We start from the raw sequence: 57,671 nt of genomic DNA on the forward strand, positions 1-57,671 counted from the left end.
CAATGCCGTCAACCATTTCACTTGCGTTTGACGTAACATTCTAAAGCTGAAGGGGCCTTATTTCATGAACGAAAAAAAAGAAAAAATCATTAAAGCAAGCATCCAATTGTTTGCGAAAAAGGGTTTTTCTTCTACGACCATTCAGGAAATTGCAGATGAATGCGGAATATCAAAAGGCGCATTTTATTTACATTTCAAATCAAAAGAACAGCTTTTCAACCGAGCGTTTGAATATTATATCGACACTTCGATGCAAACTATCGAAACGATTCGAAAAGAGAATCAGCATCTCGCGCCGAGAGAGATCTTTCAGAAACAAATTGCTGAACAGTTTCAGCACTTTGCTGAGAACAAGGATTTTATCATTCTGATCCTCAGCGAGAACATTATTCCGGAAAACCAGCAAATTAAAAAGTATTCAAAAACTGTGAAAAAGCAAATGAATGATGAAATTCAAATTTCCATCTTGACCACTTATGGACAGAAGATCGAACCATATATAACTGACCTGTCAGTCATGATTCAAGGAATTATCCAATCGTATGTGCAGGTTCTGCTTTTACAGGATCAAATGCAATTATCATTTGATGAGCTCTCATCCTTTATACTCGAACGGTTTGATGATCTGGTTCAAGGATTGCTTCGCTCTCAGACGAAGCCGATTTTGAAGCAAACCATTTGGGACGATGAAGCGCCTAGTGCTGCTTCCCTTCAAGAGGAGCTTCGTTTGTTAAAGCTGGAGCATCTGCTTTCTGATGATACCGTTGTATCCATTGAAGTGATTGAAGAAGAGCTGGCAAAAGCTGAACCTCGTAAGCCAGTCATCCAAGGAATGCTGACGAATTTAGAAAAGTGTGAGGATCCTGCTGTTCTAAGAGCAGTGGAACAATTGAGGCTGTTTCTTCAGTAACATAACGTGCTGTTTTTTGATTTAGCTCACCTTTCCCCCTTCGAATGTGCACTTTCGCTTATGCTTCATTATAAGAAAAGTATCTCTAAATTGATATACGGCTGTGGTCCGAATCTATAGTAAGACCCTGTCATTTCAATCAAAAAAAACCGCCTTTTTCATAAGGCGGTTTTTTGCTATTTAGCGTTTTTTGATTTCTTCAAGGAGAATCTTGTTCACCATCGGCGGGTTCGCTTGGCCCTTCGATGCTTTCATGATTTGTCCGACTAAGAAACCAATCGCGCGGTCTTTACCATTTTTAAAGTCTTCAATGGATTGCGGGTTGTTATCAAGTGCTTCTGTGACAAGTTTGAGCAGTGCACCTTCGTCAGAAATTTGGACAAGTCCTTTTTCTTTGACGATTGTTTCTGCATCTCCCCCATTTTCGATGAGCTCTTTGAATACCTTTTTCGCAATCTTAGAGGAAATCGTTCCTTTTTCAATAAGCTTGATCATACCAGCCAGCCCTTGCGGCGTTAGCTTTGTATCTTCCAGCTCTTTTTGAGCAGAGTTTAAGTATGCAGATACTTCACCCATGAGCCAGTTCGATGCTTGCTTCGCTTCTGCACCTTCTGAAATGGTCGCTTCAAAGAAATCAGACATTTCTTTCGTCAGCGTGAGCACCATTGCATCGTAAGCAGGAAGTCCAAGCTCATCGATGTAGCGTTTGCGGCGCTCGTCTGGAAGCTCTGGGATGGATGCTCTTACGCGTTCTTTCCACTCGTCATCAATGTACAGCTCCACCAAATCCGGTTCTGGGAAGTAGCGGTAATCATCAGAGCCTTCTTTAACGCGCATAAGAATTGTCTTTTTAGACGCTTCGTCATAACGGCGTGTTTCCTGCTCGATCAAGCCGCCAGAAAGCAATACTTGCTCTTGACGCTTCTCTTCGAATTCAAGGCCTTTTTGTACGAAAGCAAATGAGTTCAAGTTTTTGAGCTCTGTCTTTGTACCAAACTCTTCACGGCCGATTGGGCGAAGAGAAATGTTGGCATCACAGCGAAGTGAGCCTTCTTCCATCTTACAGTCAGAAACGCCTGTATATTGAATAATGGATTTTAATTTTTCTAAGTAAGCATACGCTTCTTCTGGAGTGCGAATGTCTGGCTCAGATACGATTTCAACAAGTGGTGTGCCTTGACGGTTGAAATCGACGAGTGAGTAACCGTCGCCTGTGTGCGTCAGTTTCCCTGCATCCTCTTCCAAATGGAGACGTGTAATACCGATTCGTTTTGTTTTGCCTTCTACTTCAATTTCAATCCAGCCGTTTTCACCGATCGGTTTATCAAATTGAGAAATTTGATACGCCTTTGGGTTATCAGGATAGAAGTAGTTTTTACGGTCAAATTTTGTATCCGTTGCGATTTCACAGTTCAGTGCCATAGCCGCTTTCATCGCAAAGTTCACCGCTTCTTTGTTCAGTACAGGCAGTACGCCAGGATATCCAAGGTCGATGACACTTGTCTGCGTGTTGGCAGCTGCACCAAAAGGTGTCGGCGAGCTTGAGAAAATTTTCGATTGTGTTTTTAGCTCTACGTGGACTTCAAGTCCAATTACCGTTTCAAAGTTCATTCTGATTCACCCCTTACAGTTCAGGTTTTGCTTTATGATGATCTGTTGCTTGCTCAAAAGCGTGAGCCACGCGGTACACTGTTCCTTCGTCAAAGTGCTTGCCGATGATTTGCAGTCCTAACGGAAGGCCATTTGCAAATCCACAAGGCACACTGATTCCTGGAACGCCTGCAAGGTTAACAGGGATCGTTAAAATATCGTTTGCGTACATAGTCAATGGATCGCTTGTCTTTTCACCAATGTTAAATGCAGGAGTTGGCGTTGTCGGTCCTACAATGACATCATACTTTTCGAAAACATCTTCAAAGTCTTTTTTGATCAATGTACGGACTTTTTGCGCTTTTTTATAGTACGCATCGTAATATCCTGAGCTTAGCGCGAATGTACCAAGCATGATGCGACGCTTCACTTCGTCTCCGAAGCCTTCAGAACGAGTATTTTTGTATAAATCAATCAGGTTGTCTGCATTATCTGTACGGTAGCCATAGCGGATGCCGTCAAAACGTGCAAGGTTTGCAGATGCTTCTGAAGAAGACAGTAAGTAGTAAGTCGCAAGCGCATATTTAGAATGCGGTAGAGACACTTCTTCCCACGAAGCACCAAGTCCTTCTAATACTTTTAACGCTTGAAGAACAGACTCTTTTGCTTCCTCGCCAACGCCTTCGCCAAGATATTCTTTCGGCACAGCGATTTTCAGACCTTTGATGTCGCCAGTTAATGAAGAAAGAAAATCTGGTACATCGACATTTGCACTTGTTGCGTCCATTTGATCGACACCAGCAATCGCTTGAAGAACATAAGCGTTGTCCTCTACATTGCGTGTAATCGGACCAATTTGATCTAATGATGAAGCAAATGCAATTAATCCGTATCTGGATACACGTCCATATGTCGGTTTAAGACCTACAACTCCGCAGAAAGATGCCGGCTGACGAATAGAACCGCCTGTATCTGATCCAAGTGAGAACGGTACTTCACCTGCTGCAACTGAAGCTGCTGATCCACCACTTGATCCGCCTGGAACGGTGTTTAAATTCCACGGGTTTTTCGTCGCTTTGAAGCCTGAGTTCTCCGTAGAAGATCCCATTGCGAATTCGTCCATATTTAATTTACCGATTGTGACTGCTTCTGCGTCTCTTAGGCGGTTCACAACGGTTGCATCATAAATTGGATCAAAGTTTTGCAGGATTTTACTTGAAGCTGTTGTACGCAAATCCTTTGTAACAATGTTATCTTTCACACCGATCGGCATACCGAACAATAGGCCAAGCTCGTCCTTTTCACCAACTGCCTCGTCCAATTCCTTTGCATACGCACGTGCTTTTTCTTCGTCCAGTGCAAGGAATGCTTGTACTTTCCCGTCTACTTCATTGATTCGTTTATAAGACTCGTCCACTAAATCAGAAACAGACAGTTCCTTTTTATGTAAAAGCTCTTTTAATTCAGAAATTTTGTGATCAAACAGTGACATGTCTCGGGCCTCCTTTAGTCCAAAATTGATGGCACACGAATATAGCCGTCTTTATGATCAGGCGCGTTTTTGACGACTGCCTCAATGGAAAGACCTTTATTCGGAACATCTTCTCTCATGACGTTTTTCATTTTTAATACGTGTGTAGTAGGTTCAACGTTTTCCGTATCTACCTCATTTAACTGCTCTGCAAATGAAATGATGCTATCAAGCTGTTCTGTAAACATCTCAGCTTCTTCTTCTGTAATCGCAAGCCTTGCTAAATGCGCAACGTGCTTGACTTCTTCTATTGAAATTCTTGACATGCAGGTTCACCTCCAAAAATGATGCGTGATCGTGGTCATGATCATAAGTCATATACACTTTATCATATCAAATTTTACTGTTCTAAAGCAACTTTACGCAGGTGTGGTAAAAGGTCCGTTCTCTTGAAACGTCTTTATGATCAAATCGATAAAAGAAATATTCATCAGGTGACTTTTTATTTTTCAGAAAATTTTTACTTTTGATTATTTTTGTAATCGCTTACATATTGATTCTTATCATCGATCTGTCCATTTTTTCTTCAAAATGAAGAGGTTTAGGCAGGTTGATCACTTGGGAATACTCTGTTAGGTTAAGTAACCATAGCAGTGAGCAGGCAGTCAAACAAAAAAGCTGCCATCGCACTTCTGTATATTTTGATTGAGGTGATGTCAAATTAATACGAAAAAGGTGAGAACACAAAATGAGTATTGAAGTTACAATTTCCTTATCTATTTATTTTATCGGGATGCTTGCCATTGGCTGGTATGCATTCAGGAAAACACATGATTTAAATGATTATATGCTTGGCGGACGCGGGCTTGGTCCATTCGTTACAGCCCTTTCAGCAGGTGCTGCGGATATGAGCGGATGGATGCTGATGGGTGTGCCAGGTGAAATGTATAAAACAGGTTTATCGACAGCCTGGCTTGCGATTGGTTTAATCGTTGGTGCTTACTTGAACTACCTCATTCTTGCACCTCGTTTACGTTCTTATACAGAAATTGCGGATGATGCGATTACGATTCCTGATTTCTTTGATAAACGATTCAAAGGATCATCTGCTTTATTAAAAGCTGTTTCAGCCGTCATCATTTTAATTTTCTTTACGCTGTATACATCGTCTGGGATGGTATCAGGCGGACGTTTATTTGAGTCAGCATTCGGTGCTAACTACATGTTTGGACTGATCTTAACATCAAGTATTGTCATTTTGTATACATTGTTCGGCGGATTTTTGGCAGTGAGCTTAACGGACTTTGTCCAAGGGGCTATCATGTTTTTAGCATTAGTGCTCGTGCCGATCGTTGCCTTTACACAATTAGGCGGACCTGTTGCTACATTCCAAGATATTCAACAGATTGATCCTAAATTGCTAGATATTTTTAGAGGAACGAGCGTCATTGGCATTATTTCCTTCCTCGCTTGGGGACTAGGTTACTTTGGACAGCCGCATATTATCGTGCGCTTTATGGCCATTACGTCTGTTAAAGATTTAAAACCAGCACGCCGGATCGGAATGAGCTGGATGATTATTTCAGTGATTGGATCACTGTCTGTCGGTTTAGTGGGTGTTGCCTATGTTCATGAAACGGGCATGAACCTTGCTGACCCTGAAACCATCTTTATCGTCTTTTCTAAAGTATTGTTCCATCCATATATCACTGGATTTTTACTTTCTGCGATTTTAGCTGCGATTATGAGTTCAATTTCGTCTCAGCTGCTTGTCACAGCAAGTGCAATGACAGAGGATTTATACAGAACGTTCTTTAGGAAAACAGCATCAGACAAAGAGCTTGTCATGATTGGCCGGATGTCTGTACTCGTTGTCGCCGTGATTGCCTTATGCCTTTCACTTAACCCAAGTGACACCATTCTTGATCTTGTCGGTTATGCATGGGCAGGATTTGGTTCTTCATTCGGTCCAGTCATTTTGCTTTGCCTATACTGGAAACGAATGAATCATCATGGCGCTCTAGTTGGGATGATCGTTGGTGCAGTTGTGGTTCTGACATGGATTACGACAGGACTCAACCATGCCACAGGTATTTATGAAATGATTCCAGGCTTTACGCTAAGTGGATTAGCTGCCATTATTGTCAGCTTATTGACAAGTAAGCCGTCAAAAGCATCAAAACAGCTATTTCACAAAATGGAAGATCATCTTGAGGAAGAAACAAAATAAAGAGTTGAAGAGTCATCTGCCCTATGCGGATGACTCTCTTTTTAAATAAAATAAAAAGCTTTTCTTTCTTCAGAAACTGAATAAAATAAGAGTTGTGCAGCCATATGGGCTGTGAGAAGATCATATACATGTTGTGAAACGTACATGAAGTGAAAGGAGCGATACGCATGTTTTGGACAATTGAATGGGATACAGTCTTAAAATTAGCCGTGGCCACTTTAATCGGGCTGATTATCGGGCTTGAACGAGAGCTGAAGAAAAAGCCCCTCGGCTTAAAAACGTGTATTGTCATTGCTGTCAGCTCCTGCGTCTTAACCATCATCAGCATTGATGCAGCCTACAATTTCCCTCGAGTCTCTAAGCTTCAAATGGACCCACTCAGGTTACCGGCGCAAATTATATCTGGTGTTGGTTTTATTGGAGCAGGTGTGATTCTTCGAAAAAGCAATGATGTCATCTCAGGTCTCACGACTTCTGCGATGATCTGGGGAGCAGCAGGACTTGGGGTTGCAACCGGTGCAGGATTTTATAAAGAGGCCTTCCTCAGTCTTTTCTTTATTCTAATTAGTGTCGAATTCCTGCCATGGCTCTTCCAGCGGATCGGACCGATTCGCCTGCAGGAAAAAGAAATCCGCATCAGAATGTCTCTTTCTGACCGAAACCGCATGACCGATATTTTAAAAGAAATGAAAGCCCTCAATATTCGCATTCATTCTGTACGAATTGATGATTTAAAAGAAAAAGACTATCCGATCATGGAAGTACGCGTACGTGTGCATAAAGACCGCTATACAACCGATGTGTACTTTGATATTAAAGATCTAGAAGGCGTCGTTGGCGTGAAGTGTGATACGGTGTAGTCATAAAAAAACCCCTTGCTGTTTAACACAGCAAGGGGTTTCTTTTATCGTGCCAGCTGTTGAAAGTCAAAAGGAGTAATGGGTGTTTTTTGCTCAATTTCCTTTCGAAAACATGACAGCATGGCTTTTTCGTCAGAAGTCAATGTTTGGAGATCAAATGCTTGATGTAAAAGCCCATAAATAAGCATATGACGCAGCATGAGAAAATCAGGGATTGTTGCCAGCCACGCGTCATCAAGCTCATTCTCCTGTCGATAGCCTTTTAGAAAATGACTCATAAATTCTGCCGTAAATTCAGCTTTATCATCATATGGAATCACTGGATACCAAAGAACATTATATAGCAAAATACTAATATCATTGATAAACCAGTGATATCCAATATCATCAAAATCGAATGCGATAATCTCTCCTTGATGATAATGAAAGTTCCCGTGATGCAAATCGGCATGCACCAGCCCATACACATCCTTCGAAATTCGGAGCTGGTGAAGCTTTTGCATCAATTCATCTTTTCTTCGAAGCACAACCGTTTGATCAGATGGAATATATTGATCAAGCTTTAATTGCTCCTCTTCATACCACTCTTGACGCTTATAGAGAGGATCTTTTACTTGATATTGTTTTGTTATTTGATGCATTCGTCCTGTATAGGACCCTAACGCTTCAAACAGCTTCCCATTCCAATCTCCTTCATTCACTTTTCTCCCCGGTGCTTTTTCATACACACGGAGTAAAAATGCGCCTCCGGCTTGATCAGGAATGGTTTCAACGTCTTTTCCTCTTGCTGATGAAATCGGCTTTGCTACGGAAATACCATGATGAGACAGGAATCGAAGCCAGTCCATTTCTCCTAAAATATATGTGGGTGAGCGACGAATGGTATGGGTGATTTTTAATATATAATTCTCCCCATTCATTGCCTTATATTCATACACATAATTTTCTGCATCGGCTAGAAATGTCACTTGGTCAAGCTGAAAGTCATACAAGTGAGCCGCTTTCTTTAAGACTTTCTGTTCATCGTATCGTGCTTTTACTTCTTTATGCATGCTGATTCTCCTTTTATCGTCTTTTTAAATGTTCTTGACGGTAATCAGCATTATACGAGCATCAACATACCTGCCTTTCTTCTTGGTTTCTACTAATATTTTGACAAGAGTTTGGAAATCCCTCTTATTTAGTCATATATATGAACAGTCGGTTCTTTGTCCTCAGCATTTTTCGTGATCAGGGCTTCTTGTTGATCAGAAGATGTGATGTTGATTTCAATATTGGTACTCTTGTAGTAATCCATGACTTCTCCGGTTAAATATTGTGTGAAGGCTACGACTTCCGTTTTTCCATAGAACTGCATTGGAATTTCGATTTTCATTTTTTGCAGGTTGCCGTTTTTGTAAAAGCCTTTTCCTACAACACCAGTGTAATTCGGGAAGTAATCTTCTACCTTTGTCTTGAAGCGGTCAAATCGCTCTGAATCATCTTTGTAGCTGCTTTTCGCACTATCTGAAGGGAAGAATACATTCTCCTCTTTGATCGTATCCCAATTTCCGATATCAGCAGAGCCTGCTTTCACATCTGTTTTGGCGATAAAATTACCTGGAACGATAGATGATTTTGGTGCTTGCTTATAAAGGGCAATCATGACAGGCACTTTTTGCAGTCCGTCCATTTGACGAATTCGCTTGATCACTTGTTCAGCGATTTTTTCACCCTCTGCCAAAAGTTTCTTTGAATTTTTCGATGAATCGATGGTCACCTCTTGCTGCGGGTCACCGATTTTTTCACGGTAATAATAAACCGAGTTCAGCGCAAGACCAATGACAACTCCGCCAAGCTGTAAGCTGTTTTTGTCTTTTCGAATTAAGTAATTATGCTCTAGCATTGAAGCTAAGTAAATTGGACTATTTTCATTTTTAGACTTTGTTGAACCTGAGTTTGGAAGAGCAGGATTTAAGCCCAGATTCTTAAAGTCTTTATCTTCTTTTTCTGCCTTTTTCAGATCACTGCCTGTTTTTTTGCGCGCCAGCCAGCTAAGAACGGTGTCCTCATCTAAATGCTGTCCTTCTTGGAATAGATAGTCGTTTGTATTAAATGACTCTGTTGCAAGGCGCATGAGTCCTGTTTCAAATTCATCAATGTCCAAGCGTGTATTGAGACGCTCCGCTGTAAGACCTCTAGCAGCTCCTTGTTTAAACGGCAGCACCATTTTGTAATAGGAGTCTGAGATATTGTACATCGGGATGATGGCTGTTTCCTTTGTTTCCTTCGTTTCATCCGTTTTTTGTGTGACCTCTTCCTCTTCCTTTCCCCCAAAAGGTGCACACGCTGACAATACCAGTGTGAGCATTGTCAGCAGCAATAACAACTTTTTCAATAGAAAACACTCCTCTTATTTCTTTAGCTCCTCGAGCATTTTAGCTTCGTCCCAAATTTCAATATTGAGTTCTTCTGCCTTTGTCAGCTTACTTCCCGCTGCTTCTCCGGCAATGACTAGATCTGTTTTTTTACTCACACTGCCTGCCAGCTTTCCGCCTAATGCTTCGATCGCTGCTTTTGCATCGTTTCGAGCCATTTCTTCTAATTTTCCTGTCAGCACAATGGTTTTTCCTGCAAAGTAGGAATCACTTTCTTCTGCTTTTACCGGCTTTGGCCCTGTGTAGGTCATATTGACTCCGAGCTCTTTTAGTTCGTTCAGCAGATCGAGTATTTCTTCTTTCTCAAAATACGTGACGACGGCATCAGCCATTTTTTCACCGATTTCGTCGACTTCAAGTAATTGTTCTTTCGTCGCTTGCTTTAATTGATCGATGTTTTCGAAATGCATCGCCAAGGTCTTTGCCGCTTTTGAACCAATAAATCGAATACCGAGTCCAAATAGTAAACGCTCAAGAGAGTTTTCTTTCGATTGTTCAATTGAACGCAGTAAATTGTCGACAGATTTTTCGCCCATTCGTTCAAGCTGAATGAGCTCTTCTTTCGTTAATCGATAAAGGTCGGACACACGAGAAACGAGCTGTTCCTTGAAGAGCTGTGTAATGACCCGCTCGCCAAGTCCATCAATATTCATTGCATTACGGGAAACGAAGTGAATGAGTCCCTCACGTATTTGGGCAGGACATTCAGGATTGATGCATCGCAAGGCCACTTCGCCTTCGATTCGCACCAGCTCACTATGACACTCTGGACATTCAGTTGGCATGTGAAACGGTTTTTCTTCGCCTGTACGCTGATCAACAAGGACACCTGCGACTTCAGGAATAATATCCCCGGCTTTTTTCACAATCACTTGATCGAACAAGCGAATATCCTTTTCTTTGATCAAATCTTCATTATGAAGAGATGCACGCTGCACTGTCGTCCCTGCTACTTTGACAGGCTCAAGAATCGCTGTTGGTGTAATCACGCCTGTACGTCCGACACTTAGTTCAATATCAAGCAGCTTCGTTACGACCTCTTCAGCTGGAAACTTGTACGCAACCGCCCAGCGCGGGCTTTTTGCTGTGAAGCCGAGTTCTTCCTGCTGAGCGAGTGAATCGACTTTAATGACGATTCCATCGATTTCATATGAAAAATCGGCACGCTTTATTTTTAATGTTTCAATGAGGTCGATGACTTCTTCGATCGTTTGGCACATCCGTCTTTCTTTGTTTGTTTTAAACCCAAGTTCGTCGAGAAAATCAAGTCCTGCACTTTGCGTTTCAACACCAATTTCATCAAGCTCCGCTATACTGTAGACGAATATATCAAGGTTTCGTTTCGCTGCAATTTTCGTATCAAGCTGACGAAGTGAACCTGCAGCCGCATTACGCGGGTTTGCAAACGGCTCTTCTTCGTTTTGTATTCTTTTTTCATTTAATGCTTCAAAAGAAGGTTTTGGCATAAACGCCTCGCCTCTCACTTCAATCGACAGTGGGCGTTTGATTTTAAGCGGGATGGAACGAATTGTTTTGAGATTTTCAGTAATATCCTCACCCGTTGTTCCATCGCCGCGCGTCGCTCCTCGGACAAACACGCCATTTTCATAACGGAGAGAAACAGCGAGTCCATCAATTTTCAGCTCGACATTGTATGCGATATCGTCACCGACTGCTTGACGAACCCGGCGGTCAAAATCAAGAAGGTCCTGTTCATTAAACGCATTCCCAAGGCTGAGCATTGGTGTGCCGTGACGCACTTTTTGAAAGGCGTCTAAAACAGCGCCGCCTACTCTTTGTGATGGAGAATCTGCTGCTTTTAAGTCAGGGTGCTCTTCCTCCAAAGAGATCAGCTCACGCATCCGCGCATCATATTCAGCGTCAGGAACACTTGGACGATCAAGTGTATGATATTCGTAGTTGTATTGATTCAAAATCTGGTGCAGTTCCTCGATCCGGCGTTTCGCTGCTTCTTTATCCATCTGCTTCTTCCTTTCAATTCATCCGTTTTGTCAGTCCTATCAGTTTATTGCTTCTCGATTGGTGCAAATGCTGCGAGAAGACGCTTAATGCCTGTAGGGCTTGGGAACGCAATATCAAGCTCTGTGCTGTCTCCGCTGCCTTTCACACTCACAACCGTACCAACGCCCCATTTTTTATGGACCGCTTTATCGCCCACAGCCCAGCCAATACTGCCACCGCCTGTGTTTTGAATGGTTTGTGTTTGCGGACGTGAGACAGGCCCCCGTCTTTGCGGTCTTTCTCTTGTTTGGCCAAACGGTGTTTTTGTTTCTTTTTTCTCATTTAGGTTGTCCAATAAATCGGCTGGTATTTCTCGAATAAATCTTGATTCAAGGTTCATGTTCGTCCGGCCGAAAAGTGTTCTCATTTTCGCACTTGATAAATAAAGCTCTTCTTCAGCCCGTGTGATGCCTACATAAGCGAGGCGGCGTTCTTCTTCCATCTCTGCATCTTCCATTAATGAACGGCTGTGCGGGAAGACACCTTCCTCCATTCCCATTAAGAAAACAACAGGGAATTCCAAACCTTTTGCAGCGTGAAGTGTCATTAAGATGACGGCATCCTGATCTTCTTCTTCATTTTCATCCAGCTTATCAATGTCTGCGACGAGGGCGAGATCTGTCAGGAAGGTCACAAGTGACTTGTCCTCATTCTGTTCTTCAAAGTTCTTCGTGACGGATAGAAACTCGTCAATATTTTCTAAGCGGCTTTGTGCTTCAATCGTTTTTTCGAGCTTCAGCGCTTCACGATAGCCTGTTTTCTCTAGGATTTCTTCTGTTAATTCTGTGACAGATAAATAATCCTGCATGTTCGTCATTTGATCAATGAGCTGTTTGAACTCATCAAGCGCATTGGCTGCTCGTGCACTCAGTCCAATGAAATCCACCTGACCAAGTGCTTCAAACATAGACAGGTCATTCATCTCCGCATATGCTGCAATTTTATCAACAGATGTCGCACCGATTCCGCGCTTTGGTACGTTGACAATTCGTGCAAAACTAATATCGTCATCTGGGTTTGCCACTAGGCGTAAGTATGCCAAGATGTCCTTGATCTCTTTTCTGTCATAGAACTTCGTGCCGCCGACAATGTTGTATTGAATGTTGGCTTTCATTAACGTTTCCTCTATGACACGAGACTGGGCATTTGTGCGGTAAAGGATCGCAAAATCGGATAATTTACGCTTTCCGCTTTGATGAAGCTGACGAATCTTTCCTGCGACAAATTGTCCCTCACCGAATTCATTATCTGCACGGTAATAGGCTATCTTCGCGCCTTCATCATTTTCTGTCCAAAGATTTTTTGGCTTTCGGTTTGCATTGTTTTGAATCACCGTATTTGCAGCATGCAAAATGCGTTTCGTCGATCTGTAATTTTGCTCAAGCAGAATCACTTCACTGGATGGATAATCTTTTTCAAAGGAGAGAATGTTTGTAATATCCGCTCCGCGCCAGCGATAAATAGACTGGTCAGAGTCACCGACAACACATATATTTTGAAAACGCTGCGCGAGCAGTTTCACAAGCATGTACTGCGCTCTGTTCGTATCTTGATACTCATCCACATGAATATATTGGAATTTCCGCTGATAGTGCTCTAACACTTCAGGGATGCGCTCAAATAGACGAATCGTCATCATAATTAAATCATCAAAGTCGAGTGATTGGTTTTTGAGTAAACGCTTTTGATAATCTGTATAGACATCTCTGACCACTTGATCATAGAAATCACCGGCTGATTTGGCGTATTCCTCTGCGTCAATGAGTTCGTTTTTTGCACTGCTGATCGATCCTAAAATGCTGCGTGGGTCGAACTTTTTAGGGTCGATATTCCGTTCTTTTAAAATGTTTTTAATGACTGAAAGCTGATCAGATGTGTCTAAAATAGAGAAGTTGCGATTCACACCAATGCGGTCAATATCGCGTCTTAAAATACGGACACACATGCTGTGGAACGTAGAGATCCAGATGTCATCTGCGCCAGGTCCTAAAATAGCCTGGACACGTTCACGCATTTCACGTGCTGCTTTATTTGTAAATGTAATCGCTAAAATGTTCCACGGCGCCACATGCTTTTCTGCCATTAAGTAGGCAATTCGATGTGTGAGCACCCGTGTCTTCCCGCTTCCTGCTCCTGCCATCAACAATAAAGGACCGTCTGTTGCTTTGACTGCTTCTTTCTGTGCGTCATTCAGCCCTTCTAATAGATGATTCGATATTTCATTCATTCCATTCACCGCCAATTCGAACTTATGTTCTATTTTAACCCGTTTCGTCTAATTTGACTATGATGACTTTTTGACTGCATCCACTGTCTTTAATGCTTCTTTGAAATTGTCATAAATGACGTTTCCTACAACCACGACGTCTGCATGCTGGGAGAAGTCTTTTGCCTGCTTAGCGTTCTCGATGCCGCCGCCATAAAAAAGAACTGTTTCATCAAGCACTGCTTTTGTTTCTTTGACAAGCTCTATGTCTCCAAGCGTTCCGCTGTATTCCAGATAAAAAATGGGCAGCTTCATCAAATGCTCTGCCACTCTTGCATATGCCCTGACGTCATCGATATCCAGCGCTGTATTTGCCTCTGTGAGCATGGCCGCTTTACAATCTTCATTTAAGATCACATAACCTTCAGGCACAATCTCTTCCATTGACATCAAATCACCGAATTCCTTCATCGCGTCCTTATGAAGCCCGACAATCCAGTCAGGGTGAGTACTGTTTAAGACAGTCGGGATGAAATACAGATCAAAGCCCGGCACAATCATCTCATGTGTGGAGATTTCGAGCACACATGGCACTAGAAAGCGGCGGACCTTTGACATCAATTGAAGCACGTTGTCCTCTGTCACATGATCACTTCCGCCAATCAATATGGCATCCGTCCCAGATTCGCAAATCGCTTCTAGCTGTTCATCGGAAATTTCTTTATTTGGATCGAGTTTAAAGACATGCTTCCACTCGGTAACATCATACATGAAAAACGTTCCTCCATTCGTTTCATTCCATTTAAATATTATAACAAAATCAAAGGCCGCAAAAAATGGGTAACCTCCTTCAGCTAAAAGTTTCATTCTTTTGAAAATGAGCGATTGTGACTTTAGATAAAATGGCTGGAGAATAGATGAAAAAATCGACTTGGAGAGGAGCTGAAAGAGGTTGATATTTTGGCACTTTGTCACATGCTATTATACAATAAAGGAATATTTTACTATAGATATAAAAAAGATCTATTGAACAGAGGTGACTCTTTTGAAAAGAACAATTACATATGAACAAAGTATAGATATCGGATACATCTATATCCCCCCGCAATCGGAGCGTTTGAAAATCAAAGAAACCATTGAATTAGATGTCAATGAATGTATCAATGTAGATATCGATAAAGAGGACCGAGTGGCTGGATTGGAGTTATTTGCAGAAGAATCCGAAGTGCTGCGGAATGCACCGGTTTATGAGGATCATCTTTCTTTACGTTTGACGGATCAGGAAGTTCTCTCAACCTATCATCTGTCAGGCATTGAATTTCAGTTCTCGACATCTGATCACAATGGGCTGATCGGTTTTACCATTGTCGATCCTTTTCGCTATAACATCACAAGAAAAAAACCGTTTTGATCTTTCAAAACGGTTTTTTTTCAAACTATTGTCTCGCTTCATTAAAATAATGGACGGATGTCATGGCCCCTTCGTCGACCATCTTGTTGTCTTGGATATCTAATGGATCTGGGTGGCCGGCTTTTTCAGGAACCTTTTCATCTGACCGGAACATGCTTGCCCATTTTTTCAGATGCTGTTTATTTTTTACCGCTAATAACACAGCTCCTCCAACCCCTAATCCTGCAAGTACATACGCATTTGGACGCTTATTCATGTATGTTCCCTCCCCTTATGATCTTATTTGTAAGTTACCCCGCCTTTTCATTTCTAAACATCACAATATGTTGAGGTGGTTTCTCTTTTTATGAAAAGTGGAATAACAACAGCAATGAAAGAGAAAAGAGGGGATCTTCATGACCACAACCTTAATGATCATCGGCACATTGCTAATCATTTTTTTGATCATCCCAATCATTCTATTGATCTGGATTTGGATGAGGGATGAAAAACAAGAAGAACATTCAGTTCTGCGAAATTATCCGGTCATTGGAAAGCTGCGGTTTATCTTTGAAAAAATAGGACCTGAGCTTCGCCAATATCTGTTTCTGAATGACCGAGAGGAGCTGCCCTTCTCAAGAAGAGAATACGAGCAGGCGGTCATGTCAGGAAAGTACAAAAGCCGGACGATGGGCTTTGGATCAAAACGTGATTTTGACAAGCCAGGCTATTACATTCGAAACGTCCTGTTTCCAAAGCAGCGAGATGAACTACGAATCGATCAATCTGAAAAAATCAAAACGAAAGTGTATCAAATTGATCAAGACAATTTACTGCGAAGAAGTGAACATTTCAAAGAAGTCGAAGCAAATCCTTATTTTCTCCATCAAGAGGATGTACAAGTCATTGGCGAACACACATGTCAAAAGCCTTTCCATGTGAAAGGACTGATCGGTCAATCCGCTATGAGCTACGGCTCCTTAGGCGACAGGGCCATTACCGCTCTATCCTCAGGATTAAAAATGGCCGGCGGTACGTGGATGAACACAGGTGAAGGCGGTCTTTCTCCTTATCACCTCAAAGGCGGCGCAGATATCATTTGTCAGATTGGGCCCGGTTTATTTGGCGTTAGAACAGAGGATGGCGCATTTTCCTTTGAAGAATTCAAGAAAAAAAGCGAGCACGAGGAAGTCAAAGCCTTTGAACTCAAGCTGGCACAAGGAGCAAAAACACGCGGCGGTCATATTGACGGCGAAAAAGTGACGGAAGAAATTGCGAATATCCGTAAATTACCGCCTCACCAATCCATTGACAGCCCAAACCGCTTTGAGATGTTCCACTCCATTCCTGACATGTTTGATTTCATTGAGGAGCTGCGGAGTATAGGCGGAAAGCCAGTTGGAATCAAACTTGTTGTCGGACATAAAGAAAATATTGAAGAGCTTGCCAGCTACATGAAAAAAAGCGGGAAACACCCTGATTTCATTACAGTTGATGGCGGAGAAGGCGGTACAGGGGCGTCCTTTCATGAATTGGCGGATTCCGCAGGGCTGCCAATTTTCACGGCACTCCCTATGGTTCATCAAATTTTGAAAGAATACGGTGTCAGAGATCAGGTAAAGCTCTTTGCTTCTGGCAAGCTTCTATCGCCAGATAAAATTGCGATTGCCCTTTCAATGGGAGCTGACTTTGTGAATATTGCTAGAGGTCTCATGTTTTCAGTCGGATGCATTCGCGCCCAAGTCTGCCACACGAATAAATGCCCAGTCGGGGTCGCCACAACTGATCCAAAGCTGCAAAAGGGTTTATCAATTGAAGAAAAAAAATACCGAGTGTGCAATTATATCCTGTCTCTTAGAGAAGGTTTATTTAACTTATCCGCAGCTGCGGGAATAGAATCGCCTATTCATTTTAATGAAAAACATATTATTTTTAGACAAGAGAATGGCGAGACAAGCGAAGTGCCGATGTTCTCAGGCACACAGCCATCTGTCTAGCTTGAAAAGGTGCGGAAACGCGCCTTTTTTTATTGACATTTTCGTATAAAGTTAGCAAACAGTAGAGTTTAAGAAAATCATCTCAAACGAATATGACATCTCCTATGAATGAGAAAGATGGTTTATGGGCGAGCTAAATTAAAAAAACAGGGACAATTTATCAGTCCCTGCCCGCTTTTCATAAAAAAACTGCAAACAAGTCCATTTTTCGTAAAAAGGATTGTTTACAGTGAAAGCTGCTTTATTTTGTTTCGTTATTTTCCTGCTGTTCAGCTACGCGGTCCAGTGCCATCGTATAGGCATCGTTGCCGTAGTTCAAGCAGCGTTTGACACGTGAGATGGTTGCAGTGCTTGCACCTGTTTCCGTCTCAATTTTATGATACGTGTTTCCCTCGCGAAGCATACGTGCTACTTCAAGACGCTGTGATAAAGATTGGATTTCATTGATGGTACACAAATCATCAAAGAATCGATAACATTCTTCCAGGTCTTTAAGGGATAAGATGGAGTTGAATAACTGATCTAAACTTTTGCCCCTTAATTTATCAATTTGCATCTTAATACATCTTCTCCTTTACTATTGCCACACCGCTTCGCACGATCTTCTTCTAAGAAAGCGGTATCTTTCCTGACTAATTTTTTTAAAACCTCAGCAATGAGCTTTGAACAGATCATGACAGGTTTGGTTCTACGCTGAAAATGCCGTCAGGTTCTTTCGTAAGCCGAAGCTTCTTTATCGTAAACAAATTCGACAAGTTCTGTCATTTTCCTTGTATGACAATCTGACAAACTTGTTTGCTTCCGGTATAAAGATGACTTCTGCTTGGTTAGGTCTTCTGCCCTAATATATAGACTTTGCGGAAAGCTCAGCGAGACCCACAAATATGCGCCCCGCCTTGCTCGATCATTCAAAATATGTTGGCCGGTCAGCGTAACCGACAGAATCATTTTACAATTAGAGTACTTCATTCGTCATGTCAAAGCCCTCTGCTTTGTCAACAGCTCCACATAAGATCATGATCACTTACATGGCAGTGAAGAGAACCATAGCTCACTTCTGCCCTATAACAGCAGTCAGAAATGCGGCAAAGATGATACAGCTCCACTCTGTTATATTTTAACGCATTATAGACGGAAAGAGTACAGTTTTTTTCATGACATCAAATATTCCTCTTGGCGTCACTCGAATATATGGCAAATGTGTACTTTGGAAAAAGACAAGTGTATCAATTGGGCAGTCAAATGGATAGCCGCGCTCAATGAGCAGCTCGCGTAATGTTTGTTCCTGCTGAAGAACAGTCTCAAATGGTTCAGCCGATGCACAGCCTGATAATTGCAGCGGGATTTCATGCAAAATTTTCCCGTTCTCTGTGAGGACGATTCCCCCGCCAATTTCTTTCATCCGCTTATGTGCCAGCATCATATCCTCTTTATTTTTCCCGATCACTAAAATATCACCCGTGAGCGAAAATGAGCTGACAAAGCCTTGCACTTTGTTTGCAAACCCTTTTAGCATCGTATTCACACGCCACTCGCCTTTTCGGTCAATCAGGCTAAAGAAGCTTTGATCATGATCACATGACAGCTGGTTGATTGAGTTATCAATTTCCACTGTATAAGGCTCCATGATGACGGCATTTCTCATCTTCACACCTAGCGGCATAGAGAATTGCAAATCACTCATCGTCAGATCATACCCCAAATCTAATGGAAGAAGCCCGCCATTTTCCCATTTTGTTTCTTGGAATTGATGCTGGTTCTCGCCATCTAATTTGAGGATAACCCCTTTAGATATGACCGTTTCAGGATTTGGGTTCATTGGATCATCTAAAATATTCAAAGAAGCCAGCCGTCCAGGACCGACAACGCCTAATAAGTCATCAATTTGATGGTATTTTGCAATGTTAAATGTCGCCATATTATACGCATCAATGATCGGCACGCCTTCTTCAAGGGCGATCGAAATCAAGCGGTTAATCATGCCTTCCTCATAAAAGTGAGGAGCAGCACCATCTGTTGTATAGAAAAAGTGGTCATAGTGTCTAAAATCACGCTCATGCAATTCTCTTAAAATATTCACTAAATCTGGGCGGATGGAAGAATGCCGCAATGAAACATGATAGCCAAGGGACAAGCGTTTTAACACATCGTCCGCATTCATAGCTTCATGATCACTGTCCGCGCCAAACAGCTTCATTTTTGTTAGCGTTTTCTCAGAAGCTCCAGGGAAATGCCCTTCAATTCGTTTTCTCTGCTTCTTCGTTTCTTGCATGCAATATAAAATGAGATCATCACCGTCCATCAATCTTGGCCAGCTTGTTAATTCGCCGCCTTGAAGGACGTCAGGATGATCAATCCATTCCTTCCGGTAGTTGACTGGCAGCATCTCATCTTCATATCTGACTTCCGTTTGAAGATCGTATCTGGACCACCAGAAATACTGAAATGGCTGCTTTTTTAATTCACATAGAGTGGAAAGCGCTTTCTTTTCATTGCTTTGCAAAAGAAGAAATAAGTTATCGCTGACCATTGTTGTTGTGCCAAATTGAGACACATATTCTGCAAGTGATTGGGGATTATAAATATGGAACGGGTGCGCGTGAGGCTCTATATACCCAGGCACAATGTATTTCCCTTCACAATCAATCACACGTTTAGCTGATTTATTTTGAGGAAGCTCTGCTCCGACATAAACAATTCGATCATCATGTATCCAAATATTTGCCTTCACCCATTGTTTCAAAAACGGGTTAAGCACGAGTCCATTCGTTAAAAGGAGTGTTGGAACTATTTTTGAGTCGACTACATCGATTTGTGTGCGGATGTCATTATTTCTCCAATTAAAAGTACGTTCGGACATTCACATACTCTCCTTCATTTGTATTAGCCCTATCGTAACATAACGAACCACGTTACGCATTAATGAAACGTTACAATTTCTTGAAATCACACTTAAAATAATTTAAAAAAGGAGATTCACCTTCAATGAAACCTAATCTCGGCTTAATGGAAGCGCTCATTAGAATTGCCTGCGGAATGACAATATGTACTGTAGCTGGATCCTTATATGCTAGAAAACCATGGAGTAAAATGCTGCTTTGGGGCATCATGTTTGGCGGTATGAAACTAGGATCTGGCATTCTTCGTTTTTGTCCAGTGACATATATGTGTGAGCAGCAGGACACACATAAAGAGAAGGCTGAGTAAGGCAGCCTTCTTTTTTATGTTCATTTCATCTCATTCCGCTGCTTCACACCATTCGACCATTGTCCCTGCGATAATTTCTGCTGCTTCTATCACATGCTCAATGTCGATAGATTCATTCGGAAAATGGGCAAGCTCTGTTGTTCCAGGTCCAAACACGATAATGGGAATACCTGCTGCCTGTGACAGTAATCCGCCGTCAGTTCCCCAAGGGGCGGCTTCGACCTTCGGCGGCTGCTTCATGACCGCTTCATATTGTTCCTTCAATAAACCTAAAAGCGGATGATCCGTATCGATTGAACCCGGAAGCCATCTTGCACCAAACCATTCGACCTCAACAGGATGCTCTTGGAACCATTCATCTTTTTCTCCGAGTCCTGCCATCCAATTTTCTAGTTCCTTTTCCGCCTGTTCTACTGTCTCACCCGGCATCACCCCGAGCCTGCCTTCCATTGTGACAATGTCTGCTACAGAGGATGGCCAATCACCGCCTTGAATTTTCCCGACATTGATCGGAATCGGAATTGGGATATGCTGAAACAGCGGCTCCGTGATTCGCTGATTTCTTTCTTCTTCTAATGCCGCTATATGTGAAAGGACAATCGTGCTCTTTTCTATAGCAGAAACGCCGTGATATCTTGTTCCGCCATGAGCAGCCCTTCCTTTAATATGCAGTCTGAACCATTTAGATCCTTGCTGAATCGGAAAGATTTTCATATGACTTGGCTCTGGGATGATGGCTGCATCTGCTGTATATCCTCTCAGTATGGCTGCAAGGGTGCCTGCACCGCCGCTCTCTTCTTCAACAACACTATGAAACACGACATCTCCCTTCAGCGGAATCTGAAGTGCATGCAGTGCCTCAAGTGCAAAGAGTAAAGAAACGTTTCCACCTTTCATATCTGTTGCCCCGCGTCCATAAAGTCTCCCGTTTATGATATGCCCGCTGTAAGGCGCATATGTCCATTGTTTGTGATCTCCTGCTGGGACAACATCCACATGCCCATTTAATAAAATAGATTTGCCGCCGCCTTTTCCTTTCAATCGTCCGGCGACATTAGGACTTCCTTTAAAAGAACGCCTCGGGGAATAAAAATACGGGTGGTTCAGCAAGTCATCTCCGCCAATGTCCCATACGTCAACATCAAAGCCAATGGCAGAAAGTTTATTTGCTACGATTTGCTGTACCTCTTGCTCATTTCCTTGTGTGCTGTCACATTGCACCATTTGCTGAAGAAGCGTCACGGCTTCCTCCTTATGCTCTTTCATCCAGTTTCTGATACGTGTGGTTGGCTGCAAGTCGGTCATCCTTTCTACACAACAGATTTGACATCAGGCGCTAAAATGAGCGGCGCCTCTGTCGCCCTCATGACATCTTCCGGCTGAAACGGCGGCATGACTTCACGCAAAATGAGCAGCTGTGATTTGACCTCAATGACTGCCATATCTGTAATAATCAGATCCACACAAGACTTAGCTGTTAAAGGCAGCGTGCAGGCGGCTTTTATCTTAGATTGTCCGTGTTTATCAAGGTGGCTCATCACGACTACTACCTTTTTCGCTTTTTGCGCGAGTTCAATCGCTCCGCCCATACCCGGTACTCGTTTACCTGGTACAATCCAATTCGCAAGATCCCCCTGACTGCTGACTTCAAGTGCACCTAAAATCGTCATATCCAGCATCCCTTTGCGAATGATGCCAAAAGCGGTTGTGCTGTCCATATATGAGCCGCCTTTTGTTAACGTAATAGGGAAACCTCCGGCATTGCACAAATTCGGGTCTTCTTCCCCTCGTGCTGGTGAAGCGCCTGCTCCCATAATGCCGTTTTCTGCATGCAGCCACACCTCGTAATGTGCTGGGATGTATTCAGCTGCAAGGGTTGGGATGCCGATCCCAAGATTGACGATCATCCCATCTTCAATTTCCTGTGCCGCACGTTTCGCTATGCGGTGTCTTAAATCGATGTCTCCCATGCCCATGTCCAGTTCACTCCTTTTGATTGCACGATCTGGTTCACAAATACGCCTGGCGTCACAATTTCCTCTGGATGAAGCCTGCCCACAGGCACAATCTCTTCTACTTCTGCAATGGTCCAGTCTCCTGCCATCGCCACAATCGGGTTTGTATTCCGTGCACTTTTATCAAAAATCAGGTTCCCTGCTTCATCTGCTTTGAGGGCATTCACAATCGCAATATCCGCAGTCAGCGCAGGCTCAAGAATATACTGCTTTCCACCTAGCGGAACCAATTGTTTCTCATCAAGATTGAGGCTATCCATGCCGACATCTGTCACAATGCCCGCTAAACCCATTCCGCCTGCCCGAATCTTTTCCGCTAGGATGCCCTGCGGGTAAAAAAGAACGTCTAGTGTACCCGCCTGCATTTTCTGCCCGGCAATTGGATTAGAGCCAATATGTGAAGCAATGATTTTCTTCACCCTTCCTTCTGTGATCAGCCTGCCAACACCGATTTGCGGGAAGCCTGCATCGTTTCCGATCAATGTCAGGTCTTTGATATTGGCTTCTAGGATGGCATCGATCAATGATGGCGGTGATCCCACACCGCCAAACCCGCCAAACATGATAGTCATTCCGTCTCTAAAATGCGTGATGACTTCATCAAAGTTCGCTGTTTTGTTCATTATCTTTCCTCCCTACATCGCAGATGGGAAAAACCCTCGATTGATGACTTCTTGTTCAACCTGCGTCATTGTCTGCCCGAATAAATGAATGAGTTCATCCATCTCCTGCTGCGTGATGGAAAGCGGCGGTGCGATCATGACTGCTGCACCTCCTACGCCATCCTCTCCAGCGCTTGCTGGGTAAACAAGCAAACCATTCTGCTTGGCCGTCTCCACAACTAAATGCGTCATTTGAGCATGGGCAGGAAATGGTGTTTTCGATAATCGGTCTGCGACAAACTCAATGCCAATGAGCAGTCCCTTTCCTCTCACATCTCCTATAATGGAATGTTTTGATTGCAAATCCTTTAAAGCATTCATTAAATATCGGCCAGACAAATCAGCCCGTTCTGAAAGCTGGTGTTTTTTCATATATCGAATGACAGCCAGTGAGACGGCTGCTGAAAGCGGATTGCCGCTATATGTGTGGCCTGCCATCACAGAGCCCGAACCGCTGAGAATCGGTGCAATCACATGATCCGCTGAGACAGCTGCCGCAATCGGTGAATAGCCGGCGCTCATGCCTTTTCCGAGTACCATAATATCTGGTACGACGCCCCAATGTTCCATGGCAAACATTTTCCCAGTTCGTCCAAAGCCTGTCATGACTTCATCTGCAATCATTAAAATATCGTTTTCCTCACAAACTCGCTTCATCGCCTCAAAATATCCATCTGGCGGTACAAGTGCCGCGCCCGCTGCTCCAACAATCGGCTCTGCAATAAAAGCCGCAATCCTCTCTTTTCCTATACGCTGAATGACGGTTTTAAATTCCTGGACATACCATTCGACCTGTTTGCTTTCTTCCTTTGGCAGCCATGAACGGTAGCTGTATGGCGGAGACAGCACCGGGTGTTTTTCGAGTAGTGGTTCAAAGCGCTCTCTCCTTGCAATATGTCCTGACATCGACAGCGCACCAAGTGTGATGCCGTGATAACTCATCCATCTTGAGATGATGTGATTCTTCTCAGCCTTCCCCTGCTCTTGCCAATGCTGAATGGCAATTTTCATGGCGGTCTCTGTAGCCTCTGATCCGCTTCCGACAAAAAAAGACCAGTTCAGGTTCCCTGGGCAGAGCGTACTCAATTCATAGGCAAGTTCTTCAGCTGGTTCATTTGTGAATTGTGATCTGTACGTAAAGCTCACCTTTTCCGCTTGCTCTGTCATGGCATCAATGATGTCTCTTATGCCATGTCCAATACTTGCCGTGACAGCACCAGATGAGCCGTCTAAATATTTTTTCCCGTCCCGATCATATAAATAAATCCCCTCTCCTTTCACAGCCACAGGATAATGCTGATTCAACATTGGTTTGATTAAGTAATCCCGGGTCTCCACTTTGTCATTCCTCCCTCTCTCGTCAGCAGCTGCATCTTTCTTTTTTCATGAATCGCAAGAAAATTTTGTATACTTGTTATAAGATTAGCTTAATCAAGAGGGCAGTCATCCTCCATTCGCCACATGCCCGAATTTCACACGTATTTTTTATACATCGTGTATAAGAGTCTTCAAAAGGAGGTCATGAGTTTATGGCGATTCTCGTCAAAGATGCACTCTCGCTCGATATCATGAAGGAAACAAAGCTGCTTGCTGGAGAAAATGGACTGGACCGCCACATTCAGTGGGTGACCATCGTGGAAATTATCGAAGATACTTCAAGGCTTTCAGAAGGAGAGCTGCTTGTCACAACCGGCTTTGGGCTTGCAGACAATAGGGAAAGGCGCGCCCGGCTTGAAGAACTGATTCAATCTGATCGTCTATCCGCCATTGCCATTTATAAAGGCGTGTACTTAACGGAAATTCCTGCATCACTGATCGAAGCTGCCAAAAACAGCGGCATTCCACTCATCGAGATTCCTTCGCATGTCAACTTCTCCGACATTACAAAAGCCGTTCTAGAGCAAATCGTCAGCAGCCAGCTCCACCAGCTTAAATATTCTTCAGCCATTCACCAAAGACTGACTCATTTAAATGTCAGCAATAAAAATGTCACACAAATTACAGATGAGCTGGCACATCTCACTTCGGCAAACATCGTTGTGCTTGATGTTTTTTTACATCAAACAGCAGCTCATTTCGAAACAGATGACGTGACATATTCTCCTGCTTTGGGCTTTCTAACAGATGACGAACCGATTGAAACCTCTTCTCTTCTTAAGCAGGCTGAGGAGAAAGGACGGCTCGTTTATGACACATGCGGTGCGTTTGTCCTTGCTGCATGTCCGGTGATTGCGATGGGTGATATTTTCGGGTTTATTGTATCTTTGAAGAGAAAGGATGCGTGGCATCATCTCGACGCGATTGCCATCGAGCATGCCGGAGCTGTGTATGCGATTGAATGGCTGAAGCAAAAAGCCATTCAAGATACAGAAAACCAAATGCAAGGTCATTTGTTAGATGATATTTTGCAGCAGCAATACACAGAAGAAAGCTATGTCATCGAGCAAGCAACAAAGCTGCAATATGATATGAGCGATGAGCAGGTGGTCATCTACTTTCAATTTCAGCATCAGCACACACAGCTCGATCACCAAATGATGCAGCGCCTATCTCAATTGCTCACGTCGATATTTGAACGCAGACATATTCCTTTTTTACTTAAGACAAGGCTCGATTCCATTTTTGTTCTTACCCCCGCAGGAAAAAAAGCGTTTCAAGAAGCGGAATGGTATCGCGCAGCAGAAGAGTGCCGGAGCACTTGGTCTTATTTTTTTCCCGTCCATCCAATCGTGATTGGCATTGGGAGAGCCTATGACCAGATCGGTCTCTTTGCAAAAAGCGCGAAGGAAGCGCAGTATGCAGCAAGACTTCTTCCGCTTTTAAAGACAGACGAATGCATCATTCATTATCAGAAGCTCGGCTTATACGGGATGCTTCTTGAAATGAATGAAGCGGGTATGAATTTGCATGACTTTTACGTGGAGCTGTTAAGTCCTTTGCTTTTTACGAAAAAACAGGGGGCAGACCTGATCCATACACTCGAAGTGTATTTGGCCCACAATGAAAATATTCAAAAATCTGCGGGAGAATTGTTTATTCACAGACATACACTAAGCTACCGGCTGAAACAAATTGAAACGAGAACAGGCTGCAGCCTCAAATCCACGGATGATCGGATGAAGCTGCAGCTCAGTATCATGGCGTACCGCCTATCTGGTCTGCTTGATCAGATGAGAACCATTTCATGATTCATTCGGCGTTTTGACCCATAGATTCATATCTTCAATTTTGTCAAAAATATAGCAGTTGTTTTGGAATCGGCCGGTATACGTATACCCGAGCTGATAAAACACTTGATTCATTCCATAGGACAGTGCACGTGCAAGAGAATAAAAGACATAAATGTGCATGGATTGAAGTTCCTTTTCGAGTGCTAGAATCAAATGATGCATGAATCCTAGTTTTCTGTATGCCGGAAGGGTCGCACAATCTGTTAATTCCGCATGACCATAAGGGGCATTGATTTCAGCAGATGCTGCACTCACAATGTGCCCATCATGTTCAACGGCATAAAAAACCGTCCCTTCCTCCATCACCTTTTGGATATAATCTGGCTCATTCATTGGCGTAGGATACGTTTCAAAGACGGTATCATAGAGCTTTGCCAGCTTGTGAATATCCTGCGTATCCGCTTTCCTCATTACATACTCATCCTGCCACGTGCCTTGATCTTTTTTGAGAGGCTTTTCTTGAATAGACGCAACAATTTCATCTTCCTTCAGCCAATACGGGCTGTTCATTCGACTCTCCGTCAGAAAGAGCGACATGCCGTACGCATCACTTCCAAGAAAATAATGAGAAAACACGCCTTCAAGCCGAAAGCCTTTTTCTAAAAAAAGAGGCATATGCTCACGCCTGACTTTCACAATGACCTTAGAAGCCTTACAGTCCGCCGCTTCCTGAAGAACCGACTGAATCACATCCCGCACCCTGCCGCCGTAGTCATCCAAACGGATTCGCTCATTAAATGAATCAATACAGATCGAGGCAGAAAAACGCTCGTTCGCAAGTTCCTTCAATTGCACCATATACTCATCCTCTCTTATAAATCAGCTAATAAAAAAAATCCAAATGGAACATGAAACAATGACGATACCAGAAAAAATCGACATGATCATATACCTAATGGCTGAGCCTTTTTTGGCTTTGTTTTGCTTTCTCGCTTCATACATGATGAGATTTGAGAACAGTATAAATAAAATAAGTAGAACGATGGCAAATAGAATGATTCCTTGAATGACCATGCTGCCTCCTCATAAATTCGTCATCCCATATTACTTCTTCATATTCGAGCATCATCCCTTCTCATGAACAAAAAACACCTTTCCATCTCGTCAGATAGAAAGGTGTTTTGATTAAACGTTTTTCCCCGCAGCCTTCAGCGCACGGGCACCAATGTCACGGCGATAAAATAGACCTGGCTGTATGATTTCTTCAACCGCTTCATACACTCTTGATCTTGCCGCTTCAAATGTGTCGTCAAATGCGGTTACATTCGCTACACGGCCGCCATTTGTGACGAATTGATTGTTTTCTTTTTTTGTTCCTGCGTGGAAGGTCACGACATCAGAGACAGTCGTTTGCAAGGTACCGATTGGTGTGCCTTTTGCATAGTCTTCTGGGTATCCCTCTGATGCAAGAACCACACTGACAGCCGCAGTGTCTTTCCACTGTAAGTCCACATCTTTTCCATCAAGAATATCGAGAAATACTTGAACTAGATCTGATTGTAGACGAGGGAGAACCACCTGCGTTTCAGGGTCGCCAAAGCGTGCATTGAATTCAATCACCTTTGAGCCTTCTGGTGTCAGCATTAAGCCAGCATATAAAATGCCTGTAAATGGACGCCCTTCCTGCACCATTGCGCGAGCTGCCGGTTTGACGACGTCCTCCACCGCTTTCTGAACCACTTCATCTGAAATTTGCGGAACTGGTGAATAAGCGCCCATTCCGCCGGTGTTCGGTCCTTTGTCATCTTCAAAGGCCCGCTTGTGATCCTGCGCAATCACCATCGGGTACACCTTTTCTCCGTTGACAAAGGCCATGAGTGAAAATTCTTCGCCTGTTAAAAATTCTTCGATGACAACAGATGCACTTGCATCGCCAAACTTTTCATCCTCTAAGAAATCATGCAGACAATCGACCGCCTCTTCAAGCGTCATAGCCACTGTGACGCCTTTTCCTGCGGCGAGCCCGTCTGCTTTAATGACAATCGGCGCACCCTTTTCTTCCACATATGCCTTCGCTTCTTCAAACGATGTAAAGGCAGCATAGGCGGCTGTCGGGATATGGTAATTTTTCATTAAGTCTTTTGCAAATTCCTTTGAGCCTTCAATGACCGCAGCTTTTGCATTCGGTCCAAATACTTTTAGACCTGCTTCTTCAAATGCATCCACCACACCTGCGATTAAAGGAACCTCTGGACCGACAATGGTTAAGCCGATTTCGTTTTCTTTTGCAAAACGAATTAATGCCTCATGATCGCCTTCGTCGATTGGTACAAGCTTCGCAGCATCTGTCATTCCATCATTGCCGGGTGCGACAAATACTTGGCTGACAAGTTCACTTTGATTCACTTTCCATGCGATGGTATGCTCTCTTCCGCCTCTGCCGATAATTAGTACGTTCACTCTGTCATCCCCTTAATGTTTGAAATGTCTAACGCCAGTGAAGACCATGGCGATGCCGTATTCATCTGCCTTTTGAATCGATTCTTCATCACGAATAGATCCGCCTGGCTGAATGATCGCTGTGACGCCTGCCTTTGCAGCAGCTTCCACTGTATCGCCCATTGGGAAGAACGCATCAGAGCCTAGTGCGCTTCCTTTTGCCTTTTCACCTGCTTGCTCAATCGCAATGTTCGCTGAGCCGACACGGTTCATTTGTCCAGCGCCGATCCCTGCTGTCATTTGATCTTTCGCAAGTACAATGGCATTTGATTTCACATGCTTGACCACTTTCCAAGCAAGTTTTAAGTCTTTCCATTCGTCTTCTGTTGGTTCTCTTTTCGTTGGAATAGAGATCGTTGCTTCCTCTAAGCCGTACGTATCAATATCCTGAACAAGCAATCCGCCATGGACACTTGTCAGCTGCTTTTCTTTTTTCCCAAGATCCGCTTCTTCATCTAATGTTAATAGACGAAGATTCTTTTTCGACGTTAACACGTCAAGTGCTTCTTGGCTGAACGAAGGAGCGATGACAATTTCCAAGAAAATTGTATGCAGCACGTCAGCCGTTTGTTTGTCTACTTCACGGTTAAGTGCCACAATGCCGCCAAAAATAGAAGTTTCGTCTGCCTTGAACGCTCGGTCAAATGCTTCTGCAATCGTTTCTCCTGTACCAACGCCGCACGGGTTCATATGCTTCACAGCAACAGCTGCCGGCTCCGTGAATTCTCGTACAATTTGGAGTGCTGCATCTGCATCTTTAATATTGTTATAGGAAAGCTCTTTTCCATGTAATTGCTTTGCAGTAGCCAACGAACCTTTCGCTGGAAGAGCATTTTCATAGAAAGTCGCCGCTTGGTGCGGGTTTTCTCCGTAACGAAGGGATTGTTTTTTCTGAAACGTGACAGTGAATTGTTCTGGCTCTGTTTCGCCAACAAAATTCGTTAAGTAATCTGCAATCAGAGCATCGTAAGCAGCCGTATGACGGAATACCTTTGCAGCAAGCTCACGCTTTTTCTCTAGTGACACGCCGCCTTCTTTGATTTGCTGAATGACTGTATCATAATCACGAGGATCGACAATCACTGTGACGTCTTGGTGGTTTTTTGATGCTGCACGAAGCATTCCCGGTCCGCCAATATCAATGTTTTCAATCGCTTCTTCATATGTCACATCGTCTTTTGAGATCGTCTCTTTGAATGGATAGAGATTCACGACAACTAGATCAATCGGCTGAATGCCATGCTTTTCAATCTGTGCCATATGCTCATCGTTTTCTCTCACTGCTAAAAGTCCGCCATGAATGTTCGGGTGAAGTGTTTTGAGTCGTCCGTCCATGATTTCAGGGAATCCAGTGACTTCTGAAATCCCAATAACATCAATACCGTTCTCTTGAAGAAGCTTGTGTGTACCTCCAGTTGAAATCACTTCAACACCAAGTTCTGTTAATTCTTTCACAAAAGGTACAAGATTCGTTTTATCGGAAACACTGATTAATGCGCGTTTGATCGTCATGCCTTCGTCACCTCATTAAGATAATTCTAAAAGTGATTTGATCACTTTTGGATATAGTGTGTGTTCTAGTTCATGCATTCTTTTTTCAATCGATTCAAGCTCTTCCCCTTGTTCGATGTAAATCGACGCTTGGTCAATGATCGGACCCGTATCCATGCCTTCATCGACAAAATGGACAGTGATGCCTGCCACTTTGACGCCTGCTTGATAGGCTTGGCCAATAGCATCAAGCCCTGGGAAGGCTGGCAGCAAGGACGGATGGATATTAACAATTTTCCCTCTGAATGCTTCAAGTAATGTCGGACCAATCAGTCTCATATACCCAGCAAGGAAAACCCATTCCACTTCATGCAGCCTAAGCTGTTCAATGATCGTTTGTTCAAAAGCGGCTTTATTCGGAAAAGCCTTCGGGGTAAATGCAAAGGAGGGAATGCCCTCTTTCTCAGCACGCTCCAGCACCTTTGCCCCCGGTTTATCACAAATCACAATGGCGGCCTCTGCCTGCCACTGTTCCTTTTTTAATGTATCAATAATGGCTTGAAAATTCGTCCCGCTTCCAGAGGCGAAGATCGCAAACTTCTTCATGAGAGGCTTCCACCGCCGAATGTGACACCTTCTCCTTTTTGAACACGGCCGATGAGAAAAGCTTTCTCTCCGTCTTCTTCAAGTCCTCTGATCACTTCGACAAGGTCATCTTCTTTTACGGCTAAGACAAAACCAATGCCCATATTAAACACATTGAACATTTCTTCAGCCTTTAACTGTCCTTTTTCTTGAATAAAGGAGAAAATTGGCGGTACCGGCCATGAGCCGTTATCAATCTCAACGCCAAGCCCTTCAGGCAGCATACGTGGTAAATTTTCAATAAAGCCGCCGCCTGTCACATGTGCCATACCGTCAACCTTACCGGCTTTCACTTGTTTAAGAACAGGCTTCACATAAATTTTGGTCGGTTCAAGAAGCTCTTCTCCAAGCGGTCTTGTAAAAGGCTCATACGTTTGATGCAGGTCAAGACCAGCGTCTTCAAGCAATACTTTACGAACGAGAGAGTACCCATTGCTGTGAATTCCACTTGAGCTGAGTCCAATCAGCAAGTGCCCCTCTTTGATGCTTTCACCTGTCACGATTTCATCCTTTTCAACGACGCCTACTGAAAAACCAGCAATATCATATTCATCTTCTGTATAAAGACCCGGCATTTCTGCTGTTTCGCCTCCGACAAGCGCTGAACCAGACTGCTCACAGCCGTCAGCCACACCTTTGACAATAGATTCAATTTTTAAAGGATCTGCTTTTCCGACTGCTAAGTAATCTAAGAAAAAGAGCGGTTCTGCCCCTTGTGCAAGCACATCGTTGACACACATTGCCACGGCATCGACGCCGATCGTATCGTGTTGATCCATTAAAAAGGCAAGCTTTAATTTTGTTCCAACACCATCTGTTCCTGAAACAAGAACGGGCTTTTTGTATGGCAGCTCAGATAAATCAAACATACCGCCAAATCCACCTAGAGCACCCATGACGCCTGCTCTTTTTGTACGTTCTACGTGTGTTTTCATTCGTTTAACGGCTTCGTATCCTGCTTCGATGTCGACACCGGCGTTTTTATATGCTTCTGACATCCCATTCACTCCTTTTAGCTGCTTCTCTTCCATTTATTTTCAGCAGAATGAAAGAGCAGCATATCAAATCATCTTGACTGCTGCTCCTTTATTCGATTATTTCGTCAGTGCTGTTTCCTTCACATGCGGAAGAACAGTATCTTCATAAATTTCCGTCGGGTATTTCCCAGTAAAGCATGCTAAGCATTGACCGCGCTGCGGATCATCATACTTTCTGCCAATCCCGTCCATTAAACCGTCTACAGATAAAAAGGCAATGGAGTCTGCACCGATTTCCTGTCTAATTTCTTCCACTGAATGAGAAGAAGCAATCAGCTCTTCATGTGTGGACGTATCAATTCCATAAAAACACGGATGTGCAATTGGCGGTGAACTAATGCGGACATGGACTTCCGTCGCACCCGCTTCTCTTAGCATCGTCACAATGCGGCGGCTTGTTGTTCCGCGTACGATGGAATCATCCACCATCACGACACGCTTTCCTTCGACGACCCCGCGCACAGCAGACAGCTTCATGCGCACGCCCTGCTCACGCAATGCTTGAGACGGCTGGATAAAGGTTCTGCCGACATAACGGTTTTTAATTAAACCGAGCTCATATGGAATACCTGTTGCTTCGGCATATCCAATCGCTGCAGAAATACTCGAATCTGGTACGCCAGTCACAACATCTGCTTCGACATGCGCTTCCTCAGCAAGCTTTTTGCCAAGGTTCTTTCTCGCACTATGCACGTTGATGCCGTTGATATTGCTGTCAGGTCTTGAGAAATAAATGTATTCCATGCTGCACATGCTGCGGTTAATATTCATGGAGAAGCGCTCAGATTTGAGGCCTTCATCATTAATGATCAGCATTTCGCCAGGCTCCACATCTCGTAAATACGTGGCGCCGACAACGTCAAATGCACATGTTTCAGAAGCAACGACATAAGCGTCCCCAAGCATACCAAGTGAAAGCGGACGTAAGCCGTTCGGATCAAGTGCCACAATCATTTCAGTTTCCGTCATAATTAAGAAAGCATATGCTCCTTTAAGCATGGACAGGGCATTTTTGATCTGCTCTTTCAATTCAATATAGCCGCTGCGTTTAATTAAATGAGCGAGCACTTCAGTGTCAGAAGATGTCTGAAATATACTCCCCTGGTTCTCTAGCTGCTGCTTTAATTGCGTTGCATTCACTAAGTTCCCATTATGAGCAAGAGCAAGACTGCCGTTGTTTTGCGAGCGGAAGAAGAGGGGCTGCACATTTTCAAAGCCGCCTCCGCCTGCTGTCGCATACCGAACGTGTCCGATTGCACCTTTTCCTTTCAAATCCTTTAGCTCACCGTTTTGAAAGACTTCCGTAATCAGTCCAAGGCCTTTATGTGCCGTCAGGTTTTCACCATCTGTTGCAATGATTCCCGCACCTTCTTGTCCTCGGTGCTGAAGACTATGCAATCCGTAATATGTGATTTGCGGGGCTTCTTCGTGTCCCCAAACCCCAAAGACGCCACACTCTTCGTTTAAGCCTCTGATTTCAGCAAGCATGGGATCGCTCCTTTCCATGCGCGTTCAAGTTCGTTGACCGCTGCATGAATCCATTGTTGTCCTTCTTGATTTTTGACGGTGAATACACCATCATTTGTGACCGTTCCAACTTCTTTCGCATCTTTGACAGCCGCAGCAAATGCTTCACGGTGCTCTGGTTTCACTGTGACAACAAAACGTGACTGTGTTTCACTAAATAATGAAGCTTCGCTGTTTAAATCCATTTGGATATGAGCGCCAAGACCGTCTGTTCCAAATGTACTTTCAGCAAGTGCGACACCAAGACCGCCTTCAGACACATCGTGTGCTGATTGAACAAGTCCGTTTTGAATCGCAGCAAGAAGGGCTTCCTGACGCGTGAGCTCTACATCCAAATCAATTTCCGGTGCTTTTCCGTAAATACGGCCTTCTGTCATCTTTTGTAGCTCACTGCCTGCGAATTCTTCCTTCGTCTCACCAATCACGAAAATCACATCGCCAGCCTGCTGGAACGACTGCGTCGTAATATGAGATGTATCTTCAACCAAACCAACCATCCCAATGACTGGTGTTGGGTAAATGGCTGTTCCATTTGATTCGTTATATAAAGAGACGTTACCACCGATAACTGGTGTGCTTAGCTTGCGGCATGCTTCGCTAATACCGTCAGCAGATTTTTCAATTTGCCAGAAAATTTCTGGTTTTTCTGGGTTACCGAAGTTTAAGTTATCTGTTACTGCAAGTGGACGAGCGCCTGAGCAAACAATGTTACGTGCTGCTTCTGCGACTGCGATTTTCCCGCCGACCTCTGGATCAAGGTACAGATAACGTGCGTTACAATCGGTTGTCATCGCAAGGGCTTTTTTCGTTCCACGGATTCTTAAAACGCCCGCATCAGAGCCTGGTGCAACGACTGTATTTGTCCGAACCATGTAGTCATATTGATCATAGACCCATTCTTTACTTGCGATCGTTGGCTGCTGAAGGAGCTGCTTTAACGTGTCTGCTGCATCTGTGATAGCAGGTGCTTCAACTTTTGTTTCTAAAAACTCACGATAGTAGGCAGGCTCACTTGACGGCTTGTGATAAACCGGCGCTTCTTCTGCAAGAGCGTCAACAGGAAGCTCACATACTACTTCACCTTGATGGAGTAAACGAAGCATTTTATCGCCTGTCACATGACCAACTGATACCGCTTCAAGATCGTATTTTTCAAAAATATCAATGATTTCTTGTTCACGGCCTTTTTCAATGACCAAAAGCATTCTCTCTTGAGATTCAGACAGCATCATTTCGTATGCTGACATGCCTGTTTCACGCTGCGGGATGAGATCTAGATTCATCTCAATACCAGAACCTGCTTTACTCGCCATTTCCGCACTTGAGCTTGTTAAGCCAGCCGCTCCCATATCCTGAATCCCAACGAGTGCATCGTTTTTGATGACTTCAAGGCACGCTTCAAGCAGCAGTTTTTCCATGAACGGATCACCGACTTGAACAGCTGAGCGTTTTTCTTCTGATTCATCAGAAAATTCCTCAGATGCAAATGTTGCACCGTGAATTCCGTCACGTCCCGTTTTGGCCCCAACGTACATGACCGTGTTGCCAACACCTTTGGCCTGCCCTTTTTTGATGTCTTCATGGTTGATTAGTCCAACACACATTGCATTCACGAGCGGGTTGCCTTCATAGCTTTGATCGAAATGAACCTCTCCGCCGACTGTTGGAATTCCGATACAGTTTCCATAGCCTGCGATCCCTGCCACTACTTCTTCAAACAAGTACTTCACGCGCGGTGAAGTCAGTTCACCAAAACGAAGAGAGTTTAATACAGCAATTGGACGCGCACCCATGGAGAATACATCACGGATAATTCCGCCGACACCTGTCGCCGCTCCTTGATACGGTTCAATCGCAGATGGATGGTTATGTGATTCGATTTTAAATACAACCGCTTGGTTGTCTCCAATATCAACGATTCCAGCGCCTTCCCCAGGACCTTGAAGGACATGTTCTCCTTTTGTCGGGAATTTGCTTAAAACAGGCTTTGAGTTTTTATAACTGCAATGCTCTGACCACATGACAGAAAAAATACCCGTTTCTGTGTAGTTTGGCAGCCTGCCAATAATGGATTCGATTAAAGCGAATTCTTCATCACTCAATCCCATTTGCTGATACAATTTCTCTTCTTTAATTTGCTTGTGACTTGGTTCAAGCAGTAGTGACATGAGTGTCCCTCCAATTTTTCACGATAGATTGAAACAATTTAAGTCCGTCTGCGCTGCCTAGTAATGAATCAACCGCGCGCTCAGGGTGTGGCATCATGCCGAGTACATTGCCCTCTTCATTCGTTACACCTGCAATTCGATTCACACTGCCGTTAATATCGTCTCCGTAAGTGAAAGCGATTTGGCCGCGTTCAATGAGCTTCGCTAAAGTGTTTTCATCACAGTAGAAGTTGCCTTCACCGTGCGCTACAGGAATCGTAATGGATTCGCCTTTTTGATAACCGCTTGTAAATTGCGTTTCGTTGTTTTCTACAATGAGTTCAACTGGTCGACAGATAAACTTCAAGTCTTTATTTCGTCTCATCGCACCCGGAAGAATGCCTAGCTCCTGAAGAATTTGGAACCCGTTGCAAACACCAAGAACAGGTTTTCCTTCCTCAGCTGCTTTCTTCACCGCCGGCATGATGTTTGAGAAGCGGGCGATCGCACCACATCTTAAGTAATCCCCATAAGAGAAACCGCCTGGTACGAGTACACCGTCAAATCCGTCAAGACTCGTTTCGTCGTGCCATACATATTCAACTTGTTCACCTAGCTCATCTTGAATCGCATGGTACATATCGATATCACAGTTAGAGCCAGGCAAGACGATCACTGCAAACTTCACTGTGCGACAACCTCCTCCACCTCATAGCGGTAATCTTCAATCACCGTGTTGGCAAGTAATTTTTCGCACATTTCTTTGACGACTGTGTCTAAATCACGATCTGATTTTTCAATGACAAGCTCCATGTATTTACCGATACGGACATCCTTTACTTCCTGATAAGACATGCTGTGCAAAGCGTGCTGCACGGCACTTCCTTGTGGATCAAGAACGCTCTCTTTTAAGCTGACAAAAATTTTCACTTTATACATGTTTATGGCCTCCAAGTCTTTTGAAAATTTCTTCGTATGCATTCGTTAAGCCGCCCAGGTTTCGTCTGAACACGTCTTTATCAAGCTTTTCGTTTGTATCTTTGTCCCAAAGCCTGCACGTATCAGGTGAAATCTCATCAGCTAGCAAAATACGATTCTCGTGATCTATTCCGAATTCAAGCTTGAAATCAATTAAATTCACATGGCAATCTGAGAAGATTTGCTTTAACTCTTCATTCACTTGTCTTGTGATCTGTTTCATTTCCTCTACCTGCTCAGGTGTCGCTGCATGTAAAATGCGAATATGATCTTCTGTAATGAGCGGATCGCCGAGTGCATCATCTTTGTAGTAAAACTCGATCAAAGGTGTGTCCAGTTTCGTTCCCTCTGGTATGCCAAGGCGTTTTGACATACTGCCCGCCACTACATTTCGTACAACGACTTCAAGAGGAACAATCTGTACCTTTTGAATGAGCTGTTCTGTTTCAGAGAGGCGTTTTACAAAGTGATTGTTGACCCCTTTTTCATGCAGCATTTGAAAGATTAAGCTTGAAATCTCGTTGTTCAGTCTGCCTTTGCCTTCGATTTCAGCTTTCTTTTCGCCGTTAAATGCTGTAGCTGAGTCTTTATATTCAACATATAAAATATGCTCGTCATCGGTCTGATAGATTCTTTTCGCTTTGCCTTCGTAGAGAAGTTCTTGTTTCACAGTCATTCAGGTTGGCCTCCTAATTTGAATGTTGGCAATTTTCAGGATTGGGCGCCTGGCGAGCAGGCGGCCCATTTCTTACGCAAGACCTAGACGTTCGAAAATCATATCGACATTTTTCAAATGATAGTTGTAATCGAAGCAGTCAGCGATTTGTTCAGGTGTTAAGCGTGACGTGATTTTTTCTTCTGCTTCTACTAATGAACGGAACGGCACTTGCTTCTCCCACGCTTCCATTGCCTTTGGCTGAACCGTGTCATATGCCTCTTCACGTGCCATGCCTGTATCAATTAGTGCAAGAAGAACGCGCTGTGAGTAAATTAAGCCAAGTGTGCGGTCCATGTTGCGTTTCATGTTCTCAGGGAAGACCGTCAAGTTTTTCACGATGTTTGAGAAACGGTTGAGCATATAGTTCAGTGCAATCGTGGCATCTGGTAAAATGATGCGCTCAGCAGATGAATGAGAAATATCACGCTCATGCCAAAGCGGTACATTTTCATAAGCTGTCAGCATATATCCTCGGATCACGCGGGCAATTCCCGTCATATTCTCAGAACCGATTGGGTTACGCTTATGCGGCATCGCTGATGATCCTTTTTGTCCTTTTGCGAAGAACTCTTCTACTTCACGTGTTTCACTCTTTTGAAGACCACGAATTTCAACAGCAAATTTCTCAATGCTCGTTGCCACTAAAGCAAGAGTAGCCATGTAATCTGCATGGCGGTCACGCTGCAAGGTTTGGGTTGAAATTGGTGCAGCTTTGATGCCAAGTTTCTCACATACATATTGCTCAACAAACGGGTCGATGTTCGCATATGTGCCAACAGCTCCAGAGATTTTGCCATATTCAATGCCAGCTTTTGCTTGTTTAAAACGTTCTAGGTTACGCTTCATTTCTTCGTACCAAAGACCAAGCTTCAGGCCAAATGTTGTCGGTTCAGCGTGTACACCGTGTGTACGCCCCATCATGACGGTATATTTGTGCTCTTTTGCTTTTTCTTTTAGTATGTCAACAAATCTCTCAATGTCCTTGAGCAAGATATCATTCGCCTGTTTTAATAGATATGAAAGCGCCGTATCCACTACGTCTGTCGATGTTAATCCGTAATGAACCCACTTTCTTTCTTCTCCTAGAGATTCAGATACAGCACGCGTAAAGGCAACCACGTCGTGGCGCGTGTCTTGTTCAATCTCCAGAATACGTCCAATATCAAAGCTTGCATTTTTGCGCATTGTCACAACGTCTTCTTTCGGAATGACACCAAGCTCTGCCCAAGCTTCACAAGCGAGAATTTCTACTTCAAGCCATGCATTAAATTTGTTTTCCTCTGTCCAGATTGCTGACATTTCTGGTCGTGCGTAACGTTCGATCATTTCCCGTTTCCTCCATCTCTTTCAGTCCATATCTTTGTGATGTTTGTCATCCATTCATCATCGAGCTGTTTCATAAACGTCATATGCCCCATTTTGCGGCCGGCTTTTACTTCATGCTTTCCATATAGATAAAGCTTCGCTTCTTTGAGAAGCTCAGGATGCTCTTTTGGAATGTCCACTTCATCGCCTAATAAATTCACCATCATTCCCTCTGATAAAAGGGCTGTACCGCCAAGCGGCAGACCACATATAGCGCGGACGTGCTGTTCAAACTGACTTGTCTCACATAAATCAAGTGTATAATGACCAGAATTATGCGGGCGTGGTGCCAGTTCATTGACGAGCAGCTTTCCGTCATTTGTCAGGAACAGTTCTACAGCAAGAGTACCAACCAGCCCCAGCTTTTCAGCCAGTGTTGTCGCCAGTTCTTTCGCCTTCTCCTGAATGCGGTTCTCTACCCTTGCAGGTACAATGCTTTGGAACAAAATATTATGCTTATGAATGTTCTCAGCGACTGGGAATACTGCGATCTCTCCATGAACAGAACGAGTGACGATCACCGAAAGCTCCATTTGGAATGGAACCCAGCTTTCTAAAATACATGTTCCATGTGTGAGCAGTGCAGCTGCTTCCTGAAGCTGTCCTTTTTCTTTGATGACGTACTGTCCTTTTCCGTCGTACCCGCCTCTGCATGTTTTCAGCACGGCTGGCAAACCGAGCACGTCCACGGCATCTTCCAGCTCATTTTCATCATGAATGATGCGGTAAGGTGCTACTTCACAGCCTGCGTCTACAATCCCTTTTTTCTCGGTCTCACGATTTTGAGTTAAAAGGAGAAGATCGCTTCCTTGTGGTAAGTAGGCTTCTTCCTTCAGCTGATTCAGTGCATCATAATCGATATTTTCAAACTCATAAGTCACCACATCGCTGATTTCTGCCAGCTTTCGAATCGCTTCAAGGTCACTATATGCGGCTGTGATTTCTGTATCGGCAACCTGTCCGCAAGGAGATTGTGTGACCGGGTCTAGAACTGCTGCCCGGTACCCCATTTGCTTTGCGCTGACGGCCATATATCTGCCAAGCTGTCCGCCGCCAATGATTCCGATGGTTGCGTTTGGAAAAATGGTCTGCTTAGCCAAGCTGATCACTGCTTTCTAGTACAGTCTGTTTTGTCTGCTCTCTTCTTTCTTCAAGGCGAGCTGCGATTGTTTCATCAAATGCTGAAATCATTTGTGCGGCAAGAAGGCCTGCATTTGTTGCACCGGCTTTGCCAATTGCTACTGTAGCAACTGGTACACCGCCTGGCATTTGAACGATGGATAATAAGGAATCCAGCCCGTTTAGTGCTTTTGATTGTACAGGCACGCCAATGACCGGCAGTGTCGTTTTTGCTGCGACCATCCCCGGTAAATGTGCTGCGCCTCCAGCACCGGCAATGATGACCTTTAGTCCTTTACCTCTTGCTTCAGTCGCATATTCAAACATCAAGTCAGGTGTCCGGTGTGCGGATACCACCTGTTTTTCATACGGAATGTTTAATTCCTCTAAGATGTCGCAAGCATTTTTCATTGTTTCCCAATCAGATGTACTTCCCATGATGACACCTACAAGCGGCTTCATTTTGTCCCCACCTTTAAGCTGATATTCGATTTTGTATCGTTTGACACGCTTCCCAAACCTAAGCAGCTTGTCAAACGCCGAACAAAAAGGCCCGATTTGCATTGCATTGTTAGGAAGCAACACAAACCGGGCCATGGTAAGCGCTGTTCGCTTTTGAATTGCCATGTCAGTTTTGTTCACTATCCTGCATAGTCCAGTCATTTACGGTAACTGGGTAGAAACTTATGGGCCATATTCCCAAGATTATATGAGGCTCGTGTTTTGATTTCATGTTTATCTTAACAACGGATGTTCATGATGTCAACGGATTTATCGAACAATCTATGAAGTCGTCGTTTTAATGTTCGGATTTAGACTATTTTTCCTTCAAATACGATTTTTTTCCCAATCGGAATGATCTGAATCGACCCATTTTCCTTCTTTTCTTGAAAAATTGGCTCCTCCATTCGTCTGACAGGCGAGTAGCCTTCCGCCGCCATCTGGGACAACACTTGATCAATCGTCATGTTGTCTTCCACATAGAATTTTTTCTTCTTTGGTTTTGCGGTCATTCTTTAATTCTCCTTTTCTTCACAGCCTTCACCCAGAAGCCGCCGTGAATCGATTTGGGCTCATATGAAATGATAAACGCTTTTGAATCCAGCGTTTTAATCGTTTCATATAATTGCAGTTCATATTTTCTCGGTGTTAAAATTTGCAATGCTGTCCGGTCTCCTTCAAGACCGCCTGCTACCCAGCTGGTGACACCATATCCTTTTTCTCTCAATTGTCTTGGGAGATCGACATCCAATTCTTTTGTGATCACGTTAACAGTTGTGTAGCCAAGTGCCAGCTTCTCTTCAATTTTCATCCCGACAATGATCCCCATTCCATAACCTAGGGCATACGCAATGACATTTTGTATTTGATCTAAGTTATCTAGAACGATACTTAACCCAATGACATAAATGAGCATTTCGATCGTACCCGCAAAAGCAGCTGCGTACCGTCTGCCTTTCATTGTTAAAATCAAACGCATGGTGGAAAAAGAAACATAGACAATATTAATCACTAAAATGATTAAAACCATGGTGAACGCATTGGATAAAAGTTGTTGAAGCACGATTCGAACCCCCTGCACTAAAAAATCAAATAAAGCACCCCATATTCTACTAGAGAACATACCTTGATACAATCAAATTTACGCGATCAAAACACATATATCTTTCGACAACAAGGGTGGTGTTTGTTACCAAGAGTTTACCCGTTTTTTTCTCTTCTCAACATGAAAACCCCCTTTTTCAAAAAGGAGGTTTTCAGGTGTGTTTTATCCAAATCGAACAGGAACCAGTGATGGAATCAAATACTCCCCGACTATGCCCCAGAGCAGCGCAATGATGACAAGCTCAACCAATAAAAAGACCCAGCCCGCATACATCAAATCTCCACGTACGGCATCATGCTCCGATTGAATCGAGCGAAAGAGCACGACCGCAATCAACTGAAGGCCGACAAACATCATCACGGATAATATGACGGTCACATATGGAATATTCAGCATGGCAAATACAAGCCAAAGGATGGATAAAACCAACACCGGCACAAGCGCAGCACCAAACTTCATGATCACTTCTTTCAGTGATATGTTTCCTTTTAGCATGTATTTTCCGAGCAGCCAGACAGTGAGCATCATCAATGTCAACACAATGAGTGTAAAGACTGCAACCCTCAAAAAGGCGTCACCAAAAGAATAATGAATGCCAAAGCCTAATAAACGGGTTTTTGACGCCTTTAATTGAACATAGTTGCCTAAAGCAAAAAACACACTGAATAACACAATCGAGATCCAGGCGTACTTCATACGCAATGTTTCCGCTTGATTGATGGCCTGGCTCGGTGATTTTAACATCGCCAGTCCATATGAACCATAGCGTTTAAACGCGCCTCCTACACCTTGCAGCATACGCTGGATGGTTGAACGCTCATCATCTGCTGATTTTGAGGTTCTTCCACGTTTTGCAGCGCTGCGGCTGAGGCGGGATTGCCTTGTTTCTTGATCTATTGATGACTCTTCATTTTTCTTTTCAGATGTCCCCTGATCTTGATCTTTCTCTAACATCTCATATCAACTCCTATCCAATCCTTACAGGTTCAAGTGAATGAACTGTTCGGATGACTCCTCTTAAAGTAGCGGAGTCTCTCTATTCAGTCAAGATTCCTTGACGTTCATACGAATAGACGGATAAAAGCCAGCAGAGGTTTTAAAACGGAGAGAAAATAAGACAAAACAAAAAAGCTGACGGCCTCCATCAGCTTTTTATCAATGTTGAAATTCATGGTCAACGATAGTGACTCCGCTTTCCTTGCTGAACTCGGAGATTCTCCTGATGAGCGGGGAACCGAGTCTTTTTGGTCGTATCGACCTGTGTAATATGGCCATTATGAATGGTGATGACCACTGATCCATAGTCGATCCCTTTTAAGGCAGATAAAATATAATTCAGCTTTTGTTCATCCATCGCTCATCCCCCTATTTTTGTTTTCGCTCTTTTAAATAGAGAACCTCATTTTCCAGCTCATGAATTGTATAATGCATGAGCGCTTCCTGCTTTTCTTCATGCCCCCATAAAAGGAGCTTTTGAATCAGCACCTGCTTTTTTCGTTCAATCACCTGTCTAAGCCAGTGTGACAAAAGACATCTCCTCCCCTTTTGAATGTCTGCAAGAAAAAAAGGCACCCTGAAACCTTCTATTAAAAAAGGAAATCAAAGCGCCTTTGGTGATCCAATCAGCGAATTATGTCTTTTTATCATAAACACATAATTCCTATAAGTCAACTATGTTTTGATTTTTTTAACAAAAAAACAGCAGCCCCATGAGCTGCTGTTTCAGATGTTCAATTAATGATTTAAGAAAGCAAAATATAGAATAAAGATGACAAACAATCCGTACATAATTGGGTGCACTTCTTTCGCTTTCCCTTTAAAGATCATCGTAATCGGGTAGAAAATAAAGCCAACCGCAATCCCTGTTGCAATACTGTATGTCAGTGGCATCATAATCATCGTTAAGAACGCTGGTACCGCAATTTCAAAACGATCCCATGCAATCTTCGCCAGCGGAGCGACCATCAGTGCACCAACAATAATTAAAGCAGGTGCTGTCACATTAGGTGTAACAATGGATAAAAGCGGTGAGAAGAACATCGCCAGCAAGAAGAAAATCCCTGTGACGACCGCTGCAAAACCAGTACGCGCACCAGCCGCTACACCTGAGCTAGATTCAACATAAGACGTTGTCGTTGATGTACCAAGAACAGAACCTACAACGATTGAAGAAGAATCCGCCAAGAGCGCTCTTCCTGCACGTGGCAGCTCATTATTTTTCATTAAACCAGCCTGTGTTGCCACAGCTACAAGCGTACCAGCTGTATCAAAGAATCCAACGAAAAGGAACGTTAAAATCACAATAAGCATTTGAATCGAGAATATTTCTGGTAAGTGAATCAAGGCTTGACCAAAGGTTGGAGACAAGCTTGGAATACTTCCCACAATTTGAGACGGTACTGGTATAAGACCAAAAATCATCCCGGCAATAGCAGTCACAAGCATCCCAATGAAGACACCTGAATTCACACGAAGAACCATTAATATAACAGTCACTACGATACCAAACACCGTTAACAGAACCGGACCACTATGAATGTTCCCAATCGAAACGAGCGTATTATCATTATTGGCGATAATGCCAGAGCCTTGAAGACCAACAAACGTAATGAACAAACCAATACCTGCACCAACCGCCAGCTTCAGCTCAGCCGGAATGGCATTGATGATTTTTTCACGGAAACCTGTTAAAGAAAGGGCTACGAAAATCAATCCTGAAACAAACACACCCGAAAGTGCTGCTTCCCATTTAATGCCCATGCCAAGCACAACCGAAAAGGCGAAGAACGCATTCAGACCCATACCTGGTGCAATCGCAATTGGATACCTGGCGATCAATCCCATCAGGATACACCCTGCAGCAGAAGCTAACGCCGTTGCTGTAAAGACAGCGCCCTGATCAATACGTAATTTATCTGGAAAATCCGGTACCGACACTAATGCAAGTGTGATCGGATTGACAAACAGAATGTAAGCCATCGACAAAAATGTGGTTAAACCACCGATGATTTCTCTGCGGTAATTCGTTCCTAACTCATCAAACTGAAAAAACTGTTTCAAGCCAACTGACTCCCTTCATGTCCTTTTGCTTTAGCCTGCCCCATTCACTAGTCAAATAAAAAACGCCCCAACAATTTTGGGACGCTTGACTACATATGTGAATTCAGACTGTGACATAAAACAAGAACAATGCATGATTTATATCAAACGAGTGTGAATTGACGTAGTCAAGCCATTTACGGTAGCTTGGTAGAAACTTGCGGGCCATATCCCCGCGATTATACGACTTCTATCTATTTGATTTCTGTGTCTATTGTACCAACTTCATTTTTAAAACACAATACGAAAAGCGAACATTTTTCAAAGAAATGTCCGCTTCATTCGTCTTATTACACGAATTTGGAAATTCACATCTAGTTCTTTATACACCCTTCTCCTAATCCTTCTCTTTTGGCAAATACTGTTTCGGCTACACGGAAAAACTCTTTCACTGCCGGAGAAGCTTGGGTGAGAGAAGGACAGGCGAGCGCAACCTCACGATGATGAGAGACATTCAGGTGACGAATATGCACAAGCTGCTGCGTTTTTAAAAACAACTCCGGACCAATCGTGACGCCGAGTCCTTCCCCTACCATACGAGCAATGGTCGTACAATCATGAACTTCAAATAAAACAGCCGGCTTCATTTGCGCCTCTGAAAAAATATCCTCTACATGTGATTGATACATGCCAGTCGGCATAATAAATGGTTCATCCGCCAAATCTGTTATATCTACAATGGGCTGCTGTTCATATCGATGATTTGGGTGATAGGCGACCACCATCTCATCTTTCATAAGCGGCAGTAAATCAAAGGCTTCATCCGCATGGCCTTTCACAACAAATCCAACATCAATGATGCCAGAATCCAGCCACTCCAATATTTCTTCATACGTTCCCTCATAGAATTTAAATTCGATTTTTGGATGTTTTTTCTGATAGCTCACAAGCAGTTTAGGCAATAAACAGGCAGAGGCACTGGCAAATGTGCCGATACGAATCAAGCCTGTTTCAATATTTTTCGTTAACGCAATTTCTTGCTGGATTTTCTCCACTCTATTTAACACTTCTCTAATATGCGGGAGAAGCGTTTGACCAATGTCCGTCAGCATAATGCCCTTTTTTCGGTCGCGAATGAATAAAGACACACCCCACTCTGACTCTAAATTCGCCACTGCATGACTCACAGCTGACTGCGTCATATTTAATGCTTCAGCTGCTGCTGTAAAACTGCCAAGCTCCACCACTTTTGCGATAATATCAAAACGAACAAAGCTCATGAGTATTTACTCATCTCCTTCATGAAAAACATCAATTTTACTTATGTTAGCACGGAATTTAAACTAAAGACAACGTATCAACATGAAGGAAGGGTTCAAAATGAAAAACACATCTCATCAGCTATTGATTGTTCTTTTAGCTGTCGGTTCATTTGTCACAGGCACGTCAGAATTCGTCGTGTCAGGCATTCTAGATATCATTGCTGTCGATTTACACATCTCCATTCCTGCTGCCGGACAGCTCATCACCGTCTATTCTCTTTTTTATGCAGTAGGCGCTCTCTTTTTAGTCATGGTAACGTCGAAACTGAACCGAAAAAAGGTTTTGTTAGCGGCTATTTTTGTGTTTATTTTAGGCAATTTGCTCGCCTTTTTTAGCCATCATTTTGTGCTGCTCCTGCTATCTCGCGTCATTATGGCCATGAGCGGCGGCTTATATATTGTCGTTGCCACGAATTATGCAGCGCAGATCGCCCCGCCAGAAAAAAAGGGAAGTGCAATGGCGACGGTCATCACTGGATTCACCGTTTCACTCGTACTTGGTGTGCCGATTGGAACATTTCTATCAGGTCATGTGGACTGGCACTATATTTTTCTCATCATTGCACTAGGTACTGCTTGTCTCTTCATGCTTCTTTATCAATTGCTGCCACGCATAGAGGGACATTCTCATCTGCCATTAAAGCAGCAATTACACATTCTTCAAGACCGCAGAGTGATCAGCGGCCTAGCAACAACCGTCTTTTGGATCTTAGGCTACACGATGGTCTTTGCTTATATCTCTCCATTATTACGACAGACCGCCGGCTTTTCACTTGAAATGACAAGCATTGCCTTGCTCGTCTTAGGAATTTCTGCTTTTATTGGCTCACGCTTTGGCGGATTCGCCGTCGATCAATGGGGACCAAACCGAACCATCTCGATCAGCATCATGATCCAGATGTTCGCTCTCTTTGCCTTATTCTTTACACAATTCACTACAATTAGCGTCTTGATCACGCTTGCCATTTGGGGCATCGCTACATGGACAACAACACCAGCGAAGCAGTTTTATCTGATCTCCCTTAAACCACAAGCATCAGAAACCGTGCTGAGCTTTAATACAGCGATAATGAACATCGGCATGATGCTTGGATCGTCTATTGGCGGCGTGATTATACAGTATACAAATGTAACGAATTTAAGTTGGATTGGTGGATTAGCTAGTTTTGTGGCGTTGATGTTGATTCGGTATTCGTTCAATCGTCATCGACTGGTAGAACAACAGACAAAAAGCGAACATGTGTAATCATGTTCGCTTTCTTATTTATTGACTAGCTTTTGAAGTTTCTTTTTTGACTGGAATGGTTACCTTTATCTCTTTCTGTGGTGCCAACATGTTCAGTTCAGTCAAATCAAGATAAAGCCCATATTCTTTAAAAGAAAAATGGTTTAATGATAAATTCTCTAAATTCTTATCTTCAAATTCAAAGGTGGATTGCATGGAAGCTGTCTTTAAATTCGTCACCTTCGCATGGTTCCCCTTCAAGTAATATCCGCTTTCATAGTCTGCTTGTGGATCGGGCCATGATTTCATCTTTTCAACATCGCCTAATCCAATGAATTCACCTATATTCTCCATCACATCCTGATCTAATTCTTTTTGATCTACTCCAGTAAATTGATAATCAACAATCACAGAACGGTCTTTTTGCTCTATCTTAATGATTTTGATTCCGATGCCATGGTGTTTTGTTTTGAACTGAACAGGCAGCTTTGTCTTGAGAGGAATGATGTGGCTGTATTCTCGTTCGTATCTCACATCTGTGTAAAATGTCAATTCAGTCGCCTTTGGATTGATCGGCTGATTCAAAATTGTCAAATGATCTTTTCTAGTTTTGTCAGAAGTCAGTTGTTTTTTTCTTAAAACGGTTCCAATCTCAAGCTCATACTCATTCCCTAAATTATCCTTCATTCTATCAATACTAACTCTATCATCTTTGGCAAAACCATTGTAATCAATGGCATATTGAATAGCAGAGCCATTCACTCCATTTTCTACCTTTACGTTTCTTATTTGATAACTTCCATTTAAAATAGACACGTCTTTTTGTCCCGCTAATAAAGTGGTTTTTTGCTTGACCACAGGTAACTTGAAGCGCCAATTCCCTACAATATCCCCAATCTTCGAAATGACAAGTGGCACTTGCTGACCTTGTTTGATCGTTTGTCCATTTGTATAGACTTCCGTCTGCCCAACATAGCGGCCATCTTTCATTTTTTTCAATCCCTGATTGTCGTAACTCGGTTGGAAAGTTTCATTTTTATGATCGAAGTTGTTGACTATGAATGGTACAGAATCTTCCTTTGTGTTCAAATTCTCCACAGTAAACGTATAAACAAGCCGCCCGGCATCATAGTAAACGCTGTTTACTTTCACAGTCACCCCTCTTGATTCAGCCCCCTCATTGACATGTTTCACCAAATCACTCTGAAAAAGAGCCATTCCTACTTTATCGTGAAACATCATATAAAATTGCCCAACTATCGGGACACGTGCCATCGCTGTATTAAGAGAAGGAAAAAGGAAACCTGATGAAAAGTAAAGGACGATGAGAACAATGGCAGAGTATATTGGCGTTCTCCAGTTCCATTTGAACCAGTGTCTTTTTTGTTCCGCTTTCACATCCCCAATGGCTTGGCGAACAGCAGAGGTCACTTCAACCTTTGGTACATCAATCCCATCATAAAGCTTTTTCATTTCTTTTCGTTCCATCGACACTCTCCTCCTTCTCCAATGTTTGCTTTAATAACTTTCTTGCACGATACAAATGAGTTTTAACCGTTCCTTCAGGCACACCCATCTGTTCAGAAATCATCGTAATCGAATAATCTTGAAAATAAAATAGCTGAATCACGAGCTGATATTGCTCATCTAACACTTCAAGTGCATTTTTTAAATCGAGCTTGTCTTCTAAAAAATCATGTCGCTCAACGCTCTCATGATGCTGTTCAAACGGAACAACATCTTGCTGTTTTTTCTTCATCGCAAAAATTGTATGAATCAAAATTCTCGTCAGCCAGGTAGAAAAATAAGCCGGTTCTTTTAAGCCAGATAAATGCTTAAACGCTTTAATGACCGTCTCTTGAACAGCATCTAACGAATCCTCTTTATTTCTTGTATAGAGAAAAGCCGTTTTATATAAACGCTCTTGATACATCAGCATTAATTTCTCAAATGCCGGAACATTCCCTTTTTGTGCTTTTTTAATTAGACGCACTTGCTTCATCTCTCTCACACCTCCTACACCTGTTAGAGCAAGGTTTCTCTCAAACGGTTTCAACAAACGGAAATTTCTTTCACGTAGCATATGTCGGACAAAAATAGAAAAAGTGAAGAACGGGCCACAAAGATTATGTTGCATATTTGATATAATGGAAGAAATATGTACAAAAAGGAGTATGCCGATTGTTTCTCTTTGAAGAACCCGTATGTGCTAGCTGTCAGAAGAAGATAGAAGGTAACGAAGAAGTGTACGTCAAGCTCGTCTATCCAAAGAGACGTGGAATGACAGAGGTAAAGGCTTGGCTGAGGAATGAAGGGGTTTTTTATTGTAAGGCATGTTATGGAAAAGCAACATAAAAACAAGCATTTCAATTAAAATGCTTGTTTTTACTTTCTACTTTTTTATTTCCGCTTACTACGAAGTTCAATGAGTGCTAGTTTATTGTCATTGAAAAAGAACTCTAGAATGATACCGTTTGATTGATCTTGATATTGTATACCTTTGCTATACCCTTCGACAAACCAGAGCTTTTTGAATTGCTCTCCATATGTTTGTATCACAGATGAATAATCTTCTCCTATTCTAACTCCCTTAGATGTTTGAAGATTTTTCTGTTTTGACTGATTGTAAATAGATGTAACTCGATGATGTTGATCAACTGATACTACAAAATCTTGATTTTCTTTTTCCATATAGACCCTCTGTTTAGAATGAGAGAATTGAGTATTCTCCGCAAAAGTATGATCTCCCTCAAATTTTTCACCGATCTTAAAATGACCTAACGATTCATTTATTAAAGATACAGAGTGAAAATTAAAAAACATAGCCACCCAAACAAATAGTGCGGTTCCTCCTAAAACAGAACCTACAATCACTAACACTTTAGAATGGATGATTCCCTTTTTAAACAAATAGATCGCTAAAGATACGATGATCATCACGATGACGATCATAATTAGAAAAATGCCCATTTCAATTATCCTCTTTTATCGAATTCGTTTGTGAATTATTCCCACAATCATATTCTCATATTACACCAAAGCATTACACAAAATCGACCAGTACAGGTATAATTTAAATAAAATTGCACAAGGAGAAAAATATGACTAGACGTGAACTGATATTCCCGCAATCATTTCCAACCATACATACCGAAAGACTAATCTTAAAACAAGCGACGATCGAAGACGCTGAGGATATGCACATCTATTTATCCAATGAAACCGTGTGCCGCTACATGGGAATTGATGCTCATAAAATGATTGAAGACACAAGAGGAGAAATCAATTGGTATCACAACATCTTCAAAGAACAAACAGGCATCCGCTGGGGCATTTCTCTAAAAGACAACCCAGCCATCATCGGCAGCTGCGGCTTTCTCAACCTAGAAAAACAGCACCTCCGCACCGAAATTGGCTATGAATTACACCAAGATCATTGGAGAAAAGGCATCATGAAGGAAGCGATTGCTGCAGTGTTACGATATGGATTTCAGGAAATGAACCTGAATCGGATTGAAGCGATCATTGATCCAGCAAATACGTCCTCTGTTCAATTATTGGAGAAGGTTAATTTTGTACGAGAGGGTTTATTGAGGGAGTATGATCTTGGTCAGAATGGGTTTGATGATGTGTTTATGTATTCGATTTTGAAGAGGGATTACGAGAAAAAATAGACTATTACTTTTCTTAATTACAAGTTAAAAGTTATTGTTTTCCTTCCCAAGTAATTTATGTTAATATTAAATTACTAGTACTATTATCATTTATTAGAGTACTAGGTATGTTGTATAACAATGTCAAGAGATATTACTGTGAAAGCTGAAACTTGTATACCGTATGCTAATCTTAAGATCAGCATACTAGATAAGTAGCATACCAAAGTTATATCTATCATCATAGAACACCTCACCATCAGAACCTGTCTTCTTGTTATATTATACATTATTTGTATTTGTGAGTATTAACTCACCCCGCCATACCATATAATATGCCGCGTGGTATAGTAGAGCCTAAGGATCGCGGCGCTTTAGGCAGAGTGCAAGTCAGAAGAAATATAGTAGCGGGACTATGTCTGTACTTGCTCCAACAATAAAAAGGGGATGTGAGTTTTAAATGGTACATAAATATCCATCTAAACCTTACTTGCATTTTGATAAAATTGCGTCTTTTAATAAAAAGGTAGAAAACTACGTCCTGGGTTTTAAACAAAACCCATCCCATAGTTTTCTACCTTTAATTTTTAGTGAGTTAACCTTTGAGAAGTTTAACGATATTAAAGATGAAACTGCTATAAAAAGAAACGGTCAATTAGTACCTATTAAAGAAAAAAAAAGACCGATTATGTATGCTGCTCATATAGATAACTTTATATACAAACATTACAGTTTAGAGTTAAATGACTTATATAATAGGTATGTTAAAGATAAACAAATTGATGAATCTGTAACTGCCTATAGAAACAACAAAAAAAGAAAAAACAATATACATTTTGCAGCTGAAGTAATTAACTTCATTGCGAAGAATCCAGATTGCTATATATACATAGGAGATTACCAAAATTTTTTCGACACTTTAGATCATAAATTACTTAAAGAAATGATTAACTTGATTTACGGAAGTAAAATGCCAACGCATCAATATAAAATCTTCAAGAGTCTCACTAAATATTCATACATTAATAAAAAAGAGATAAATTTAAGATTGGGAGAAGATAAAGAAATATTTAGAACTAACCAAACCAGTTATTTCACTTCATTTAAAGAGTTTAGAAAATTCAAAAATGGGAGAAGCTTAATTACAAATGATAACAGCAAAATTCTAAAAGTAAATACGGATATAAAAGGCATTCCTCAAGGAACAGCTATGAGTGCTATTTATTCTAATATATATATGATTAAGATCGATGAATATATTACTAATTTATTAGATAGCTTAGGAGGTTTATATAGAAGATATTCTGATGATTTCATATTGGTTTTAACTAAAATAAACGAAAAAAATTTTTATACTATTAAAAATCAAATAGAGAATCAAATCAAAAAATACAAATTATTAATTCATCCCCAAAAAACGCAAATCTTAACTTTTGACGGGAGAAAAATTTTCGATATTAAATCTCAAAGCCATTCTAAAATTGATTATCTAGGATTCATTTTTGATGGTAATGAAGTTAGAATAAGAGAAAAAAGCATTTATAAATACTATAGAACTGTTTATAAGTTAATAAAGAAAGGAGAAATTGTTTCAAGAAAAAAGGGCTTTACTAAAGATCGAATACGCTTAACTTATAAAAGAAAAATATATCAACATTATCATCAGTTAGGAGAAAGAACTGACATAAAATATAACTATAGGAAAAGAGAATTTGGAACATTTATCACATACGCAAATAAGTGCAATAAAATATTTAATGAGATTTCGCCGCTTACTACGAATTTAATGAAAGAACAAATTAAAAACCACCAAAAGAAAATCAACAAAAAAATCCAGAAGTCTTTAAATACTCTAATGGATTGATGTTAATGGATTCATTATCTAAAGAAAAAGTAACTTTTATTTCATGTCAAATCAACCAAAAGTAGTTTCACACAAGTCGTGGCACGTAGAGACTTTCAAACAACAAATAGATTAAGTCCATTTACAAATATCATTTAGTAACTTTGCTAAATTCGTATTAATGAGAAGTAGTTAACTGTATTAATTTGCTTTGCATGATCTAAAAGTAACAATGAACGAGCATAACTTCAAAAAAGATTGAATATTAGGTGGTTACATATGAATGAACAAACAAAAAAGTTTGCTTATTTTCCATTTCAGGATAGACAAATACATATATTAGAAGCACTTTGGCTGAGAAATCAAGGTGAAATTGAAATGAATGGAGAAAATCCTGTATTTTTTGACTCCAAAAATCTCTCTATTCGAAGCGGAGTATTACCAGTTGCCCCTTCTTTTAAAGGGGGAAAAAAGATTAAAGACCCATTTTTCCGATATTATCATAAAGAAAACATGAAACAGATTCTTTATTCGAAAAAAATGACAAATGCTCATTTCCTTTTTCAAATGATGTTTTCACAACTTACTCAATTCAATATTGAAGACAAAGAAAAAGGGAGAATCAGAGTAGCTATTGAATCAGCAGAAATAGAATCTTATATTAAATATAATGATAAAAAAGGTATATTAATTGATATCTTATTGTGCGTCAAACAAACTGATCCATACTCTTACAAGTATCTATGGAATAAAAAGTTGGCAATTGAAATTAAAGTAACTCATGCTGTTGATCCAAAGAAAAAGCGTATATTACGTGATAATAATATTTCAACTTACGAAGCGCCTGTTCCTAATGTTATTAAAAAATTGATTCCAAAAGCTCACGAAATATTAAAGAATAAAAAGCTTAGACAAAAAGAAATTGACAAACTAACTAAAATTTATAGCAAAAACAATTGGACTTTATTTGGAGACTTTATTGTAAACTCTAAAGTAGAAAATGAAAATAAGGAGAATTATCTATTGTTATCCCAAGCTGAAATTGAACTAGATAAATACAAAAAAAGAAAAAAGAAATTATCTGAAGAAATACAGAAATATGAAGAACATAAGCTACATTTATCTGAAATTATTCATAATCTAAAAAAAGATTTATACACTCTCAAAGAAAAAGTTGAAGTTAATCAAGAATTACTATTAGCTTCTCAAGAAAATAATGAATTAGTCTCAAAATTGAAACAAAAAGAACAACAAATTGAAGAATTAAAAAAAGAAAATGATATCCTCAAGAACAATTTAAACAAACTTGATAACGAATCATTTTTGAAATGGATGAAGAGGAAAATAATTAAAAAAATTAGTTAATCACATATAACTTTAAAATCAAAATCATAATTCCTTACTTATTTACAAATTATAAAATCGAAAAAATTTAAAATGAGCATAGCAATATAAAAAAAGAAACCGAACTATTGGAAACACACTTTAAAGTGGTTCCTAAATAGTTCGGTTTCTTATTGTTTAAGATTTTTTATCCTTATTAAAGTTATTCAGACTAAGTCGTAGCAGGTAGCTTAATCATAATTTAATATCATATACCTGTGGTTAACACACTTAACTTCATTCACGAAACGGGTTGTGATGTTCTAAAGCACTTCTTCAAGAGATTCTTGCCCAGTCACTCTTCATTCTATCAATTGTAGTAACAGCACGGATACCGATTGTGTAGTCTTATGTTCTTGCGTCACCCATAACACCTACGCTGCGGATGTCTGGGAGAACCGTGAAGTATTGCCAGATGTCGCGCTCAAGGCCTCACGTAGAATCGCATCCGATTCACGGACGATTTCTAGTTTTTCTTCAGAAATTCCACCTAGTACACGGATACCTAGTCTCGAACCTGAGATTGGATGTCTCTAGACGATGTCGTCATGAATACCAATCTCTAAACCTAGGTTAGGAAATTCTCTCTCTGATATTACAACACAGCACAAAAAGTCAAGTTTCCTAAATAGCATTTCCGCTATACTAAACTCGTAAGGCAAGGAGGTGCTCGGTTGTCCTATCAAGAACATGAGAAAACGATTCAAGAAACATTAAATTATATTGAACAGTATCTGAAAGATGATTTACCGCTTCAAACTCTAGCGAAACACGCTGGTTATTCTAGGTTTCACTTTCACCGTATGTTCAAAAAAGTGATTAAGAAGTCAGTTGTGGATTATATAAGGGAACGACGGATGACCCAAGCGGCGAAGGATTTAATCCATACGGACCAAAGGGCGATTGATATCGCATTGCAGTATCGTTTTGGTTCACAGGAATCCTTCACTAGAGCCTTTAAGAAGATCTATGACATGTCGCCCGCACGTTATCGGAAGTTATTAAGGAATATCATTGATGAGGAGGAAACAAATATGGCTGATCATCAGAACACACCTACTGGCTGGATTATGACGGGAGAAACACCATCTGATTATGAAACAGGTTTGGATGACAGAATTGTACACAGTGGTACGTACTCCGCTTACCTGAAATCAAAGGATGAAAAAGCACGAGGATTCGCGACATTGATGCAGCAAATTAAGTCTGATCGTTACCGTGGAGAACGCCTTCAATTTTCTGCTTTTGTCAAAAGCGAAGATGTGAAAGGTTCAGCTGGTTTATGGATGAGAATTGACCATTCTTCAGGTGAAGTTCTTGCGTTTGACAATATGATGAATCGTCCCATTACAGGAACAAACGGCTGGAATCATTTTAGTGTAGTTCTAGATGTTCCAATAAAAAGTGAAGTCATTGCGTTTGGCATATTGCTACATGGTCAAGGTCATATATGGATGGACGAACTTAGTTTTAAAACTGTAGATGAAAGTGTGCCAGTGACAGAACAAAATACTGTGGATCATTTAGAGGATGAACCAGTGAATTTAAATTTTGAAGGCTAGCAGACTGAATTTAAGAGGAGGTTCATTGCCATGAAAAAAATTGGTGCGATTTTATTGTTCGCTATGAATTCACTCACCTTTATTTGTGGCCTTGGATTTTTATTTGGTGAAGAGGATTAAAAATGAAGATAGGCACCCAGAGGACAAAAAAAATCAATTAAAAAAGATATCTCTATCCCTATCTCTTTTTTGTAAACTTGGTATAATAGAAAAAATCAGAAAAATTAGAATGCGATGATAAGGAATAGTACTTGCCGAAATGTTTTCAGAAAGTTGCTGGTTGATGAGAAGCAATAACAAAAGGCAAGGAACTCACCTTAGAGTAGCCTTAGTGAAATGAAAAGGATTGATGTAGTTAAGGTCGGCACCCCACCGTTATATGGGAAGGATATAAGATCAAACAATCTGTATCCGAATAAGGGCATGATAATGTTTGTTTATCATGAAACAGGGGTGGTACCGCGTAAGAAGAAGTCTTTCGTCTCCAAGTTAAATCTTGGGGATGAAAGGCTTTTTTATATTCTATTTTCTAGGAGGAATCGATCATGTTTAACCACAAAAAATACGAAAAGAAATACTTTTTGCCACCGAACCTTACTTATGATTGGGTGAAGAAAGAAACATTAGAAAGTGCTCCGATATGGTGCAGTGTGGATTTACGGGATGGTAATCAAGCATTACCTATTCCTATGAACTTAGAAGAAAAATTAGAAATGTTTCAGTTACTAGTAGAGATCGGTTTTAAAGAAATTGAAATCGCATTTCCAGCTGCTTCTGATACAGAGTTTAGGTTTTTGCGGACACTGATTGATCACCATATGATTCCAGACGATGTCACGATTATGGTGATCACGCAAGCGAGAGAGCATATTATCCGCCGAACGTTCGAAGCCATTAAGGGGGTACCGAAAGCGATTGTTCATTTATATAATTCGACTTCAGAAGCGCAGCGCAGACAAGTATTTAAGAAAACAAAAGATGAAATTAAACAAATTGCCATTGATGGAGCTATTTTAGTAAAAGAACTTGCCGAAAAAACAACAAGTGATATTTATTTTCAATATAGTCCAGAAAGCTTTCCAGGAACAGAAGTTGATTATGCGTTAGATATTTGTAATAGTGTTTTAGATATTTGGAAACCGACACCAAATCATAAAGCAATCATCAATATTCCGACAACAGTTGAATATTCAATGCCTCATATCTTTGCAAGTCAGATTGAGTATATACACAAAAATCTGTCTTACCGAGACAGTGTGACATTATCTGTTCATCCTCATAATGACCGTGGCTCTGGGGTGAGTGATGCAGAATTTGGTGTTCTGGCTGGCGCAGAAAGAGTCGAAGGTACATTATTTGGTATCGGTGAACGTACAGGGAACGTTGACTTGATTACCTTGGCGATGAATATGTATTCACAAGGTTATGACCCAAAATTGAATTTCAATAACCTAGAAGCTATTCGTAAAAAATATGAAAAACTAACAAAAATCACTGTTCCTGAGAGGCAGCCCTATTCTGGGGAGATGGTTTTCACCGCATTCTCTGGGTCACATCAAGATGCGATATCTAAAGGGATGAAATATAGAAAAGAAAATAATGTTGATAAATGGGACGTTCCGTATATCCCAGTAGATCCAGTTGACTTGGGTAGGAATTATCAAACGGATGTGATTCGAATCAATAGCCAGTCTGGAAAAGGCGGCATAGGCTATATACTAGAAACAAATTATGGCATTAAACTTCCTTATCAAATGAATGAAGCCATGGGATATGCAGCGAAGAAAGTATCTGATCAGACAAATAGGGAATTGTCTGTCGAAGAAATATATCATGTTTTTGAAAAGCAGTATGTTGATTTTCACCCTCATTTCCAGCTGCTTGATTATCAATTTAATAAGGGAAATAAGCAGGAAGTCACCTTAACTTTGCTGAGAGATCAGCAACAAATTGACATACAAGGAACTGGCACTGGAAGTTTAGATGCCATCAGTAACGCGTTAAAAGCATATTTTCATCTCGAGTATGTTTTGGAAGTCTATGAACAGAATTCTTTGGGCAAGGATTCCGAAGCAAAAGCCTGTGCACAGATTGGAATTTCATCTCAAGGAAAAATGCATTGGGGTGCGGGAATTGATAAAGATATTATAGAAGCAACAGTAAAGGCCCTGGTGGTGGCAGTAAATAAACTAGAGGTTTGGATGTAGATGGAAAAAAATAAACTTGAAAAACATGAAGTGATGCAATATTTAAGAGAATATAACGAACAAGAAATCTTTTATCAACAATACCAACAGAAAAAGCATGACAATACATCATTGCAATTATTTTTGAAGGATTATGATAAACACAGTCTAATGCATAA

54 protein-coding genes, 1 pseudogene, 2 riboswitches and 1 other annotated feature (1 of these 58 running past the window's edge) are annotated in these 57,671 nt (G+C 41.8%); of the genes and pseudogenes, 15 read left to right on the forward strand and 40 right to left on the reverse strand.

Translation table 11 applies throughout. From position 1 onward, the window contains the following. The first annotated feature begins 64 nt into the window (after window positions 1-64). Window positions 65-910 carry a TetR/AcrR family transcriptional regulator gene (locus tag AC3WTB_RS17880; RefSeq protein WP_048239987.1) on the forward strand — a complete coding sequence of 282 codons (846 nt, stop codon included), beginning with the start codon at window positions 65-67 and terminating at the stop codon, window positions 908-910. A 180-nt stretch (window positions 911-1,090) separates the two neighbouring features. Here AC3WTB_RS17880 and gatB read toward each other — a convergent pair whose 3' ends face one another. From gatB to gatC, 3 genes are read right to left on the reverse strand one after another with little or no spacing between them, the layout of a single operon-like run. Continuing rightward, window positions 1,091-2,521: an Asp-tRNA(Asn)/Glu-tRNA(Gln) amidotransferase subunit GatB gene (gatB, locus tag AC3WTB_RS17885; RefSeq protein ID WP_059374649.1), complete on the reverse strand. Its 1,431-nt coding sequence runs from the start codon at window positions 2,519-2,521 to the stop codon at window positions 1,091-1,093. Between the two features lie 13 nt (window positions 2,522-2,534). Next, window positions 2,535-3,992, reverse strand: a complete 1,458-nt coding sequence (gene gatA, locus AC3WTB_RS17890) for an Asp-tRNA(Asn)/Glu-tRNA(Gln) amidotransferase subunit GatA (protein ID WP_041116096.1) — start codon at window positions 3,990-3,992, stop codon at window positions 2,535-2,537. A 14-nt stretch (window positions 3,993-4,006) separates the two neighbouring features. Next, window positions 4,007-4,297 carry an Asp-tRNA(Asn)/Glu-tRNA(Gln) amidotransferase subunit GatC gene (gene gatC / locus AC3WTB_RS17895; RefSeq protein ID WP_024424549.1) on the reverse strand — a complete coding sequence of 97 codons (291 nt, stop codon included), beginning with the start codon at window positions 4,295-4,297 and terminating at the stop codon, window positions 4,007-4,009. Window positions 4,298-4,719: 422 nt separating this feature from the next. On the opposite strand from gatC, the gene putP reads away from it, so the two are divergent. Both putP and AC3WTB_RS17905 read left to right on the forward strand, forming a co-directional pair. Next, window positions 4,720-6,201, forward strand: coding sequence for a sodium/proline symporter PutP (gene putP / locus AC3WTB_RS17900; RefSeq protein WP_144495419.1), 1,482 nt, complete (start codon window positions 4,720-4,722; stop codon window positions 6,199-6,201). A gap of 167 nt (window positions 6,202-6,368) precedes the next feature. Next, entirely contained in the window at window positions 6,369-7,061 is a 693-nt protein-coding gene (locus AC3WTB_RS17905) for an MgtC/SapB family protein (protein ID WP_024424547.1), read from the forward strand. 44 nt (window positions 7,062-7,105) lie between these two features. On the opposite strand, the gene AC3WTB_RS17910 is transcribed toward AC3WTB_RS17905, so the two are convergent. The 5 genes from AC3WTB_RS17910 to pcrB form a co-directional block, all read right to left on the reverse strand. Further along, window positions 7,106-8,113 (reverse strand): phosphotransferase enzyme family protein, encoded by a 1,008-nt coding sequence (locus tag AC3WTB_RS17910; protein WP_064497688.1) that lies wholly within the window; start codon window positions 8,111-8,113, stop codon window positions 7,106-7,108. Window positions 8,114-8,241: 128 nt separating this feature from the next. Then, window positions 8,242-9,438 (reverse strand): CamS family sex pheromone protein, encoded by a 1,197-nt coding sequence (locus tag AC3WTB_RS17915; RefSeq protein WP_039176984.1) that lies wholly within the window; start codon window positions 9,436-9,438, stop codon window positions 8,242-8,244. 15 nt (window positions 9,439-9,453) lie between these two features. Beyond that, window positions 9,454-11,460, reverse strand: a complete 2,007-nt coding sequence (gene ligA, locus AC3WTB_RS17920; protein ID WP_039176982.1) for an NAD-dependent DNA ligase LigA — start codon at window positions 11,458-11,460, stop codon at window positions 9,454-9,456. A 44-nt stretch (window positions 11,461-11,504) separates the two neighbouring features. Continuing rightward, window positions 11,505-13,727, reverse strand: a complete 2,223-nt coding sequence (pcrA, locus tag AC3WTB_RS17925; protein WP_492334055.1) for a DNA helicase PcrA — start codon at window positions 13,725-13,727, stop codon at window positions 11,505-11,507. 57 nt (window positions 13,728-13,784) lie between these two features. Further along, window positions 13,785-14,477, reverse strand: a complete 693-nt coding sequence (gene pcrB, locus AC3WTB_RS17930; RefSeq protein WP_492334056.1) for a heptaprenylglyceryl phosphate synthase — start codon at window positions 14,475-14,477, stop codon at window positions 13,785-13,787. Window positions 14,478-14,751: 274 nt separating this feature from the next. Between pcrB and AC3WTB_RS17935 the strand changes: the two genes are divergently transcribed. Next, window positions 14,752-15,117, forward strand: coding sequence for a DUF2283 domain-containing protein (locus AC3WTB_RS17935; protein ID WP_492334057.1), 366 nt, complete (start codon window positions 14,752-14,754; stop codon window positions 15,115-15,117). Window positions 15,118-15,142: 25 nt separating this feature from the next. Here the strand turns inward: AC3WTB_RS17935 and AC3WTB_RS17940 are convergent, their stop codons facing one another. After that, window positions 15,143-15,373 carry a YbyB family protein gene (locus AC3WTB_RS17940; protein WP_039176971.1) on the reverse strand — a complete coding sequence of 77 codons (231 nt, stop codon included), beginning with the start codon at window positions 15,371-15,373 and terminating at the stop codon, window positions 15,143-15,145. Window positions 15,374-15,512: 139 nt separating this feature from the next. On the opposite strand from AC3WTB_RS17940, the gene AC3WTB_RS17945 reads away from it, so the two are divergent. Then, on the forward strand, window positions 15,513-17,093 hold the full coding sequence (locus tag AC3WTB_RS17945; RefSeq protein ID WP_041087101.1) for an FMN-binding glutamate synthase family protein: 1,581 nt from the start codon (window positions 15,513-15,515) through the stop codon (window positions 17,091-17,093). A 241-nt stretch (window positions 17,094-17,334) separates the two neighbouring features. Here the strand turns inward: AC3WTB_RS17945 and AC3WTB_RS17950 are convergent, their stop codons facing one another. Further along, a complete protein-coding gene (locus AC3WTB_RS17950; protein WP_024424524.1) occupies window positions 17,335-17,649 on the reverse strand; it encodes a YerC/YecD family TrpR-related protein in 315 nt (104 codons plus the stop codon). A gap of 561 nt (window positions 17,650-18,210) precedes the next feature. Beyond that, a complete protein-coding gene (locus AC3WTB_RS17955) occupies window positions 18,211-19,953 on the reverse strand; it encodes an adenine deaminase C-terminal domain-containing protein (protein ID WP_099662993.1) in 1,743 nt (580 codons plus the stop codon). 125 nt (window positions 19,954-20,078) lie between these two features. Here AC3WTB_RS17955 and AC3WTB_RS17960 point away from each other — a divergent pair, with 125 nt between their 5' ends. Further along, a complete protein-coding gene (locus AC3WTB_RS17960; RefSeq protein ID WP_492334058.1) occupies window positions 20,079-20,300 on the forward strand; it encodes a YgaP family membrane protein in 222 nt (73 codons plus the stop codon). 30 nt (window positions 20,301-20,330) lie between these two features. Here the strand turns inward: AC3WTB_RS17960 and AC3WTB_RS17965 are convergent, their stop codons facing one another. Genes AC3WTB_RS17965 through AC3WTB_RS17980 form a run of 4 tightly spaced genes read right to left on the reverse strand, consistent with a single transcriptional unit; the run spans window position 20,331 to window position 24,315 of the window. Further along, window positions 20,331-21,596 (reverse strand): peptidase, encoded by a 1,266-nt coding sequence (locus tag AC3WTB_RS17965; protein ID WP_492334059.1) that lies wholly within the window; start codon window positions 21,594-21,596, stop codon window positions 20,331-20,333. Between the two features lie 14 nt (window positions 21,597-21,610). Further along, window positions 21,611-22,276 carry a 3-oxoacid CoA-transferase subunit B gene (locus tag AC3WTB_RS17970; protein ID WP_047202795.1) on the reverse strand — a complete coding sequence of 222 codons (666 nt, stop codon included), beginning with the start codon at window positions 22,274-22,276 and terminating at the stop codon, window positions 21,611-21,613. After that, window positions 22,252-22,938 carry a CoA transferase subunit A gene (locus AC3WTB_RS17975; RefSeq protein ID WP_224930630.1) on the reverse strand — a complete coding sequence of 229 codons (687 nt, stop codon included), beginning with the start codon at window positions 22,936-22,938 and terminating at the stop codon, window positions 22,252-22,254. Before AC3WTB_RS17975 ends, AC3WTB_RS17970 begins: the two co-directional genes overlap by 25 nt. Window positions 22,939-22,950: 12 nt before the next feature. Next, window positions 22,951-24,315, reverse strand: a complete 1,365-nt coding sequence (locus AC3WTB_RS17980; RefSeq protein ID WP_099662990.1) for an aspartate aminotransferase family protein — start codon at window positions 24,313-24,315, stop codon at window positions 22,951-22,953. A gap of 191 nt (window positions 24,316-24,506) precedes the next feature. On the opposite strand from AC3WTB_RS17980, the gene AC3WTB_RS17985 reads away from it, so the two are divergent. Continuing rightward, window positions 24,507-26,165, forward strand: a complete 1,659-nt coding sequence (locus tag AC3WTB_RS17985) for a PucR family transcriptional regulator (protein ID WP_492334060.1) — start codon at window positions 24,507-24,509, stop codon at window positions 26,163-26,165. Here AC3WTB_RS17985 and ablB read toward each other — a convergent pair. From ablB to AC3WTB_RS18090, 21 genes are all read right to left on the reverse strand, one after another. Next, the gene (gene ablB / locus AC3WTB_RS17990; RefSeq protein ID WP_492334061.1) at window positions 26,160-27,005 is read right to left on the reverse strand and encodes a putative beta-lysine N-acetyltransferase; all 846 of its coding nucleotides are present in this window, start codon (window positions 27,003-27,005) and stop codon (window positions 26,160-26,162) included. The two genes, AC3WTB_RS17985 and ablB, sit on opposite strands and share 6 nt — an antisense overlap. A gap of 21 nt (window positions 27,006-27,026) precedes the next feature. Beyond that, on the reverse strand, window positions 27,027-27,221 hold the full coding sequence (locus tag AC3WTB_RS17995) for a hypothetical protein (protein WP_039176953.1): 195 nt from the start codon (window positions 27,219-27,221) through the stop codon (window positions 27,027-27,029). Window positions 27,222-27,332: 111 nt separating this feature from the next. Next, window positions 27,333-28,607 carry a phosphoribosylamine--glycine ligase gene (purD, locus tag AC3WTB_RS18000; RefSeq protein ID WP_492334062.1) on the reverse strand — a complete coding sequence of 425 codons (1,275 nt, stop codon included), beginning with the start codon at window positions 28,605-28,607 and terminating at the stop codon, window positions 27,333-27,335. Between the two features lie 12 nt (window positions 28,608-28,619). Then, window positions 28,620-30,158 carry a bifunctional phosphoribosylaminoimidazolecarboxamide formyltransferase/IMP cyclohydrolase gene (purH, locus tag AC3WTB_RS18005; protein WP_492334063.1) on the reverse strand — a complete coding sequence of 513 codons (1,539 nt, stop codon included), beginning with the start codon at window positions 30,156-30,158 and terminating at the stop codon, window positions 28,620-28,622. Window positions 30,159-30,173: 15 nt separating this feature from the next. Further along, window positions 30,174-30,743: a phosphoribosylglycinamide formyltransferase gene (purN, locus tag AC3WTB_RS18010; RefSeq protein WP_041087079.1), complete on the reverse strand. Its 570-nt coding sequence runs from the start codon at window positions 30,741-30,743 to the stop codon at window positions 30,174-30,176. Then, window positions 30,740-31,780, reverse strand: coding sequence for a phosphoribosylformylglycinamidine cyclo-ligase (gene purM / locus AC3WTB_RS18015; protein WP_039176942.1), 1,041 nt, complete (start codon window positions 31,778-31,780; stop codon window positions 30,740-30,742). The genes purN and purM overlap by 4 nt, the downstream gene beginning before the upstream one ends. 96 nt (window positions 31,781-31,876) lie before the next feature. Continuing rightward, window positions 31,877-33,307: an amidophosphoribosyltransferase gene (gene purF / locus AC3WTB_RS18020; protein ID WP_039183010.1), complete on the reverse strand. Its 1,431-nt coding sequence runs from the start codon at window positions 33,305-33,307 to the stop codon at window positions 31,877-31,879. Then, window positions 33,283-35,514: a phosphoribosylformylglycinamidine synthase subunit PurL gene (purL, locus tag AC3WTB_RS18025; RefSeq protein ID WP_492334064.1), complete on the reverse strand. Its 2,232-nt coding sequence runs from the start codon at window positions 35,512-35,514 to the stop codon at window positions 33,283-33,285. Before purL ends, purF begins: the two co-directional genes overlap by 25 nt. After that, window positions 35,498-36,181 (reverse strand): phosphoribosylformylglycinamidine synthase subunit PurQ, encoded by a 684-nt coding sequence (gene purQ, locus AC3WTB_RS18030; RefSeq protein ID WP_064497675.1) that lies wholly within the window; start codon window positions 36,179-36,181, stop codon window positions 35,498-35,500. Before purQ ends, purL begins: the two co-directional genes overlap by 17 nt. Further along, complete coding sequence (gene purS, locus AC3WTB_RS18035) at window positions 36,178-36,432, reverse strand: phosphoribosylformylglycinamidine synthase subunit PurS (RefSeq protein WP_003214349.1); 255 nt, start codon at window positions 36,430-36,432, stop codon at window positions 36,178-36,180. The genes purQ and purS overlap by 4 nt, the downstream gene beginning before the upstream one ends. Beyond that, window positions 36,425-37,147: a phosphoribosylaminoimidazolesuccinocarboxamide synthase gene (gene purC, locus AC3WTB_RS18040; protein WP_039176936.1), complete on the reverse strand. Its 723-nt coding sequence runs from the start codon at window positions 37,145-37,147 to the stop codon at window positions 36,425-36,427. The genes purS and purC overlap by 8 nt, the downstream gene beginning before the upstream one ends. A 72-nt stretch (window positions 37,148-37,219) precedes the next feature. Further along, entirely contained in the window at window positions 37,220-38,515 is a 1,296-nt protein-coding gene (gene purB, locus AC3WTB_RS18045) for an adenylosuccinate lyase (protein WP_024426701.1), read from the reverse strand. Then, window positions 38,512-39,654, reverse strand: coding sequence for a 5-(carboxyamino)imidazole ribonucleotide synthase (purK, locus tag AC3WTB_RS18050; RefSeq protein WP_492334065.1), 1,143 nt, complete (start codon window positions 39,652-39,654; stop codon window positions 38,512-38,514). The genes purB and purK overlap by 4 nt, the downstream gene beginning before the upstream one ends. Continuing rightward, a complete protein-coding gene (gene purE, locus AC3WTB_RS18055) occupies window positions 39,647-40,135 on the reverse strand; it encodes a 5-(carboxyamino)imidazole ribonucleotide mutase (RefSeq protein ID WP_039183007.1) in 489 nt (162 codons plus the stop codon). The genes purK and purE overlap by 8 nt, the downstream gene beginning before the upstream one ends. Window positions 40,136-40,304: 169 nt before the next feature. After that, window positions 40,305-40,406, reverse strand: a riboswitch (purine riboswitch). 79 nt (window positions 40,407-40,485) lie between these two features. Beyond that, entirely contained in the window at window positions 40,486-40,686 is a 201-nt protein-coding gene (locus AC3WTB_RS18060; protein WP_012009137.1) for an NETI motif-containing protein, read from the reverse strand. Then, window positions 40,683-41,237, reverse strand: coding sequence for a DUF2179 domain-containing protein (locus AC3WTB_RS18065; protein WP_024424505.1), 555 nt, complete (start codon window positions 41,235-41,237; stop codon window positions 40,683-40,685). The genes AC3WTB_RS18060 and AC3WTB_RS18065 overlap by 4 nt, the downstream gene beginning before the upstream one ends. Window positions 41,238-41,441: 204 nt before the next feature. After that, window positions 41,442-42,233: a DUF6574 domain-containing protein gene (locus tag AC3WTB_RS18070; protein ID WP_492334066.1), complete on the reverse strand. Its 792-nt coding sequence runs from the start codon at window positions 42,231-42,233 to the stop codon at window positions 41,442-41,444. A 220-nt stretch (window positions 42,234-42,453) separates the two neighbouring features. After that, window positions 42,454-42,633 (reverse strand): YezD family protein, encoded by a 180-nt coding sequence (locus tag AC3WTB_RS18075; protein WP_047202807.1) that lies wholly within the window; start codon window positions 42,631-42,633, stop codon window positions 42,454-42,456. 11 nt (window positions 42,634-42,644) lie between these two features. Continuing rightward, entirely contained in the window at window positions 42,645-42,806 is a 162-nt protein-coding gene (locus tag AC3WTB_RS18080; protein WP_165585024.1) for a hypothetical protein, read from the reverse strand. 207 nt (window positions 42,807-43,013) lie between these two features. Continuing rightward, entirely contained in the window at window positions 43,014-44,339 is a 1,326-nt protein-coding gene (locus AC3WTB_RS18085) for an NCS2 family permease (protein ID WP_492334067.1), read from the reverse strand. 144 nt (window positions 44,340-44,483) lie between these two features. Further along, window positions 44,484-44,585: riboswitch (purine riboswitch) on the reverse strand. A gap of 107 nt (window positions 44,586-44,692) precedes the next feature. Continuing rightward, window positions 44,693-45,598: a LysR family transcriptional regulator gene (locus AC3WTB_RS18090; protein WP_251181388.1), complete on the reverse strand. Its 906-nt coding sequence runs from the start codon at window positions 45,596-45,598 to the stop codon at window positions 44,693-44,695. A 100-nt stretch (window positions 45,599-45,698) separates the two neighbouring features. Here AC3WTB_RS18090 and AC3WTB_RS18095 point away from each other — a divergent pair, with 100 nt between their 5' ends. Then, a complete protein-coding gene (locus AC3WTB_RS18095) occupies window positions 45,699-46,886 on the forward strand; it encodes an MFS transporter (RefSeq protein WP_492334068.1) in 1,188 nt (395 codons plus the stop codon). An 18-nt stretch (window positions 46,887-46,904) separates the two neighbouring features. Here AC3WTB_RS18095 and AC3WTB_RS18100 read toward each other — a convergent pair whose 3' ends face one another. Next, a complete protein-coding gene (locus tag AC3WTB_RS18100) occupies window positions 46,905-48,353 on the reverse strand; it encodes a DUF4179 domain-containing protein (RefSeq protein WP_492334069.1) in 1,449 nt (482 codons plus the stop codon). Next, on the reverse strand, window positions 48,322-48,867 hold the full coding sequence (locus tag AC3WTB_RS18105; RefSeq protein WP_212043959.1) for a sigma-70 family RNA polymerase sigma factor: 546 nt from the start codon (window positions 48,865-48,867) through the stop codon (window positions 48,322-48,324). Before AC3WTB_RS18105 ends, AC3WTB_RS18100 begins: the two co-directional genes overlap by 32 nt. Window positions 48,868-49,046: 179 nt before the next feature. Between AC3WTB_RS18105 and AC3WTB_RS18110 the strand changes: the two genes are divergently transcribed. Next, the gene (locus AC3WTB_RS18110) at window positions 49,047-49,220 is read left to right on the forward strand and encodes a Fe3+ hydroxamate ABC transporter substrate-binding protein (RefSeq protein ID WP_144495372.1); all 174 of its coding nucleotides are present in this window, start codon (window positions 49,047-49,049) and stop codon (window positions 49,218-49,220) included. A 45-nt stretch (window positions 49,221-49,265) separates the two neighbouring features. On the opposite strand, the gene AC3WTB_RS18115 is transcribed toward AC3WTB_RS18110, so the two are convergent. Next, window positions 49,266-49,835, reverse strand: coding sequence for a hypothetical protein (locus AC3WTB_RS18115; RefSeq protein ID WP_058837856.1), 570 nt, complete (start codon window positions 49,833-49,835; stop codon window positions 49,266-49,268). 131 nt (window positions 49,836-49,966) lie between these two features. Here AC3WTB_RS18115 and AC3WTB_RS18120 point away from each other — a divergent pair, with 131 nt between their 5' ends. The 3 genes from AC3WTB_RS18120 to AC3WTB_RS18130 all read left to right on the forward strand — a co-directional run bounded on the left by AC3WTB_RS18120 (window position 49,967) and on the right by AC3WTB_RS18130 (window position 53,726). Beyond that, window positions 49,967-50,539 (forward strand): GNAT family N-acetyltransferase, encoded by a 573-nt coding sequence (locus tag AC3WTB_RS18120; RefSeq protein ID WP_492334070.1) that lies wholly within the window; start codon window positions 49,967-49,969, stop codon window positions 50,537-50,539. Between the two features lie 439 nt (window positions 50,540-50,978). Continuing rightward, window positions 50,979-52,382, forward strand: a complete 1,404-nt coding sequence (locus AC3WTB_RS18125; protein WP_492334071.1) for a reverse transcriptase domain-containing protein — start codon at window positions 50,979-50,981, stop codon at window positions 52,380-52,382. Between the two features lie 258 nt (window positions 52,383-52,640). After that, complete coding sequence (locus AC3WTB_RS18130; RefSeq protein ID WP_492334072.1) at window positions 52,641-53,726, forward strand: hypothetical protein; 1,086 nt, start codon at window positions 52,641-52,643, stop codon at window positions 53,724-53,726. Between the two features lie 284 nt (window positions 53,727-54,010). Here the strand turns inward: AC3WTB_RS18130 and AC3WTB_RS18135 are convergent. Continuing rightward, window positions 54,011-54,316: pseudogene (locus AC3WTB_RS18135) on the reverse strand (GMP synthase (glutamine-hydrolyzing)); the annotation flags it as partial. A gap of 102 nt (window positions 54,317-54,418) precedes the next feature. Here AC3WTB_RS18135 and AC3WTB_RS18140 point away from each other — a divergent pair. The 3 genes from AC3WTB_RS18140 to AC3WTB_RS18150 all read left to right on the forward strand — a co-directional run. Then, window positions 54,419-55,306, forward strand: coding sequence for a helix-turn-helix domain-containing protein (locus AC3WTB_RS18140; protein WP_492334073.1), 888 nt, complete (start codon window positions 54,419-54,421; stop codon window positions 55,304-55,306). 225 nt (window positions 55,307-55,531) lie between these two features. Further along, window positions 55,532-55,795 (forward strand) — a binding site (T-box leader). A 56-nt stretch (window positions 55,796-55,851) separates the two neighbouring features. After that, window positions 55,852-57,513 (forward strand): 2-isopropylmalate synthase, encoded by a 1,662-nt coding sequence (locus AC3WTB_RS18145; protein WP_492334074.1) that lies wholly within the window; start codon window positions 55,852-55,854, stop codon window positions 57,511-57,513. After that, window positions 57,514-57,671 carry the beginning of a helix-turn-helix domain-containing protein gene (locus AC3WTB_RS18150; RefSeq protein WP_492334075.1) on the forward strand. The gene runs 952 nt beyond the window's last position, so 158 of the gene's 1,110 nt are visible here — the first part of the coding sequence; its start codon is at window positions 57,514-57,516; its stop codon lies off the right edge, out of view. It abuts the gene before it with no gap.

Source organism: Bacillus sp. EB106-04-04-XG123, assembly GCF_058791855.1.

Bases quoted from the DNA above. Each gene is read 5' to 3' on its own strand.
- AC3WTB_RS17880 (WP_048239987.1), top strand. From the start codon at position 65: ATGAACGAAAAAAAAGAAAAAATCATTAAAGCAAGCATCCAATTGTTT.
- gatB (WP_059374649.1), bottom strand. From the start codon at position 2,521: ATGAACTTTGAAACGGTAATTGGACTTGAAGTCCACGTAGAGCTAAAA.
- gatA (WP_041116096.1), bottom strand. From the start codon at position 3,992: ATGTCACTGTTTGATCACAAAATTTCTGAATTAAAAGAGCTTTTACAT.
- gatC (WP_024424549.1), bottom strand. From the start codon at position 4,297: ATGTCAAGAATTTCAATAGAAGAAGTCAAGCACGTTGCGCATTTAGCA.
- putP (WP_144495419.1), top strand. From the start codon at position 4,720: ATGAGTATTGAAGTTACAATTTCCTTATCTATTTATTTTATCGGGATG.
- AC3WTB_RS17905 (WP_024424547.1), top strand. From the start codon at position 6,369: ATGTTTTGGACAATTGAATGGGATACAGTCTTAAAATTAGCCGTGGCC.
- AC3WTB_RS17910 (WP_064497688.1), bottom strand. From the start codon at position 8,113: ATGCATAAAGAAGTAAAAGCACGATACGATGAACAGAAAGTCTTAAAG.
- ligA (WP_039176982.1), bottom strand. From the start codon at position 11,460: ATGGATAAAGAAGCAGCGAAACGCCGGATCGAGGAACTGCACCAGATT.
- pcrA (WP_492334055.1), bottom strand. From the start codon at position 13,727: ATGAATGAAATATCGAATCATCTATTAGAAGGGCTGAATGACGCACAG.
- pcrB (WP_492334056.1), bottom strand. From the start codon at position 14,477: ATGTATGATGTTACCGAGTGGAAGCATGTCTTTAAACTCGATCCAAAT.
- AC3WTB_RS17940 (WP_039176971.1), bottom strand. From the start codon at position 15,373: ATGAATAAGCGTCCAAATGCGTATGTACTTGCAGGATTAGGGGTTGGA.
- AC3WTB_RS17945 (WP_041087101.1), top strand. From the start codon at position 15,513: ATGACCACAACCTTAATGATCATCGGCACATTGCTAATCATTTTTTTG.
- AC3WTB_RS17950 (WP_024424524.1), bottom strand. From the start codon at position 17,649: ATGCAAATTGATAAATTAAGGGGCAAAAGTTTAGATCAGTTATTCAAC.
- AC3WTB_RS17955 (WP_099662993.1), bottom strand. From the start codon at position 19,953: ATGTCCGAACGTACTTTTAATTGGAGAAATAATGACATCCGCACACAA.
- AC3WTB_RS17960 (WP_492334058.1), top strand. From the start codon at position 20,079: ATGAAACCTAATCTCGGCTTAATGGAAGCGCTCATTAGAATTGCCTGC.
- AC3WTB_RS17970 (WP_047202795.1), bottom strand. From the start codon at position 22,276: ATGGGCATGGGAGACATCGATTTAAGACACCGCATAGCGAAACGTGCG.
- AC3WTB_RS17975 (WP_224930630.1), bottom strand. From the start codon at position 22,938: ATGAACAAAACAGCGAACTTTGATGAAGTCATCACGCATTTTAGAGAC.
- AC3WTB_RS17985 (WP_492334060.1), top strand. From the start codon at position 24,507: ATGGCGATTCTCGTCAAAGATGCACTCTCGCTCGATATCATGAAGGAA.
- ablB (WP_492334061.1), bottom strand. From the start codon at position 27,005: ATGGTGCAATTGAAGGAACTTGCGAACGAGCGTTTTTCTGCCTCGATC.
- AC3WTB_RS17995 (WP_039176953.1), bottom strand. From the start codon at position 27,221: ATGGTCATTCAAGGAATCATTCTATTTGCCATCGTTCTACTTATTTTA.
- purH (WP_492334063.1), bottom strand. From the start codon at position 30,158: ATGACGATCAAACGCGCATTAATCAGTGTTTCCGATAAAACGAATCTT.
- purN (WP_041087079.1), bottom strand. From the start codon at position 30,743: ATGAAGAAGTTTGCGATCTTCGCCTCTGGAAGCGGGACGAATTTTCAA.
- purM (WP_039176942.1), bottom strand. From the start codon at position 31,780: ATGTCAGAAGCATATAAAAACGCCGGTGTCGACATCGAAGCAGGATAC.
- purF (WP_039183010.1), bottom strand. From the start codon at position 33,307: ATGCTTGCTGAAATCAGAGGCTTAAACGAAGAGTGTGGCGTCTTTGGG.
- purL (WP_492334064.1), bottom strand. From the start codon at position 35,514: ATGTCACTACTGCTTGAACCAAGTCACAAGCAAATTAAAGAAGAGAAA.
- purS (WP_003214349.1), bottom strand. From the start codon at position 36,432: ATGTATAAAGTGAAAATTTTTGTCAGCTTAAAAGAGAGCGTTCTTGAT.
- purC (WP_039176936.1), bottom strand. From the start codon at position 37,147: ATGACTGTGAAACAAGAACTTCTCTACGAAGGCAAAGCGAAAAGAATC.
- purB (WP_024426701.1), bottom strand. From the start codon at position 38,515: ATGATCGAACGTTACGCACGACCAGAAATGTCAGCAATCTGGACAGAG.
- purE (WP_039183007.1), bottom strand. From the start codon at position 40,135: ATGAAGCCGCTTGTAGGTGTCATCATGGGAAGTACATCTGATTGGGAA.
- AC3WTB_RS18060 (WP_012009137.1), bottom strand. From the start codon at position 40,686: ATGACCGCAAAACCAAAGAAGAAAAAATTCTATGTGGAAGACAACATG.
- AC3WTB_RS18070 (WP_492334066.1), bottom strand. From the start codon at position 42,233: ATGTTAGAGAAAGATCAAGATCAGGGGACATCTGAAAAGAAAAATGAA.
- AC3WTB_RS18075 (WP_047202807.1), bottom strand. From the start codon at position 42,633: ATGGATGAACAAAAGCTGAATTATATTTTATCTGCCTTAAAAGGGATC.
- AC3WTB_RS18090 (WP_251181388.1), bottom strand. From the start codon at position 45,598: ATGAGCTTTGTTCGTTTTGATATTATCGCAAAAGTGGTGGAGCTTGGC.
- AC3WTB_RS18095 (WP_492334068.1), top strand. From the start codon at position 45,699: ATGAAAAACACATCTCATCAGCTATTGATTGTTCTTTTAGCTGTCGGT.
- AC3WTB_RS18100 (WP_492334069.1), bottom strand. From the start codon at position 48,353: ATGGAACGAAAAGAAATGAAAAAGCTTTATGATGGGATTGATGTACCA.
- AC3WTB_RS18105 (WP_212043959.1), bottom strand. From the start codon at position 48,867: ATGAAGCAAGTGCGTCTAATTAAAAAAGCACAAAAAGGGAATGTTCCG.
- AC3WTB_RS18115 (WP_058837856.1), bottom strand. From the start codon at position 49,835: ATGGGCATTTTTCTAATTATGATCGTCATCGTGATGATCATCGTATCT.
- AC3WTB_RS18120 (WP_492334070.1), top strand. From the start codon at position 49,967: ATGACTAGACGTGAACTGATATTCCCGCAATCATTTCCAACCATACAT.
- AC3WTB_RS18125 (WP_492334071.1), top strand. From the start codon at position 50,979: ATGGTACATAAATATCCATCTAAACCTTACTTGCATTTTGATAAAATT.
- AC3WTB_RS18130 (WP_492334072.1), top strand. From the start codon at position 52,641: ATGAATGAACAAACAAAAAAGTTTGCTTATTTTCCATTTCAGGATAGA.
- AC3WTB_RS18145 (WP_492334074.1), top strand. From the start codon at position 55,852: ATGTTTAACCACAAAAAATACGAAAAGAAATACTTTTTGCCACCGAAC.